61 protein-coding genes and 1 pseudogene are annotated in these 53,121 nt (G+C 62.7%); 40 read left to right on the top strand and 22 right to left on the bottom strand.

What is annotated here, in order from left to right; translation table 11 throughout:
- Together AX760_RS14300 and AX760_RS14305 are read right to left on the bottom strand one after the other, a co-directional pair.
- Positions 1-383: protein adenylyltransferase SelO family protein (locus AX760_RS14300; protein WP_175552065.1), on the bottom strand; the 383-nt coding region annotated here is incomplete at its 3' end.
- Between the two features lie 30 nt (positions 384-413).
- A complete protein-coding gene (locus AX760_RS14305; RefSeq protein WP_071833601.1) occupies positions 414-986 on the bottom strand; it encodes a DUF1697 domain-containing protein in 573 nt (190 codons plus the stop codon).
- 162 nt (positions 987-1,148) lie between these two features.
- Here AX760_RS14305 and AX760_RS14310 point away from each other — a divergent pair, with 162 nt between their 5' ends.
- Complete coding sequence (locus AX760_RS14310; protein WP_071833602.1) at positions 1,149-1,415, top strand: ribbon-helix-helix domain-containing protein; 267 nt, start codon at positions 1,149-1,151, stop codon at positions 1,413-1,415.
- Positions 1,412-1,735 (top strand): type II toxin-antitoxin system RelE/ParE family toxin, encoded by a 324-nt coding sequence (locus tag AX760_RS14315; protein WP_071833603.1) that lies wholly within the window; start codon positions 1,412-1,414, stop codon positions 1,733-1,735. Before AX760_RS14310 ends, AX760_RS14315 begins: the two co-directional genes overlap by 4 nt.
- A gap of 8 nt (positions 1,736-1,743) precedes the next feature.
- On the opposite strand, the gene AX760_RS14320 is transcribed toward AX760_RS14315, so the two are convergent.
- The 7 genes from AX760_RS14320 to AX760_RS14350 form a co-directional block, all read right to left on the bottom strand.
- Positions 1,744-3,837: a S9 family peptidase gene (locus AX760_RS14320; protein ID WP_071833604.1), complete on the bottom strand. Its 2,094-nt coding sequence runs from the start codon at positions 3,835-3,837 to the stop codon at positions 1,744-1,746.
- A 142-nt stretch (positions 3,838-3,979) separates the two neighbouring features.
- Positions 3,980-5,269: an amidohydrolase family protein gene (locus tag AX760_RS14325; RefSeq protein ID WP_071833605.1), complete on the bottom strand. Its 1,290-nt coding sequence runs from the start codon at positions 5,267-5,269 to the stop codon at positions 3,980-3,982.
- 15 nt (positions 5,270-5,284) lie between these two features.
- Positions 5,285-6,226, bottom strand: coding sequence for an ABC transporter permease (locus tag AX760_RS14330; protein ID WP_071833606.1), 942 nt, complete (start codon positions 6,224-6,226; stop codon positions 5,285-5,287).
- Positions 6,223-7,272, bottom strand: coding sequence for an ABC transporter permease (locus AX760_RS14335; protein WP_071833607.1), 1,050 nt, complete (start codon positions 7,270-7,272; stop codon positions 6,223-6,225). Before AX760_RS14335 ends, AX760_RS14330 begins: the two co-directional genes overlap by 4 nt.
- Positions 7,262-8,788 carry an ABC transporter ATP-binding protein gene (locus AX760_RS14340; protein ID WP_071833608.1) on the bottom strand — a complete coding sequence of 509 codons (1,527 nt, stop codon included), beginning with the start codon at positions 8,786-8,788 and terminating at the stop codon, positions 7,262-7,264. The genes AX760_RS14335 and AX760_RS14340 overlap by 11 nt, the downstream gene beginning before the upstream one ends.
- Complete coding sequence (locus tag AX760_RS14345; RefSeq protein WP_071833609.1) at positions 8,785-10,194, bottom strand: amidase; 1,410 nt, start codon at positions 10,192-10,194, stop codon at positions 8,785-8,787. Before AX760_RS14345 ends, AX760_RS14340 begins: the two co-directional genes overlap by 4 nt.
- 11 nt (positions 10,195-10,205) lie before the next feature.
- The gene (locus tag AX760_RS14350) at positions 10,206-11,192 is read right to left on the bottom strand and encodes a BMP family protein (RefSeq protein ID WP_071833610.1); all 987 of its coding nucleotides are present in this window, start codon (positions 11,190-11,192) and stop codon (positions 10,206-10,208) included.
- Positions 11,193-11,596: 404 nt separating this feature from the next.
- On the opposite strand from AX760_RS14350, the gene AX760_RS14355 reads away from it, so the two are divergent.
- From AX760_RS14355 to AX760_RS14365, 3 genes are all read left to right on the top strand, one after another.
- On the top strand, positions 11,597-13,501 hold the full coding sequence (locus AX760_RS14355) for a HAMP domain-containing methyl-accepting chemotaxis protein (protein WP_071833611.1): 1,905 nt from the start codon (positions 11,597-11,599) through the stop codon (positions 13,499-13,501).
- Positions 13,502-13,610: 109 nt separating this feature from the next.
- Positions 13,611-13,775 carry a hypothetical protein gene (locus AX760_RS27225; RefSeq protein WP_175552066.1) on the top strand — a complete coding sequence of 55 codons (165 nt, stop codon included), beginning with the start codon at positions 13,611-13,613 and terminating at the stop codon, positions 13,773-13,775.
- A gap of 56 nt (positions 13,776-13,831) precedes the next feature.
- Positions 13,832-14,197 (top strand): SH3 domain-containing protein, encoded by a 366-nt coding sequence (locus AX760_RS14365; protein WP_071833613.1) that lies wholly within the window; start codon positions 13,832-13,834, stop codon positions 14,195-14,197.
- Between the two features lie 247 nt (positions 14,198-14,444).
- On the opposite strand, the gene AX760_RS14370 is transcribed toward AX760_RS14365, so the two are convergent.
- Entirely contained in the window at positions 14,445-15,395 is a 951-nt protein-coding gene (locus AX760_RS14370) for a VOC family protein (protein WP_071833652.1), read from the bottom strand.
- Positions 15,396-15,772: 377 nt separating this feature from the next.
- On the opposite strand from AX760_RS14370, the gene trhA reads away from it, so the two are divergent.
- Together trhA and AX760_RS14380 are read left to right on the top strand one after the other, a co-directional pair.
- The gene (gene trhA, locus AX760_RS14375; RefSeq protein ID WP_071833614.1) at positions 15,773-16,435 is read left to right on the top strand and encodes a PAQR family membrane homeostasis protein TrhA; all 663 of its coding nucleotides are present in this window, start codon (positions 15,773-15,775) and stop codon (positions 16,433-16,435) included.
- 322 nt (positions 16,436-16,757) lie between these two features.
- Entirely contained in the window at positions 16,758-17,039 is a 282-nt protein-coding gene (locus tag AX760_RS14380; RefSeq protein WP_139275994.1) for a hypothetical protein, read from the top strand.
- Between the two features lie 109 nt (positions 17,040-17,148).
- On the opposite strand, the gene msrB is transcribed toward AX760_RS14380, so the two are convergent.
- Complete coding sequence (gene msrB, locus AX760_RS14385) at positions 17,149-17,562, bottom strand: peptide-methionine (R)-S-oxide reductase MsrB (protein ID WP_071833616.1); 414 nt, start codon at positions 17,560-17,562, stop codon at positions 17,149-17,151.
- A gap of 253 nt (positions 17,563-17,815) precedes the next feature.
- Between msrB and AX760_RS14390 the strand changes: the two genes are divergently transcribed.
- The 10 genes from AX760_RS14390 to AX760_RS14435 all read left to right on the top strand — a co-directional run bounded on the left by AX760_RS14390 (position 17,816) and on the right by AX760_RS14435 (position 26,315).
- Positions 17,816-20,182, top strand: a complete 2,367-nt coding sequence (locus AX760_RS14390; protein ID WP_071833653.1) for a putative monovalent cation/H+ antiporter subunit A — start codon at positions 17,816-17,818, stop codon at positions 20,180-20,182.
- Entirely contained in the window at positions 20,179-20,598 is a 420-nt protein-coding gene (locus AX760_RS14395; RefSeq protein WP_071833617.1) for a Na+/H+ antiporter subunit B, read from the top strand. The genes AX760_RS14390 and AX760_RS14395 overlap by 4 nt, the downstream gene beginning before the upstream one ends.
- A complete protein-coding gene (locus AX760_RS14400; RefSeq protein WP_071833618.1) occupies positions 20,598-20,975 on the top strand; it encodes a Na+/H+ antiporter subunit C in 378 nt (125 codons plus the stop codon). The genes AX760_RS14395 and AX760_RS14400 overlap by 1 nt, the downstream gene beginning before the upstream one ends.
- A 3-nt stretch (positions 20,976-20,978) precedes the next feature.
- Positions 20,979-22,565, top strand: coding sequence for a Na+/H+ antiporter subunit D (locus tag AX760_RS14405; RefSeq protein WP_071833619.1), 1,587 nt, complete (start codon positions 20,979-20,981; stop codon positions 22,563-22,565).
- Positions 22,562-23,038: a Na+/H+ antiporter subunit E gene (locus tag AX760_RS14410; protein WP_071833620.1), complete on the top strand. Its 477-nt coding sequence runs from the start codon at positions 22,562-22,564 to the stop codon at positions 23,036-23,038. Before AX760_RS14405 ends, AX760_RS14410 begins: the two co-directional genes overlap by 4 nt.
- The gene (locus tag AX760_RS14415; RefSeq protein WP_071833621.1) at positions 23,035-23,415 is read left to right on the top strand and encodes a cation:proton antiporter; all 381 of its coding nucleotides are present in this window, start codon (positions 23,035-23,037) and stop codon (positions 23,413-23,415) included. The genes AX760_RS14410 and AX760_RS14415 overlap by 4 nt, the downstream gene beginning before the upstream one ends.
- 32 nt (positions 23,416-23,447) lie before the next feature.
- On the top strand, positions 23,448-23,789 hold the full coding sequence (gene mnhG, locus AX760_RS14420; RefSeq protein ID WP_071833654.1) for a monovalent cation/H(+) antiporter subunit G: 342 nt from the start codon (positions 23,448-23,450) through the stop codon (positions 23,787-23,789).
- 507 nt (positions 23,790-24,296) lie between these two features.
- On the top strand, positions 24,297-24,728 hold the full coding sequence (locus tag AX760_RS14425) for a Ros/MucR family transcriptional regulator (protein WP_071833622.1): 432 nt from the start codon (positions 24,297-24,299) through the stop codon (positions 24,726-24,728).
- A gap of 202 nt (positions 24,729-24,930) precedes the next feature.
- Positions 24,931-25,821, top strand: coding sequence for a hypothetical protein (locus AX760_RS14430; protein WP_139275996.1), 891 nt, complete (start codon positions 24,931-24,933; stop codon positions 25,819-25,821).
- A 158-nt stretch (positions 25,822-25,979) separates the two neighbouring features.
- A complete protein-coding gene (locus AX760_RS14435; RefSeq protein WP_071833624.1) occupies positions 25,980-26,315 on the top strand; it encodes a hypothetical protein in 336 nt (111 codons plus the stop codon).
- Between the two features lie 265 nt (positions 26,316-26,580).
- Here AX760_RS14435 and AX760_RS27740 read toward each other — a convergent pair.
- Positions 26,581-26,762 (bottom strand): annotated as a pseudogene (locus AX760_RS27740) (IS1595 family transposase); the annotation flags it as partial.
- A gap of 299 nt (positions 26,763-27,061) precedes the next feature.
- On the opposite strand from AX760_RS27740, the gene AX760_RS28205 reads away from it, so the two are divergent.
- Both AX760_RS28205 and AX760_RS14450 read left to right on the top strand, forming a co-directional pair.
- On the top strand, positions 27,062-27,667 hold the full coding sequence (locus AX760_RS28205; protein WP_425348858.1) for a helix-turn-helix domain-containing protein: 606 nt from the start codon (positions 27,062-27,064) through the stop codon (positions 27,665-27,667).
- Entirely contained in the window at positions 27,660-28,493 is an 834-nt protein-coding gene (locus AX760_RS14450) for a DUF6456 domain-containing protein (RefSeq protein ID WP_071833627.1), read from the top strand. The genes AX760_RS28205 and AX760_RS14450 overlap by 8 nt, the downstream gene beginning before the upstream one ends.
- A gap of 27 nt (positions 28,494-28,520) precedes the next feature.
- Here the strand turns inward: AX760_RS14450 and AX760_RS14455 are convergent, their stop codons facing one another.
- Positions 28,521-28,949, bottom strand: a complete 429-nt coding sequence (locus AX760_RS14455) for a SufE family protein (protein ID WP_071833655.1) — start codon at positions 28,947-28,949, stop codon at positions 28,521-28,523.
- A gap of 231 nt (positions 28,950-29,180) precedes the next feature.
- On the bottom strand, positions 29,181-29,627 hold the full coding sequence (locus AX760_RS14460) for a DUF5330 domain-containing protein (RefSeq protein ID WP_071833656.1): 447 nt from the start codon (positions 29,625-29,627) through the stop codon (positions 29,181-29,183).
- 588 nt (positions 29,628-30,215) lie between these two features.
- Between AX760_RS14460 and AX760_RS14465 the strand changes: the two genes are divergently transcribed.
- The 3 genes from AX760_RS14465 to AX760_RS14475 all read left to right on the top strand — a co-directional run bounded on the left by AX760_RS14465 (position 30,216) and on the right by AX760_RS14475 (position 33,238).
- Positions 30,216-31,811: a sensor histidine kinase gene (locus AX760_RS14465; protein ID WP_083531195.1), complete on the top strand. Its 1,596-nt coding sequence runs from the start codon at positions 30,216-30,218 to the stop codon at positions 31,809-31,811.
- The gene (locus AX760_RS14470) at positions 31,783-32,739 is read left to right on the top strand and encodes a peptidoglycan-binding domain-containing protein (RefSeq protein WP_071833628.1); all 957 of its coding nucleotides are present in this window, start codon (positions 31,783-31,785) and stop codon (positions 32,737-32,739) included. Before AX760_RS14465 ends, AX760_RS14470 begins: the two co-directional genes overlap by 29 nt.
- 160 nt (positions 32,740-32,899) lie before the next feature.
- A complete protein-coding gene (locus AX760_RS14475) occupies positions 32,900-33,238 on the top strand; it encodes a DUF1491 family protein (protein WP_071833629.1) in 339 nt (112 codons plus the stop codon).
- A gap of 108 nt (positions 33,239-33,346) precedes the next feature.
- Here the strand turns inward: AX760_RS14475 and AX760_RS14480 are convergent, their stop codons facing one another.
- The 3 genes from AX760_RS14480 to AX760_RS14490 form a co-directional block, all read right to left on the bottom strand.
- The gene (locus tag AX760_RS14480; RefSeq protein ID WP_071833630.1) at positions 33,347-34,456 is read right to left on the bottom strand and encodes a DUF2336 domain-containing protein; all 1,110 of its coding nucleotides are present in this window, start codon (positions 34,454-34,456) and stop codon (positions 33,347-33,349) included.
- A gap of 185 nt (positions 34,457-34,641) precedes the next feature.
- Positions 34,642-34,905: a hypothetical protein gene (locus AX760_RS14485; protein ID WP_139275998.1), complete on the bottom strand. Its 264-nt coding sequence runs from the start codon at positions 34,903-34,905 to the stop codon at positions 34,642-34,644.
- Positions 34,906-35,049: 144 nt separating this feature from the next.
- Positions 35,050-35,811, bottom strand: a complete 762-nt coding sequence (locus tag AX760_RS14490) for an SH3 domain-containing protein (RefSeq protein ID WP_071833632.1) — start codon at positions 35,809-35,811, stop codon at positions 35,050-35,052.
- A 315-nt stretch (positions 35,812-36,126) separates the two neighbouring features.
- On the opposite strand from AX760_RS14490, the gene AX760_RS14495 reads away from it, so the two are divergent.
- Both AX760_RS14495 and AX760_RS14500 read left to right on the top strand, forming a co-directional pair.
- Complete coding sequence (locus tag AX760_RS14495; RefSeq protein ID WP_071833633.1) at positions 36,127-36,405, top strand: hypothetical protein; 279 nt, start codon at positions 36,127-36,129, stop codon at positions 36,403-36,405.
- Positions 36,406-36,809: 404 nt separating this feature from the next.
- Positions 36,810-36,995, top strand: a complete 186-nt coding sequence (locus tag AX760_RS14500; protein WP_139276000.1) for a hypothetical protein — start codon at positions 36,810-36,812, stop codon at positions 36,993-36,995.
- 270 nt (positions 36,996-37,265) lie between these two features.
- Here the strand turns inward: AX760_RS14500 and AX760_RS14505 are convergent, their stop codons facing one another.
- The 3 genes from AX760_RS14505 to AX760_RS14515 form a co-directional block, all read right to left on the bottom strand.
- Complete coding sequence (locus AX760_RS14505; protein ID WP_071833634.1) at positions 37,266-37,814, bottom strand: DUF1254 domain-containing protein; 549 nt, start codon at positions 37,812-37,814, stop codon at positions 37,266-37,268.
- Positions 37,807-38,397, bottom strand: a complete 591-nt coding sequence (locus AX760_RS14510; RefSeq protein WP_071833635.1) for a DUF1214 domain-containing protein — start codon at positions 38,395-38,397, stop codon at positions 37,807-37,809. Before AX760_RS14510 ends, AX760_RS14505 begins: the two co-directional genes overlap by 8 nt.
- Positions 38,398-38,572: 175 nt before the next feature.
- Positions 38,573-40,819 carry a transglycosylase domain-containing protein gene (locus AX760_RS14515; protein WP_087149256.1) on the bottom strand — a complete coding sequence of 749 codons (2,247 nt, stop codon included), beginning with the start codon at positions 40,817-40,819 and terminating at the stop codon, positions 38,573-38,575.
- 220 nt (positions 40,820-41,039) lie between these two features.
- Between AX760_RS14515 and AX760_RS14520 the strand changes: the two genes are divergently transcribed.
- Together AX760_RS14520 and AX760_RS14525 are read left to right on the top strand one after the other, a co-directional pair.
- The gene (locus AX760_RS14520) at positions 41,040-41,513 is read left to right on the top strand and encodes a YcgN family cysteine cluster protein (protein ID WP_071833637.1); all 474 of its coding nucleotides are present in this window, start codon (positions 41,040-41,042) and stop codon (positions 41,511-41,513) included.
- Between the two features lie 54 nt (positions 41,514-41,567).
- The gene (locus tag AX760_RS14525) at positions 41,568-42,230 is read left to right on the top strand and encodes a LysE family translocator (RefSeq protein WP_342587497.1); all 663 of its coding nucleotides are present in this window, start codon (positions 41,568-41,570) and stop codon (positions 42,228-42,230) included.
- Between the two features lie 25 nt (positions 42,231-42,255).
- Here AX760_RS14525 and AX760_RS14530 read toward each other — a convergent pair whose 3' ends face one another.
- Complete coding sequence (locus AX760_RS14530; protein WP_071833639.1) at positions 42,256-42,597, bottom strand: MmcQ/YjbR family DNA-binding protein; 342 nt, start codon at positions 42,595-42,597, stop codon at positions 42,256-42,258.
- A 270-nt stretch (positions 42,598-42,867) separates the two neighbouring features.
- Between AX760_RS14530 and AX760_RS14535 the strand changes: the two genes are divergently transcribed.
- Together AX760_RS14535 and AX760_RS14540 are read left to right on the top strand one after the other, a co-directional pair.
- Positions 42,868-43,446 carry a hypothetical protein gene (locus AX760_RS14535; RefSeq protein WP_071833640.1) on the top strand — a complete coding sequence of 193 codons (579 nt, stop codon included), beginning with the start codon at positions 42,868-42,870 and terminating at the stop codon, positions 43,444-43,446.
- Between the two features lie 301 nt (positions 43,447-43,747).
- A complete protein-coding gene (locus AX760_RS14540; protein WP_083531197.1) occupies positions 43,748-45,133 on the top strand; it encodes a DNA-packaging protein in 1,386 nt (461 codons plus the stop codon).
- A 43-nt stretch (positions 45,134-45,176) separates the two neighbouring features.
- On the opposite strand, the gene AX760_RS27230 is transcribed toward AX760_RS14540, so the two are convergent.
- Positions 45,177-45,320, bottom strand: a complete 144-nt coding sequence (locus AX760_RS27230; protein WP_175552067.1) for a hypothetical protein — start codon at positions 45,318-45,320, stop codon at positions 45,177-45,179.
- A gap of 161 nt (positions 45,321-45,481) precedes the next feature.
- Here AX760_RS27230 and AX760_RS14545 point away from each other — a divergent pair, with 161 nt between their 5' ends.
- From AX760_RS14545 to AX760_RS14600, 12 genes are all read left to right on the top strand, one after another.
- Positions 45,482-46,129: a hypothetical protein gene (locus AX760_RS14545; protein ID WP_071833641.1), complete on the top strand. Its 648-nt coding sequence runs from the start codon at positions 45,482-45,484 to the stop codon at positions 46,127-46,129.
- A 47-nt stretch (positions 46,130-46,176) separates the two neighbouring features.
- Positions 46,177-47,358 (top strand): phage portal protein, encoded by a 1,182-nt coding sequence (locus AX760_RS14550; RefSeq protein ID WP_071833642.1) that lies wholly within the window; start codon positions 46,177-46,179, stop codon positions 47,356-47,358.
- 274 nt (positions 47,359-47,632) lie between these two features.
- Positions 47,633-47,944: a DUF6107 family protein gene (locus AX760_RS14555; protein WP_071833643.1), complete on the top strand. Its 312-nt coding sequence runs from the start codon at positions 47,633-47,635 to the stop codon at positions 47,942-47,944.
- Between the two features lie 117 nt (positions 47,945-48,061).
- A complete protein-coding gene (locus AX760_RS14560) occupies positions 48,062-48,646 on the top strand; it encodes an HK97 family phage prohead protease (RefSeq protein ID WP_071833644.1) in 585 nt (194 codons plus the stop codon).
- A complete protein-coding gene (locus tag AX760_RS14565) occupies positions 48,639-49,922 on the top strand; it encodes a phage major capsid protein (protein WP_083531196.1) in 1,284 nt (427 codons plus the stop codon). The genes AX760_RS14560 and AX760_RS14565 overlap by 8 nt, the downstream gene beginning before the upstream one ends.
- A gap of 165 nt (positions 49,923-50,087) precedes the next feature.
- On the top strand, positions 50,088-50,657 hold the full coding sequence (locus AX760_RS14570) for a head-tail connector protein (protein WP_071833646.1): 570 nt from the start codon (positions 50,088-50,090) through the stop codon (positions 50,655-50,657).
- A gap of 2 nt (positions 50,658-50,659) precedes the next feature.
- Positions 50,660-50,995, top strand: a complete 336-nt coding sequence (locus AX760_RS14575) for a phage head closure protein (protein ID WP_071833647.1) — start codon at positions 50,660-50,662, stop codon at positions 50,993-50,995.
- Positions 50,992-51,390, top strand: coding sequence for a DUF3168 domain-containing protein (locus AX760_RS14580; protein ID WP_071833648.1), 399 nt, complete (start codon positions 50,992-50,994; stop codon positions 51,388-51,390). The genes AX760_RS14575 and AX760_RS14580 overlap by 4 nt, the downstream gene beginning before the upstream one ends.
- Positions 51,391-51,457: 67 nt before the next feature.
- The gene (locus AX760_RS14585; protein ID WP_071833649.1) at positions 51,458-51,865 is read left to right on the top strand and encodes a phage major tail protein, TP901-1 family; all 408 of its coding nucleotides are present in this window, start codon (positions 51,458-51,460) and stop codon (positions 51,863-51,865) included.
- On the top strand, positions 51,865-52,245 hold the full coding sequence (locus tag AX760_RS14590; RefSeq protein WP_071833650.1) for a gene transfer agent family protein: 381 nt from the start codon (positions 51,865-51,867) through the stop codon (positions 52,243-52,245). The genes AX760_RS14585 and AX760_RS14590 overlap by 1 nt, the downstream gene beginning before the upstream one ends.
- Positions 52,242-52,508, top strand: coding sequence for a rcc01693 family protein (locus AX760_RS14595; RefSeq protein WP_245295029.1), 267 nt, complete (start codon positions 52,242-52,244; stop codon positions 52,506-52,508). Before AX760_RS14590 ends, AX760_RS14595 begins: the two co-directional genes overlap by 4 nt.
- A 58-nt stretch (positions 52,509-52,566) precedes the next feature.
- Positions 52,567-53,121 (top strand): phage tail tape measure protein (locus tag AX760_RS14600; RefSeq protein WP_071833651.1); only part of this gene is annotated, 555 nt, incomplete at its 3' end.

Here is a 53,121-nt window from a genome sequence, read left to right on the forward strand (position 1 = left end):
GAATAGGGCGTCGGGCCGGAGCCCTTGAGCTGGATATCGCGGCGCCTGCCATGCACGTCGATGACCTCGCCGAGCAGGATCGCCCGGCCGTCGCCGAGTTGCGGGTTGAAGCTGCCGAACTGGTGGCCGGAATAGGCCATGGCAAGCGGTTCGGCGCCCTCGGGTATCCGATTTCCGGAAAAGAGCGCGGCGCCGTCCCGCTCCAGCGCCTCGGCGTCGAGGCCAAGCTCTTGCGCCAGCGGCCGGTTGAATTTGATCAGCCAAGGCTCCGCGACCGGCGTCGGATGGACGGCAGCAGAAAAGATCTGGGGCAAGCGCGCATAGCTGTTGTCGAAGGGAATGGGCGCGGTCTGCGCGTGTCTTTTGCCTGTTGCTTCGATCATCCTGCCTGCTCCACTTTCGCCATGCTGTCTTTAAAGCCTGTCTATCAGATAGGAAGGCAGCGACCGCGTCGAAAGGGCAGGCTCAGTTTCTTCCCGTTCCCGGGCCAGTTCGACAAGTTTGACGACGGTGTTGAGGTTGCGCGCCGTTGCATGCCGGATCGCCGGCAGCACGAGCCGCGAGCGGCCGGAACCATTGGGATAATGGACGTAGATCTCGCAGCCGGCGACATGGGCGCGCTCGCCATCCGGCGCCACCAGCCGGTCGAGCGCATCGCGCGGCGCCGGTGCGGAAAGGAAGCTGATCATCAGGTAATTTGGTTTTGCTTCGGGAAACGGATTGCCGGCAATGATTGCCTCCAGTTCCATGCGATCGCGGATCATCACGCCCGGCGCCTTGCCGAGAATGCGGGCAAGCCCGGCATCGAGCGCCTGACCCGCCGCACCCTTCGAGAGATCGCTGCGAAACAGCACATTGCCGCTCTGGATATGGGTCTTCACGTCTCTAAAGCCGAGATCCTCGCACAGCGCCTTGAGCTCTGTCATTTTCAGCGCGCCGGTGCCGCCGACATTGACGGCCCGGAGCAGGGCAATTTGAACGGGCATGGACATTCTCCGCAAATCAGTCCGCAAATCATCTGCGCCGAGAGACTACCGCCGCCAGCCGGTTTGCGCCAAGCAGGAATTGGGCAATCTGCGCCTCAAAGCGCGAACCATTGCGACGCCCCCCGTTCTCCCTTACCTTGATGCCAGAACGGAGATGGCGCCATGAACCAGAAACTCAGCATCACCCTTCCGGCCGAACTGGTCGAGGTCATCAACAGACGTGTCGAGACGGGCGCCTACGCGTCGACAAGCGAGGTTCTGGAGGCTGCGATGCAGCTTTTCCTCGCAGACGAGCGAGCCCATGAAGAGGCGATGGCATCGATCCGCGTCAGGGTGAAGGCCTCGCTGGACGATCCGCGACCAAGGCTCTCGAGTGACGGCATGCGACAGCATCTCGATGGGCTCTTTGAGAAACATCGCCCGTCATGAAATCTTACGGCGTAGAATACACGTCGGAGGCATCTGAAAACATAACCGACCTGTTCGAATATGTTCTCGACCAAAGTCAAAACTACACGACAGCAACGCGTTACATCGATCGGCTCTATGAAAAATGTGAGGCTATCGGCAACGCCCCTTTCGGTGGCGTTGCTCGCGATGACCTATCTGTCGGAACGCGTTTGGCCATCTTTGAGAAAAAGGTGTTGATTCTGTACAGCCTTTTAGAAGACGTGATCGTGATCACGAATGTCTTTCACGGCGCACAGGACTACCTTTCCCTGCTCAGACATGGAAAATCCGAAAGCTGACGATTGGCTCAGATCTTCCCCGCCACCTTGATCGCAAACGCGTATTCGAACGCGATTTCCTCCAGTCGCTGGAACCGTCCGGAGGCACCGCCATGGCCGGCATCCATGTTGGTTTTCAACAGGATCGGTTCGGACCCGGTGGTCATTTCCCGCAGCCGCGCCACCCATTTCGTCGGTTCCCAATAGGTCACGCGCGGATCGGTGAGGCCCGAGAGCGCCAGGATCGCGGGGTAGGGCTTTTCGCCGACATTCTCGTAGGGGCTGTAGGCGGCCATGCGCTGATAGGCTTGTATGTCCTCGATCGGATTGCCCCATTCCGGCCATTCCGGCGGGGTCAGCGGCAGGGTGTCGTCGAGCATGGTGTTGAGCACGTCGACAAACGGCACGGCGGCGATGATGCCCTTGAATTTCTCCGGCGCAAGGTTGGCAATGGCGCCCATCAGCATGCCGCCTGCCGATCCGCCTTCCGCAACGATGTTCGCGTAAGACGTGAACTTCTCCTGATTCAAATAGTCAGCAGCGGCGATGAAGTCGGTGAACGTATTGGTCTTTTTCTCCATCTTGCCATCTTCGTACCACTGGAAACCCTTGTCCTTGCCGCCGCGCACATGGGCGATGGCGTAGACGAAGCCGCGATCGGCAAGCGACAGGCAATTGGTGTTGAACGAAGCCGGGATCGAGATGCCGTAGGCGCCGTAGCCATAGAGCAGGCAGGGTGCCGTGCCGTCGAGCGGCGTATCCTTGCGGTAGAGCAGGGTGACCGGAACCTGCGCGCCGTCGCTGGCGCTCGCAAACACCCTGCGCGTGACGTAGTCGTCCGGATTGTGCCCGGAGGGAACCTCCTGCGTCTTCAAGAGCGTGCGCTCACGCGTTGCCATGTTGTAGTCGTAAAGCTGGCTCGGCGTCGTCATCGAGGAATAGGAAAAGCGGATGATGTCGGTGTCATATTCGGCGGCCCCCTGCAGGCCGAGCGAGAAGGCTTCCTCGTCAAAGGCGATGGCGTGTTCCTCAGCCGTCTGGCGATCGCGGATCTTGATCTGCGGCAGGCCGTTTTCGCGCTCCAGCCAGACGAGATGGCGGGCATAGGCCATGTGGCTGATGATCAGCCGACCGGATGTATGCGGCACGACGTCGGTCCAGTTTTCGCGCGCGGGCGCTGATGCGGGCGCCTGGACGATCTTGAAGTCCTTGGCGCCGTCGGCATTGGTGAGGATGTAGAAGACGTCGCCGCCCTCGGTCATCGAATATTCAAGGCCGGTCTCGCGCTCCGAGACCAGCTTCGGCGCGGCCATCAGGTCGTCGGTCGACAGCAGCCGGTATTCGCTGGTTTCGTGGTCGTGGATGTCGATATAGATGAAATCGTCCAGCGCCGAGGCGCCGACGCCCATGAAGAAACCCGGATCCTCTTCCTCGTAGACCAGCCGGTCGTTTGCCTGCGGCTCGCCGACAATATGGTGGAAGATCTTCGAAGGGCGGTGGTTCTCGTCAAGCACGGTGTAGAAGAAGCTCTTGCCATCCGGTGCCCAGGCGCCGCCGCCGCCGGTGTTCTCGATCACGTCATCCAGGTCTTCGCCGGTCGAAAGATCGCGGATCCGCAGTGTGTAATATTCCGAGCCCTTGTCGTCATAACCCCAGATGCCGCGCGCATGGTCGGTCGAATGGTCGATGCCGGCAAGCCGGAAATAGGCCTTGCCTTCGGCTTCCTTGTCGCCGTCGAGCAGAACGACCCGGTCGCCGCCATCGCGCGGGGTCCGGAAATACCGCGGCTGCTCGCCGCCGGTGACAAACAAGGAGCCATAGGCAAACGGCCCGTCCTTCATCGGGATCGAGGAGTCGTCCTCCTTGATGCGGCCGCGCATTTCGGCAAACAGTGTCTTCTGCAGCGCTTCCGTATCGGCCATCGCCGCCTTCATATAGGTGTTTTCAGCTTCCAGATGCGTGCGGATCTGCGGATCGAGGATCGTCGGATCCTTGAACATCGCCTGCCAGTTGTCGGCGCGCAGCCAGGCATAGTCGTCGGTCCGGGTGACGCCGTGGCGGGTGTCGGTCACGGGCTTTTTTGCGGCGACGGGGGCTGCAGGCAGGCTCTTGAAGATGGACAAGGGATTCTCCGGAATGCGAGGGTCTGTACCGCAGATAGAGGCGGGGGCGGCAAGGTTCAAGCTGAAACCTTGTTCAGGCGGCGATGGCCGTGCGTCGAAGGCGCAGGCCGGCGATCATCGGCGCGCGCTGAACGGCATCGCTCTAAAGGCGCGGCACATAGTCCCGTCCGCCGTCGATGGCATCCGGCCGGCCCGCGAGGAAGAGTTCGCCGATGCGCGGGGCGGTCCGGGCAATCACCTGGCCAGCCTTGATGACGGCGAGCCGGTTTGGTTTGAGGCGCAGCGCCTCCTGCGGATCGGCGGCCTGCAGAATGACAAGATCGGCCTTGCAGCCCTTGTCCAGGCCGTAGCCTTCAAGCCCCATCGTCCGTGCGGAATTGACCGTCAGCGCATCGAAGATCTTCTTCTTGTCCTCGACTCCGGCCATCTGGGCGACATGGATCGCCATGTGGCCGACTTCCAGCATGTCGCCGGAGCCCATCGAATACCAGGGATCCATCACGCAATCATGGCCGAAGGACACATTCAGACCCGCGTCCATCAGTTCACGCACACGGGTCATGCCGCGCCGCTTCGGGTAGCTGTCATGGCGGCCCTGCAGCATGATGTTGATCAGCGGATTGGGGATGACGTTGATCTGCGCCTCCGCCATCAGCGGGATCAACTTGGAGACGTAGTAGTTGTCCATCGAATGCATCGAGGTCAGGTGCGAGCCGGCCACGCGGCCCTGCAATCCGTGGCGGACGGTTTCAGCGGCCAGCGTCTCGATATGCCGCGACATCGGATCGTCGGTCTCGTCGCAATGCATGTCGACCGGCAGGCCGCGCTCTGCAGCGATCCGGCAGAGTGCCTCGACCGACAGCCGGCCGTCCTCCATGGTCCGCTCGAAATGCGGAATGCCGCCAACGATGTCGACGCCCATGTCGAGCGCGCGGGTGAGTGCCGAAACTCCATCCCGGGCGCGGTAGTAGCCGTCCTGCGGAAAGGCGACGAGCTGCAGGTCGATATAGGGCTTGACGCGCGCCTTCACCTCCAGAAGCGCCTCGACCGTGACGAGCCGCGGGTCGGAGGTATCGACATGGCTGCGGATGAACAGCAGGCCCTGCGTCACCGCCAGATCGCAATAACGCAGCGCCCGCTCCACCAGCTCTTCGCGGGTCGCGACCGGCCGCAATTCGCCCCACAGCGTAATGCCTTCGAGCAGCGTGCCGGATACGTTCATCCGGGGCAGGCCGAGCGAAAGCGTCGCATCCATGTGAAAATGCGGATCGACGAAGGGCGGCGTGACCAATCGGCCCGTGGCATCGATTTCCGTGCCGGCCGTCGCCTCGATCCTGCGTTCGACGGCAGCGATCATGCCGCCGGAGATGGCGATGTCGATGCCGCTGCGGCCATCGGCCAGGTTTGCGTTTCGGATGATCAGGTCGAACATCGGTCTGCCTTTCGGTTAGCGTTCGCCGCGGCGATAGGGCTGCATCAGCGCCTGCGGCACGCGGGCCCGGCGCGCCATGATCGCCAGCGCGGCAATGGAGAGGATATAGGGCGTCATCAGGAAGATCTGGTAGGGCACGCCTTCGACAACGGTCTGCAGCCGCAGCTGGAAGGCATCGAAAAAGGCAAACAGCAGCGCGCCGAACAGCGCGCGACCCGGTCGCCAGGAGGAAAACACCACCAGCGCGATGCAGATCCAGCCGCGGCCCTGGACCATGGTCGGAAAGAAGCTGTTGAAGGCCGATAGCGTCAGGAAGGCGCCGCCAACGGCCATCAGCGCGCTGCCGACGATCACCGCGCCATAGCGCACCTTCATCGGATTGACGCCTTGCGCTTCGGCGGCATGCGGGTTTTCGCCGGCCATGCGCACGGCCAGCCCGACCGGCGTGCGGAACAGGACATAGGCCATGACCAGTGCGATGGCGATCGCCAGATAGGTCGGCGCCGTCTGGGTGAAGACGGCCTGGCCGAGAAACGGCAGCGACGACAGGACCGGGATCTCCAGCGGCTGGAAGGGGATGATCGTCGGCGGCGTGCCTGCAACCGGCACGGCCAGGCGAAAGACATAGTAGCTGAAGCTCGAGGCAAACAGCGTCACGCCGAGGCCGCAGACATGCTGCGAAAGGCCGAGCGTCACGGTCAGCAGCGCATGCAGCGCCCCGAACAGGGCGCCGGCGCAGGCGGCCACGAGGATGCCGGTCCACAGGTCCACCCCGTTATAGACGGCGAGCCAGCCGATCATCGCGCCGAAGGTCATGACGCCCTCGATACCGAGATTGAGCACGCCGGCCCGTTCGCTGAGAAGCGCGCCGAGCGTTCCAAAGATCAGCGGCGTGGCAATCCGCAGGATCGCGGCCCACAGGCCGGCCGAAGCGAGGATGTCGATCAGCGTGCTCATCGGCGAACCCTGTACTGCGTGAAGAACAGCGCGACGACCATGGTCAGGAGCGACAGGGCGACCGTCACGTCGGCGATATAGGTCGGGATTCCCAGGCTGCGGCTCATGCCGTCGGCACCGACGAACATGATCGCGGTGAACAGCGCCGCAAAGATCACGCCGACCGGATTGAGGTTGGCGAGCATGGCGACGACGATGCCGGAATAGCCGAAGCCCGGCGACAGGTCAGTGGTCACATAACCCCTGACGCCCATCACCTCGATCGCTCCGGCAAGCCCGGCAAGGCCACCCGACAGGCAGGCGACCTTGAACAGCGTGCGACTGAGCGGCACGCCGGCAAACACGGCTCCCTGCGGATTGAGACCGGCGGCGCGCGACTGCAGGCCAAACACCGTGCGCGACTGGACGAAGGCGATGATGAAGGCCAGCACCACCGCAATGGCAAGGCCGATATGCAGCCGCGAACGCGACACCAGCTTCGGCAGCATGGCATGGTCGGCGACAGACTGGGACTGCGGCCAGCCGAAGGCCAGCGGATCCTTCAGGATGCCGTCGACCAGCATCGAGACGATCAGCACCGCGATGAAATTCATGAGCAGGCTGGTCACCACTTCATCCACCGAAAACCGCAGCCGAAGCCAGAGCGGGATGAGGATCAGCACCATGCCGGCCAGCGCACCGATCACCAGGAGAACCGGAATGAGGATCGGTCCGGGCAGGCCGGCGAGCAATTGCGAGCCGAAGGCAGCGACCGCAAGCGCGCCGAGATAGAACTGGCCCTCGGCGCCGATATTCCACAGCCGGGCCCGGAAGGCGACGGCGGCGGCAAGCCCGGTCAGCATCAGAGGCGTTGCCCGGGTCAAGGTTTCGGTGGCTGATAGCCGCGAGCCGAAAGCGCCGATCAGGATGCGCCTGTAGGCCTCTAGCACCGGGGCACCGGCAATGGCGATCAGGATGCCGGACAGCGCCAGCGCAACGACAATGGCGGCAAAGGGCGCCCCGACAAGCAGAAGCAGCGACCGCTGTTCGCGTCTCTCAAACCGCATGGGCGACCTCCGAACCGTTGTCCCAGTCGCCGGCCATCATCAGGCCGAGTTGCCGCGCATCGGCCTGTTCGGCAACGACCGGCGGCGACAGCCGGCCGCCGACGATCGCCTGGATGCGGTCGGCAAGCGAAATCACCTCGTCGAGATCCTCGGAGATCAGAAGAACGGCGGTGCCGGCCTTGCGGGCTTCAAGAATACGCGCATGCACGGCGACGACGGCCCCTTCGTCGAGCCCGCGCGCCGGTTGCGCCGCGATCAGGATCCGGGGGCGCTGCGACAGATTGCGGCCAAGGATCAGCTTCTGCATGTTGCCGCCTGACAGCAGCCGGGTGCGGCTGGCCGGGTTTCCGCCGCGCACATCGAACTGCTCGATGATCGCGCCGGCAAACGCCATTGCAGCCTTGCGATCGACCAGCCCGGCGCTTGCATAGGCCGGCAGGCGCTCGAGCACGGCATTTTCCCAGATGGCCATTTCGCCGATCGCGCCTTCGCCATTGCGGTCTTCGGGAATGCGGCCGATCCCGGCGTCAACGACATCGGCGACGCTGAGATTGCCGACAGGCTGGCCATAGAGCAGGAGGTCGCCGGAGGTGCGGGCCAGCGTGCCCGAGAGCAGGCGGGCAAGCGGCGCCTGGCCATTGCCGGAGACCCCGACAATGCCCAGTACCTCGCCGGCATGCAGCGAAAATCCAACATTCTGCAGCCGTTCGACCCCGCCGATCCGGACACCGACATTGCGTGCTTCCAGAACCACCGCGCCGGGCGCCGAGGGCTCGCGCACCGGCCGCGTCACCCGCCGGCCGATCATCAGCTCCGCCAGTTCGGCCTTGCTGGTGTCCGCCGCCTTGCGTTCGGCGACCATCCGGCCACCGCGCAGCACCACGATGCGGTCGGCGGCCGCCATGACCTCGTCGAGCTTGTGGGAGATGAAGATCAGCGACAGGCCCTGTCGTGCCATGTCCCGCAGCGTCGTGAACAGCCGCTCGGCCTCGATATTGGTCAGCACCGCCGTCGGCTCGTCGAGGATCAGGATGCGCGCATCATTGTAGAGCGCCTTCAGGATCTCGACCCGTTGCTGCTCGCCGACGGACAGGTCGCCAAGCCGCGCATCGGCATCCACCTTGAGGCCGAAGCGTTCGGAAATAGCCAGCAGTTTCCGGCGCGCCCCGGTCGTGCCCGAGCGCAGCCGCCAGAGCTTTTCGGTGCCGGTCATAATGTTTTCGAGCACGGTCAGATTGGCCGCCAGCGAGAAATGCTGGTGCACCATGCCGACACCGGCGCGGATCGCGGCACGCGGCGTGCCGGTCGGCAATTCCACACCGTCGATCCGGATGGAGCCGGCATCGGGCACATAATGGCCAAACAGGATGTTCATCAGCGTGGTCTTGCCGGCACCGTTCTCGCCGAGCAGCGCCACGACCTCGCCCTTGGCCAGCGCCATGGAAATCCCGTCATTGGCGAGATTGTCGCCGAAGCGCTTGGAGATGCCGTCGATTTCGAGAACGGGTGCGGTCATGGGGTGAGCCCTGCCACGGGAAAGCGGTGTTGCCAACGGTCTTCGGCTTCAAGCCGGGCGGCCAGCGCCAGCAGGAGAAGATCGTTCCCCATCGGCGCCATGATCTGCACGGGCAAGGGCAGGCCTGTCGCATCCGCGCCGAATGGCAGCGTGATGGCCGGGAAGCCGGAAATATTGGCGAGCGATGCCAGCGGCGCGAATGCGGCCATGCGGGCGAGTTGCAGGTCCGGATCGTCATGGTCCGTCGGAAACGACCCGAGGGGCAGGGGCGCGCCTGATAGCATCGGGGTGAGCAGGCAATCCACACCCCCGAACATCTCCCAGAGTGCACGGCTGGCATGCACGCCGGCATCAAGCGACGCCCAGAGGGACTGGCCGGTCATCGCCCTGCCACGTCGGACGAAGGCCTGGGTCAGCGGTTCCGCGCGCTCCGGGACCAGCCCTGCGGCATCGACGTAATTTGCCAGATTGACGGCGATGATATCGCCCAGCACGTCGCCAGAGGCTGCCACGCTTTTCTGCAGCCGGTCCCAGGGGACCTGAACGATGGCGTGCCCTTCGGCCTCCAGCGCGCGGGCTGCGGCTTCAACCGCTGCGGCACGGTGCGGATCGATCGCAAAATCGCACCCGCAGTCTGTGAGGAGACCGACGCGCAGTTTGCCGCTGGCGGCCGCCAGCATCCTTGGGTCGGCAAAGGGTCCGCGGGCAAGGCCGCCGGCCACCTGAAAAAGGCTGGCGAGGTCGCGCACGGAGCGGCAGACAGCCAGCTCACTGGCGATGCCGCCGAGATGATTGCCGAATGTGGGGCCGGCCGGCATGACGCCGCGGCTCGCCTTCAGCCCGACAAGGCCGCAGCAGGCGGCAGGGACCCGGATCGAGCCACCCGCATCGGTCGCATGGGCAATGGCGACGATGCCTGCGGCAACCGCAGCGGCAGCCCCTCCCGATGAACCGCCTGCTGTGAGCTGCGGATCGAGGGGATTGCGGCAGATCGGTCCGGTGGCGGGTTCGCTGGCGAGCGACAACCCCATTTCCGGCACGGTCGTCAGGCCGAAGAAGCAGAGGCCGGAGGCGCGCAACCGCAAAGCGAGATCGCTGTCGCCAGCCTGTTCCATCGCGCGATCCAGCATGGACGAGCCTGCCGCGACCGGAAGTCCGGAAAAGGGTCCGCCAAGATCCTTGCCAAGGCTTGGAACGCCGGCAAAGGGCATGCTGTCGGGATCAGGAGCCGTCATGCGCTCGTCCATGTCGCGTGCGGCTTTCAGCCCGAGATCACGGTCGAGAACGACGATGGCGCCGAGGTCGGCTTGGCGCTCCGCCTGCATGAGCGATGCCTGCATCGCCTCGACGGCACTCAGGCGACCCTTGCGGATCGCCTGAGCCAGGAATGTCGCGTCATTGCGCATTGAGCGGGCGACTACTTCGGCTCGTCCATGGTCTTGGGAACCTCGAACGCGCCCGACTTGATGTCCGCGCGCACTTTCTCCATTGCGGCTTCGGCTTCGCTGGAGGCTGCGCCCTTGACGTAGACGATGTCGCTGCCGCCTTCCTTCATCAGGCCAAAGGCCGTGTAGTTCTTGCCCACCGGTTTGCCGGCGGCGACGTCGGCGATGGCTGCGTTGAGGATCGGACGGAAGCCCCAGAGCGCATTGGCAAACACCGTCTCAGGATAACGCGGCGAATAGTCGATCAGCGACCCGACGGCCTTGATGCCGCGCTCCTTGGCGGCGTCTGCCGTGCCGATGCGCTCGCCAAACAGGATGTCGGCACCGGAATCGATCTGGGCCAGGCCGGCTTCGCGGGCCTTTGGCGGGTCAAAGAAGGTGCCGATGAAGGCAACGAGATGCTTGGCATCCGGGTTCACCGCCTTGACGCCCGCGGCAAAGGCGTTGATCAGCATGTTGACCTCGGGGATCGGGATGGCGCCGACGGAGCCGACAATGTTGGATTTCGTCATCTTGCCGGCAAGCATGCCGGCGAGATAGGCGCCGTCATGGTTCCAGGTGCCGAAGACGCCGAAATTGCTGCCTTCCTCATTGCCGCTGGAGCCGAGCACAAAAGCAGTGTCGGGGTAATCGGCCGCCACCAGGCGGGCTTCCTTTTCCACCGCATAGGCTTCGCCGATGATCAGCTTGTTGCCCTGCTCGGCATATTCGCGCATGGCGCGCGGATAGTCCGTGCCCGAAACGCCCTCGGAGAAGACATATTCGATGACACCGTCCTTGGCGGCGGCCTGCAGCGCCGCATGGAGACAGGAGTTCCAGGCGTTTTCGACCGGCGAGGCATGGATGCCGGCAACCTTCAGCGGGGCTGCGGCCCGCGCCATGGGGGCCAGCGCACTGACGCCGAGCGCGATTCCGGATGCAAGCACGGCACGACGAGAGAGAATGACTTCGCGGTTCATGGCTGTTCCCTTTTTTACCATTTGGTTTAAAAAAATCATAGGTAGAGGCCAAAAAAGTGTCAAGCGACGTTGCTGGTCAAAAAATACGCAAAATCCGGCTTATGCAGGCATTTCCGGCGTTCAGGAGGCTGCCAAGTCTGCGCGCCGCAGTGCACCGCTTCCCCGCCCTTCCAAAACACGGCAGGCAACCGCCCGCAGAGGCACAAACAGGACTGCTCCGTCCGTCCGTTTCGCCCCTGTCGGCCTCAGGGTTTCGTCTATGGATTTTAACCGTACATTAGCGCAATTGCGTCATCTTGCACTGCAATAGCGCGATGTTCGTTCTGCGGCGCCGGACCAGAGGCATCAGGCCTTGATCTCCTTTTTTATCGAGCTTGCGGGCCAAGCCCCGCCGGAGTGCAGCCATGACGTTTCGCAACTTTTCCATCCTTCAAAAGATCGGCCTTGTCGTTTTTGTCATGGGCCTGTCATCGGTGGCCATTGCCTCCGTCGGCGCCTACGGCATTTCGGCGCTGGCCTCGGCCATGGTCAGTGTCGGTGCCAAGGAGGAGGTGGCCCGCGAGGCCATGGATCTGCGTGTCGACATCATCGCCATCAGCCGCATGACCTACCAGCTGGCGGCAAAGCCGGACAAGGCGGCGGACTTCCGGGCCGAGACGGAGAAGCGCTCGACGGAAATGCTGGAACGCCTGCCGAAGATCGAAGCGACCGCCGACGCCACCGAAATCAAGCAGCTGCAGGCAATCCGCACGACGCTGGAAAGCTATTTTTCCGAAATCCGCGCCATGGTCGACCTGGCCGAAAAGAACCCGGGTGATGCGACGGTGATCGACGGCGCGCTCGACAAGGCCCTGGCCGCCCAGAAGATCGTCACCACCACGGTCAAGGAATACAGCACCTATTCGGGTACCTCGCTGGCCACTGCCCGCGCCGATGCGCTCGATGCCTCCTCCGTCGCTCTGCTGATTGCCGCCGGCTCGGCTGCAGCCTGCATCGTCTTCGGTGCCGTGGTCAGCCTGCTTGTCGCACGCCGCGGCATCTCCACCCCGGTTCGCGAACTGACAGCCGCCATGAGCAGCCTTGCAGACGGCAATCTTGACAGCACCGGAACCGATGTCGACCGCAAGGACGAGATCGGCGAAATGGCCCGCGCGGTCGAAATCTTCCGCCGCAATGCACTGGTGATCCGCGATATGAAGGCGCAGGAAGTAGCCCTGCAGGCGCTGAGCAGCGATCTCCAGTCCAGCATCAGCGCGGTTGTCGCTGCGGCTGTCGCCGGCGATTTCACCGGCCGCATCGGCAAGGACTACCAGAACGACGATCTCAACCGCTTCGCCGGCAGCGTCAACGAACTGGTCGGCAGCATTGACCTCGCCGTCGCAGAAGTTCGCCGCGTCATCGCAGCGCTGGCCGATGCCGACCTGTGCGAGAGCATGAACGGCCAGTTCCAGGGCGCCTTTGCCGAGCTGCAGAGCAATGTCAACGCCACCATGGTTACTCTGCGCTCGACCATGCAGAACGTTCGCGGCGCGGCCGGCACGATCAAGGACAGCTCGGCCGAGCTGAGTTCGGCCGCCAACGACCTGTCCAAGCGCACCGAACAGCAGGCGGCAGCGCTCGAGGAGACGGCAGCCGCGCTCGACGAGATCACCGCCACGGTCCGGCAGTCCTCCGCCCGCGCCAACGAAGCCCGCGACATGGTGCGCGACACCAAGAACAGTGCCGGCAAGTCGGGCGAGATCGTCCGCAGCGCCGTCAGCGCCATGGGCCGGATTGAAGATTCGTCCAGCAAGATCAGCCAGATCATCGGCGTCATCGACGAAATCGCCTTCCAGACAAACCTGCTGGCCCTGAACGCCGGTGTCGAGGCTGCCCGCGCGGGTGATGCCGGCCGCGGTTTTGCTGTTGTCGCCCAGGAAGTCCGGGAACTGGCACAGCGCTCGGCCGGTGCCGCCAAGGAGATCAAGACGCTGATCAGCGCCTCGGCCTCCGAAGTCGGCGGCGGTGTCGCCCTGGTGCGGGCCACCGGCGATGCGCTGGTGGAGATCGAACAGCTGGTGCTCAAGGTCAACGACCATGTCGAGAGCATCGCCACGGCCTCGCGCGAGCAGGCAACGGCGCTCGCCGAGATCAACACCTCGGTCAACCAGATGGACCAGATGACCCAGAAGAACGCCGCCATGGTCGAGGAAACCACGGCCGCCAGCGAAACGCTTGCCGATGAAAGCCGCCAGCTCCAGACGCTGCTGGCCCGCTTCAAGCTCGAGCAGTCGCCCTCGTCGCAGGGCTATGGCCGCCGCGCCGCCTGAACGGCAAAAATACCCGTTTGACAAGATCAAGCCCTGCACGCCTAAATGGTTTGCGGGGCTTTTTGATGCGCCCGCCAGCGGCAACCTTTTCCACGCGGAGCCGAACGAGATGCGCCCGAGGCTTTTGATCATCGCAGCGATCGCCATGCTCGCCGCCTGTGGCGCGCGGAACGAGGCGAACTGCGTTGTCACCCCGAACAATCTGGTCGAATGCGGCACGCCGGTGATCCCGCCTGTTCCCGAGGGAACCGGCGATGCCGCCCCCATCCGGTAAAACCGCATCAGGGACGATAAACCGGTCGGCAAAGCCTGGCCGAGGAGGAGACAAGCATGAACATCCTGATCAAAATCGCACTGGCGGCTGCAGCTTTGGCCATCGCCGCACCGGCAGCGATCGCCAATACATTCGTTGCATGGCAGGTTACCGACGTCGCCTGGAACGACGTGCTGAACGCGCGCGCCTGGCCGTCATCACAGTCGGCCGTGCGTGCCGCCTATCCGAACGGAACGGCGCTGCAGATGACCGGCCGCTGCATGAACGGCACCGATCTCAACGATATTTCCAGCTGGTCGCCGGGCGCCCAGCGCAAGGCAGTCCGCTCCACCTGGTGCCAGATCTGGCATGATCCGGGCCAGAATGGCGACTGGCAGACCGGCTGGGTCTACGGCCGCTATATCAAGCCGATGGGCTGGTGAGCGTTTTTGGTCGATCACTGCAGTGAAGAAGGGACCAAGCGGATACCAGGCGGCGCGATGGTGGCGGCACATCGCTACCCAACCCCTGCGCGGCTTCGATCCATGCGCCAATCGGCGCGTGGGTTCCTGCGCATGTCTTCAAGGCGATCTGTCATATGTTTTCCGGGTTGCCTGATTAAGTGCCGAAAAAGTCTGTCTCCTTCAATCGCCGGTGCGTCCAGGACGTTTCCGCTCTCTTTGGAAACCCTTACACCGCCAGCTTCAGCCCGATGCCCCAGGGATCAACAAGGGAGATGATGTCGCCCGTCCGGGTCGTCGGGATGTCGAGTTCGTCGAGTTTGGCCACGGCTGTTGCAAGCCTCGCCGGATCATTGAAATGCACGGTGTAGTCTGCAAGGCCGGTCATGTTGGCCTGGCGCTTTGCTGCGCCGCGCGAGTTCCAGGTGTTGGCGGCGATGTGATGGTGGTACTTGCCGGAAGCGAAGAAACTGGCGCCCGGATAGGTGGCCATCAGATCGAGGCCGAGAACATCGCGGAAAAAGCCATCGGCCTGCGGGATGTCGGAGACCTGCAGGTGGATATGGCCGATCGCCGCGCCGTCCGGCATGCCGCGCCAGGCATCCTTGTCGGCTTCGTCATAGAGCTTCTGCAGGTCGAGCGGCAGCGTCGCCATCTTGACCATGCCGTCCTGCACGTAGCTCCAGTCCTCGCGCGGCCGGTCGCGATAGACCTCGATGCCGTTGCCCTCGGGGTCGGCCAGATAGATCGCCTCGCTGACCAGATGGTCGGAGGCGCCCTGCAGTGGCGTGTTGTTGTGGGCGATATGGGCCAGCCAGCGGCCAAGCTCGGCCCGGTCCGGCATCAGGAACGCCGTGTGGAACAGGCCGGGTGCATTCTGCGGCGCCCTGGCCGCATCGCCGGCCGTGGTCAGCGTCAGCAACGGCCGCCCGCCGACGCCGAGCACGTCGCCGCTTGCGGTCTTCTCGATCGGCTTCAGCCCCATGATCGACTGGTACCAGGACGAGACCATCGGCAGGTCGCGCACGACGAGATGCGAGTGATCGACATAGGCCGGCATGGTAACGGCATGGGTGGCGGGAAAAGCGGTCATCATTTTGCTTTCTGCAAAAGCCCTCACGGGCGTTCCGGCGACGATGGCGGCAGTGGCCGAGGCCTTGAGGAAATCGCGTCTGTCTATGCCGGTCATAGTCGGTCCCCAGGTGTCATTCGCGTCCGATCATGGACCAGGTTCGGCGTTCAAGAAAGCCGTCGTGTCGGCGATGTACTGTTCTCAGAATGTTGACAATCACGAGATTGGGATATCGTCGCTGCCGATGATCTCTGCAGCGTCCGACCCGAAAACAGGAGAATGCCGCAGGCAGCGCGGTTGCGGGCGCAAGCCACCTGCACACACGGTCTCCGTTTGTTGTCCGCTGTTGCGGAAATTGATCCACCCGGCACGCTCTGGTCTTTTTCGATTAATCATCCTGTGGCAGACTGCGTTGGTATCGCAGTGCAAAAAAGTCGTTTTTGCCGTCTAGGGTGGCTGGATCGTTGTCGGGTAAAGAGGAAACCGTGGAGATCAAGGGTATCAAGTGGAACTACGACCGCAGCGAACTGATCGCCGATGGTGTCGTGCACGGCATCGGCCTGGTCTGCGCCCTGATCGGCGTCACGGCCCTGATTTTTTACGCGACACTGTGGAGTTCGTCGGGCCAGCTGGTGGCGGCCTGGATCTACAGCGCCGGTCTCGTGGCGACGATCTCGATCTCCTTCATCTACAATCTCTGGCCGGTCTCGCAGACCAAGTGGTTCCTGCGCCGGTTTGACCACTCGTCGATCTTCATCCTGATCGCGGCGACCTATACGCCCTTCCTGCAGCGCGGCTGGCAGGACCCCTACCTCTTCGGCATGCTGATCGGCATCTGGAGCATTGCATTCATCGGTGTGTTCATCAAATGCGTGTTTCCCGGCCGTTATGATCGGCTGGCGATCCTCTTGTATCTTGCCATGGGCTGGAGCGGCGTCTTCGCTGCCGGGCCGCTTCTGTCGCAACTGTCGGTCACGACGATGACACTGATCGTCATCGGCGGCATCATCTATTCGGCCGGCGTCATTTTCCACGTCTGGGAAAAACTGCGCTTCCAGAACGCCATCTGGCATGGCTTCGTGATCACGGCCGCAGCGGTGCATTATTCCGCCGTCCTGTCCTGCATCAGTGCTTCCACCGGATCCTGAGCCGCTTTCCGGTCCGCTCTTTCCCCGCACATTTCCGTTTATGAGTGCATGCTTATTTTGCAGCGCCCACCATTTTGCGAGCGGATTGCGGTTGAAAAAGTTCAAAACTCGTTACAGTTTTGGTAGTGTGCGTCCTATATAGACTGTTGATCGGGATCTGCGTTCGGCCGTCAGACGTCTCGTCTTCGTCTCAAAGACCAAAATGCGAGGCGCCACGCGGTACCAACAAGCAAGATCCCGGCAAGCAGGGATCGATATTGGCTACGCTGAATATCATGCCTCTGCGATGATCAGGCCGCTTGCGCAGTGGGAGGTGCGTTCGATGGAAAAGTTGAGAGAGGGCGGTTCAGAACGCGCTTTTGACAGTCCGGAACACTGGACCGGGAACCTTACACGGGTTTCGGAGGAGGGCGCCTGCAGCGATGCTGCGGAGAATGCCGGCAAGGGCCGCAGGTGGTCAATCATCCTGATCTTTGCCCTTGTGCCGCTCGTTTTGCTCGTGACCGTGCTGCTGGGTGGCTTTGTGCTGGTATCCATTGCTTTTGGTGCGGAGCAAACCGAACTGCTCGCCGCCCATTCCGACACGGACCATCTTCAATTCTGAATGCGGTAGATCGCCATTTCCGGCCTCCCGCACGTCCACAAGCAGACGCCAGAGGAACGGCAAGATCCGGGGCAGGGCAATCCCCTGCAAACGCCCGGATTTGCGCTTCTTACGTTTCCGCGGGCTCGAAGGTCAGCGCCACGCCGTTCATGCAGTAACGCAAGCCCGTCGGCGCAGGACCATCGGGGAAGACATGGCCGAGATGCGCGTCGCAATCGGCACAGCGGATTTCCGTGCGCGTCATGCCATAGGCGGTGTCGCGGTGTTCATCGACGGCATCCGTCGAGATCGGCTGGGTGAAGCTCGGCCAGCCGGTGCCCGAATTGAATTTCGTGTCGGAGCCGTAAAGCGTTTTCCCACAGCAGACACAGTGGTACGTGCCCTTCTTGCCGAGATCGAAATCCGGGCTCGAAAAGGCGCGTTCCGTGCCGTGCTGGCGGGTGATGCGATACTGTTCCGGTGTCAGCAGGGCGCGCCATTCGGCATCGGTTTTTTCGACTTTCAGGGTTTTGGTGTCAGCCATCGTCACTCTCCTTGTCGCTTGCTGTCCATATAGGAAGCGACAGTCGATCCGGCAATCGCTGTGGCTTTCGGCAGAGCGTCAAACGGGGTTTTCGGCGCTTTTCAGCTGGTATAAGCGCAAATTTCGACCGGAAAACCTTGAGTTCGCCCGCCGCTTGGCCTATTCGGTTGGTTCGCCGAATTTCGCCCAGCGCGACCCACTGTCCCGTTCGATTGTTGCGGGCCCAACACTTCCCGGAGGAGAAATACACATCTTGGATGGCACGGCCCTGACATGTCTGACACTGTTCCTGCCGTTTCTCGGCGCGCTGCTCGCGCCCTGGCTGACGCGCCGGATGGGACACAATGCAGCCTGGGTGCTGGCGCTCGTTCCTGCGGCGATCTTCCTGCATTTTATCGGCTTTTCCGCTGAGGTCGCCGATGGCGGGATCGTTACGGGCGGCTATCGCTGGGTGCCGTCGCTGGATGTTGGCTTCTATTGGTTGATCGACGGTCTGTCGCTGACCTTCGCGCTTCTCATTTCCGGCATCGGCACGCTGATCGTGCTCTATGCCGGCGGCTACCTGAAGGGCCATAAGCAGCAGGGACGGTTCCTGTCCTTTCTGCTGATGTTCATGGGCGCCATGCTCGGGCTCGTCATCTCCGACAGTTTCCTGATGCTGTTCGTCTATTGGGAGCTGACGTCGATAACCTCCTTCCTGCTGATCGGTTTCGATCACACCCGCCAGGCTGCCCGGCGCGCGGCGCTGCAGGCGCTGGTGGTGACGGGCGGTGGCGGGCTGTTCCTGCTTGCCGGGCTGCTGCTGATCTGGAACATCACCGGCACGACGCAGTTTTCCACGCTTTTTGCCATGGCGCCGCAACTCAAGGAAAGCCCGCTCTATCTGGCGGCTTTGTTGCTCGTTCTGGGCGGCGCGTTCACCAAGTCGGCGCAGTTTCCCTTCCATATCTGGTTGCCCAATGCCATGGAGGCGCCGACGCCGGTGTCGGCCTATCTGCACTCGGCGACCATGGTGAAGGCTGGCGTCTACCTTCTGATGCGGCTCAATCCGGCCATGGGCGGCACGCCCGAATGGCAGACGATCCTGCCGGTCGTCGGCGGTACGACGCTGCTCATTGGTGCGCTGCTGGCGGTGCGCCAAACCGATCTGAAACTGATGCTCGCCTATACGACGATGGCCTCGCTCGGCCTGCTTGTGCTGCTGACGGGTTTCGGTTCGCCGCATGCGATCGAGGCGGCGGTCCTCTATCTCGTCGCCCATGCGCTGTTCAAGGGCGCTCTGTTCATGATCGCCGGCATCATCGACCATGAGACGGGAACGCGCGATATCCGCAAGCTTGGCGGTCTGCGACGGGCCATGCCGATCACCTTTGCAGCGGCCATTGCGGCGGCGCTCTCGATGGCCGGGCTGCCACCCTTCCTCGGCTTCCTGGCCAAGGAAGAAATCTATTATGCGCTCGGCCGGTTCGACGCCTGGTCTGTGGTCTTTGCGGCAATCGCCATCCTTGGCAATGCGCTGATGTTCGCCGTTGCCTTTGCCATCGCCCTCAAGCCGTTCCTCGGGGCAAAGGTCGAGACGCCGAAGCCTGCCCATGAGGGGCCGCTGCTGTTGTGGATCGGCCCTGCGGTTCTGTCACTGAAGGGGCTGGCCATGGCGGCGCTCGCCGGCCTGACACACCATCTGGTTTCCACGCCGATGGCGTCTGCCATTGCCGGAGAGCCACGTTTGGTGGAGATTTCGCTGGTGCCGCATCTCGGCGTGCCGCTTGGCCTGTCGGTGGTAACGGTGGTGCTCGGCGTTCTCATCTACCGCAACCTCGATCGTCTGCGCGCGCTGCTGGCCGGCGTGCTGGCGGATATCGGTTGGGGGCCGGATCGCGGCTTCGACCAGGCGATGCGCGGCCTGGTCGGTTTTTCCTTCCGGTTGACGCAGCGGTTGCAGACGGGTCGGTTCGACGACTACATGACCGTGACCTTCATCGCGCTGGCGGTGGTTCTGTTCGCCACGCCGTTCGTCTTCGGCGAGATGCCTCGCCCGCCGGTTTTCCCCAAAGACGTGCCCTGGCACGAACTGGCGATCATGGCGATTGCCGCCGTCGGACTCGTCACCGTGGTCCTGGCCAAGGACCGGCTGACGGCGATTGTTTCGCTCGGTATCCAGGGCTTTGCGGTGGCGGTGATCTTCCTGCTCTATGGCGCACCGGACCTGTCCTTCACGCAGTTCATGATCGAGACACTGGTGGTTGTGATCCTGGCTCTGGTGATGACGCGGCTCAAGGTTTACAAAACCGACCACCGGCCGTTCCGCCAGACGCTGCCGGATGCTACCATTGCGGCCGCCTGTGGTCTGGGCCTCTGCCTGCTGTTGCTGACGGTCACGCAGTCGCCCTTCGACACGACCCTGTCGGATTTCTTCAATCTCCATTCCCAGGCGATTGCCCATGGCGCCAATGTCGTCAACGTCATCATCGTCGATTTCCGCGGCACCGATACGCTGGGCGAGATCGCCGTCGTGATGATCGCGGCGCTCGCCATCCTGTCGCTGGTGCGGCTGCGGGCAGGGTCGATGACGACACGCATGGCCGACAATGATCCTGATGCCGGCGAGGGCAGTGCATGAAGTCCCTGATCCTGCGCACGGTGGCGCCTCTGCTGATCGCGCTGATGCTGATGTTTTCGATCTTCGTATTGCTGCGCGGCCACAACGAGCCGGGCGGCGGCTTCATCGGCGGTCTGATCGCGGTTGCGGCGCTGGCGATCCACGGCATTGCCAATGGCGTCGAGACCGTGCGCCGGGCGATCGTCTTCGATCCGCTGGCCATTGCCGGTGCCGGCCTGTTGATGGCGACGCTGGCCGGACTGATCTCGCTGTGGATGCAGGTGCCGTTCATGACCGGGATCTGGATCGAGCCGAGCCTGCTGGGCCAGAAGGTGCCGCTGTCGAGCGTCATGCTGTTCGATACCGGAGTTTATCTGGTTGTCGTCGGCGCGCTGACCGGCGTGGTGCTGGCGCTCGAGGAAAGGGGAGAGGACTGATGGAACCGATCTTTGCCATCCTCGTCGGCCTGTTCTTCGCCGTTGCCGTCTATCTGCTGCTGTCGAAATTCATCATCCGGGTGCTGCTCGGCGTCGCCATCCTCGGCAATGCGGTCAATCTTTTGATCTTTGCCAGCGGTCGCATCCTGCGCGACGTGCCACCGGTGATCGGCGCCAGCCTCGACATGTCCGTCGGACCGACCGCCAACCCCTTGCCGCAGGCGCTGATCCTGACGGCGATCGTGATTTCCTTTTCCTTCTTCTCGTTCCTGCTGGTTCTGTCCTGGCGCGCCTATCGCGTGCTGGAGACCGACAACACAGACGAGATGCGCGTTGCCGAGCCCGAAGGCGACGCGCCGCCGCCGCTCAGGTATTGACGCATGGCCGTATCCTCTGTTCCCGTTGATCTTTCCGCAGCCATGGTGATGACGCCGACGGCGCTCGTCGACTGGCTGATCATCCTGCCGGTTGTCTGGTGCATCCTGGTGGGCGCCGCCCTCATGCTGGTGCGTCGTCGGGTGCAGGCGCATGCCCGTCTGGCCATCCCGGCCCTGGCGTTGCTGGTGGTGATGAACGCCGGCCTGCTCTATCATGTGGCCGTGACCGGTCCGGTGACCATGGTCATGGGCCGCTGGCTGCCGCCCTTCGGCGTCGCCTTCACGGTTGACCTGACGGGTGCGCTGTTTGCCCTGACGGCCGGCCTGGTCGCACTGGCCGGTTCGGTCGCAGCCCTCGACGACGTCAATGGCAGCGGTCGCCGCTATGGCTTCTATCCCTTCCTGATGCTGCTCATGGCCGGCGTCAACGGCGCCTTCCTGACGGGCGACCTCTTCAATCTCTATGTCTGGTTCGAGGTTCTGCTGATCTCCTCCTTCGGCCTGCTGGTGCTGGGCTCGGAGCGCCGGCAGATCGATGGCGCGGTCAAGTACGGCTTCCTCAACCTGATGGCGACGACGCTGTTCCTGATCGCCACCGGCCTGATCTATGGTGTCTTCGGAACGCTGAACATGGCGGACATCGCGATCAAGGTGCAGGCGGCGCCCGAGCGCGCACCGCTGATGACGCTGACGGCGCTGTTTGTTCTCGCCTTCGGCATGAAGGCGGCGGCCTTTCCGGTGAATTTCTGGCTGCCGGCCTCCTATCACACACCACGGCTGGTGGTGTCGGCGCTGTTTGCCGGGCTTTTGACCAAGGTCGGCATCTACGCGCTGATCCGTGTCTGCGGCATGCTGTTTCCGACATCGCTGGCTGCCCTGAGCCCGGTTCTGTCGACGATCGCCGTGCTGACCATGCTGACCGGCGTTTTCGGCGCCCTGGCGCAGACCGATCTTCGCCGGCTGCTCGGTTACCTCGTGATTGCCGGCATCGGGTCCATGCTGGCCGGCATTGCCATGGGCGGGCAGGGCGGTTTCGGCGGGGCGGTATTCTATGCGCTGCATTCGATCGTGGTGATGACGGCGCTCTATTTCGCGGCGGGGCTTGCCGCCCGGGCTGGCGGCACGGCGTCTCTGGCGGTGCTGGGCGGCATCTATCGCAGCCATCCGGGCCTTGCCGCGCTGTCGCTGATGCTGTTCTTCTCGGTCTCCGGCCTGCCGCCGTTTTCCGGATTCTGGCCGAAGGTAATGCTGGTGCGCACGGCGCTGGACGGCGGCGCCTTCGTGCTGGCGGCAAGCCTGCTGCTCGCCGGCTTCCTGACGACCATCGCCACGGCGCGGATCTTCCTGCTCGCCTACTGGCGCCCGGCGACCGACGAGACACCGCCATTGGCCGTCGTGGCGCTGCCAGTATCGGTGCTTCTCCCGCTTGTCGGGTTGACGGCGCTGTCGCTCGGCATCGGCCTGTTCCCGGAGCCTCTGCTGGCGCTGGTGCGCGTCGCAGCCGAGGGCCTGGTGGCACCTGCCGACTATATCGGTTCCGTCTTTCCCGACGGCTTTCCGGTCGCCATTCCGGGAGGTGCTGCGCCATGAAACACCTGAACATCCTCCTTGCGATGACAGTCGTCTGGTCTGCCATGACCGGCAGCCTGTCGCCTCTCAACCTGTTGCTGGGCGTCGCCGTCAGTGCCCTGTCGCTGTGGCTGGTGCGCGAGCAGGTCGATGCCACCGCGTCGAAGGTGCGGCCGCTCAGGTTCCTGCTGCTCTGCGGCCTGTTCTTCAGGGAACTGGCGCTGTCGGCAATCAAGGTCGCTGTCCTCGTCGTCCAGCCGAAGATGCGGCTGAAGCCCGGCATATTTGCCTTTCCGCTGAGCCTGACGCGTGATTTCGAAATCACCCTTCTGGCCAATCTGATCACGCTGACGCCGGGCACGCTGTCGGTCGATGTCTCCGCTGACCGGCGCCTGCTCTATGTGCATGCGCTCGATTGTTCCGATCCGGCCGCTGCCAAGCGCGACATCGCCAACGGCTTCGAGCGGCGCATCAGGGAGGCCTTCCCGCTATGACACCGGACGATCTCATCCACGCGACAACGACATTTGCGCTCCTGGTCCTGTCGCTGGCCCTGGCGCTGACCGTCTGGCGCATCCGGCGCGGCCCGTCTTTGGCCGACAGGGTGCTGGGCCTCGACATGCTGGTGGCGATCGCCATCGGCTTCATCGCCACGATTGCCATACGGACGGGTTTCAATCTCTACATCGACATCGCGATTGCGCTGGGTCTCGTCGGTTTTCTGGCAACCGTCGCCTTTGCCCGGTTCATCCTGGCGCGCGGCCTGTCGCCGGAACGACCGCAGACGGCACCCGCAACGACCGGAGCTCGGCAGCCCAAACACGGCAAGGCCAGACAGGCAGCGCGACGCAAGCGCAGGGGAGAACGCTGATGGAAGCGATGATGGGCGCGGAACCGGTCGGCATGGCCGTTGCCGTGATCGTGATTGTGCTTCTGGTGGCCGGCTCGCTGTTCAGCCTGCTTGCGGCGCTCGGGCTGGTGCGCTTTCCCGATGTCTACACCCGCATGCACTCCGCCTCAAAGGCCGGCACGATCGGCTCGGGCCTGTTGCTGCTTGCGGCGGGGATCCATGCCCTGGACGGCGCCATTCTGCTCCGGGCCATTGCCGGGTTCTTCTTCTTCCTGCTGACCGCGCCGGTTGCGGCGCATCTTCTCGCCAAGGCCGCGCATCAGGCCGGCGAGCGGCTTCACCCCGTCTCCGTGATCGACCAGATGCCGCAGGACAAAACCGGCAGTGCCGGCTGAAAACCCTGCAACAATGGGGCACGGTCGCTGCCGTCGCCCTGGCGCAGACCTGCCTGCAAATACGTCAATTGCCCGTGTTCCCGGCACCGGATCGCGAACGTAACGTAGTGTTTCCGATATCGTCGATTTTCAGCGCACATTTCAATATGATTGCGACAGATGGCGCACAAATTATGATTGGACTTTTCGGGCATCAATGTTATTCGAGTAACGGCAAAGTGTCGCTTGCAATATTACTTCCGACTGAGATTCCAGTAAAGGTTGTGGATAGTGGTCGTTGCTTTGGAGCGCCAGGCTTGCTTGCCCGTTGGCAACAGCTTTCGCATCAGGGGATTGAGGTTTTTTGCCAGATTGCTGACGCGTTTCATAGGTTGTGCTTCCGCCATGCATGGCGGTTCGTCGTCCGTATGGAGATGCCCGTTTCGTGACGCTTTCGAACAGGTTCTTGTTGCGCCGGGAAACCTTCGTTTCGGGCGCGTTTATGATATTCTATAGGAGAAATGAAGAATGACGGATCCAATGCCCGGCGCGAGCCATGATCTGCTGGTGGAACTCACCGCCGAGATCGTCGCTGCTTATGTCAGCAATCATGTTGTGCCGGTTGCCGAGCTTTCGACCCTGATCACCGACGTGCATGCCGCCCTCAACAACACCAGCAGCCCTGTGCCGGTTGCCGTGATTGTCGAAAAGCCGAAGCCGGCTGTTTCGGTGCGCAAGTCGGTCCAGGACGACCAGATCACCTGCCTGGAATGCGGCGGTACCTTCAAGTCGCTGAAGCGCCACCTGATGACGCACCACAGCCTGTCGCCGGAAGACTATCGCGAAAAATGGGACCTGCAGTCCGATTACCCGATGGTCGCGCCGGCCTATGCCGAAGCGCGCTCGCGCCTCGCCAAGGAAATGGGCCTCGGCCAGCGCCGCAAGCGCCGCGTCAAGTAAGCCTTCGGCTTGTGCCACATTGTTGCAAAGGGCCGGCGTGATCATCACGCCGGCCCTTAATCTTTGTGGGCAGAGGAAAAAATATGCAGTTGTAGAGTTGGCGTGACGGACAACAATCCTGTGGTGATTCGTGCGTGACAGGTCGGTATCTGACATTTTGAGAATCTGTTATCCTCCCGCGAAAAGCGGCGGGGTGGGTAACGTGAAGCGCGTCAATCTTCTGGAATATTTTGAACTGGCCGAGGCTCTTGCGAAAGCAAGGCAGGCGACGTCGGTCGATACGTCAAAAGGCGGTTCAATTTACATCTCGCTTTGGGCGCTTCCCCCAAAGCTGTCGGCGTTCATTGCAGAAGATAATGGGTTCGGCACCTGCAAGCATGCGGCCGCCGATCTCGCTGGCACAATCAGTAGCTGGATTTCGGCTAATGTTATGCCGAACGATACGTTTTCGCCGGACCTTTTCGAAAAGGACTTCAGTAGCTGGCAATACAGCGAGATACCGCGAAAGATCGATTCGTTTCGGAGTGTTTTCGAAGCTGAAAGCCATGATGTTGATGTTTACTCTGTAGGGCAAATCGCGATCTACAAAACGCAGGCGCTTGTTTCGAACGCTTCTCATGTGATCCCGGACGAAATTCGCTCTGAGATGCCCGAAGAGGCTATCAAAGAGTTTGATGATGCGGGCCGCTGTCTCGCCTTCGACCTGCCCACTGCTTGCGGGTTTCATGCGCTAAGGGCGACGGAGTTGGTAATCGACGCCTACCTTAAAGACTTCGGCGTCACTAAGAGTATGAAGAGCTGGAACGATTTCATTAAGGCGGTCCAAGACCTTATAGAGGCGAAAAACAAAGAGCCGAAACCTTCTCAGAAGGTCGGTGCGATGCTTGATAGGATGAGGTCGCTGGACAGGAACCCTCTAATGCACCCGCGCGATGCTCTTGACGCCGTTGGCGCCAATCATCTCTTTAGCTTAAGCGCCATAACCGTGGCTGAGATGATAAAGGACGCTCGCAGAATAAAAGCAGCGAATGTTGTGCCTTTGCTGGCTGCAAATGCAGGGAGTGATTTAGTCAATGAGCAAGCAGCCGAATGACGAGATTGATGAAAAGAAGGGTGACGAGGTTCTTCGGCGTATGTTGAAGACGCCGCCGGAACCGAAAACCCCTCCCAAGCCGAAGTCTGGGAAGGTCGATAAGGAACCTAGCAACGAGTAATCAGTTATGATTATTGATCGTTACAGGGAGTTCTCATATGTCTTCTGAGATCGGTTTCTATCCCCTCACGCAGGGACAAATGGCCGGGGACGTGCAAAGTGCAGAAGTGGGTAGCGCCAGCGGCGCAAATGCTTCGCCATTTATGATGAAGAGCCAAGTTAGTGGTCAAACGTTGATTGAAGTTTTCCGTTTCGCCAATATACAGGGCATCCCAATTGCCGTTGATCGCCAGTTTGCAGGCGACGTAGACTCCAGGCTTTTCGAAGTAAACGACACCAATGGGGTCGAGTTGAAACGCATATATCGTCCCGCTTTGACCTCTCCAATTAACGATAATTGGGGATGCAGGGTTCGCTACAGGACGCTTCGGTAGTTCGGGTAGTCGAGCCATATAAAAAAGTCCTTATGTGTTGCCACAGGACGGCTTGACGACTCTGCCCACGGGCTTAAAGTCTGAAATGCGTTCATATCGAGCCGTCCTATGGCTTGGTTACGTTGACGGCAGCGAATCGTAAGTTCGCTGCCGTTTCCAATTGGGCGCTTAGAGAACGATTACGGCAAGGGGTGTTTGCCAAATGCCCGCAATTCAAAGGCGAGTATTCTGCTTCTTCCACAGGCGCAGCAGCTTGCCCAGCTAATGCGCGCGCGCCTTCGTTCGTCCGCCGAAATGCGAGGCGCTTGCCACCGGTACCAGCAATAAGGTCTTCGGCGCGCTCTGCATCTGTAATCTTAAGAGCCGTGTGGCGGTTATAACGGAAGTTAAATCCGGTGGATAATGTTGAAGATGCGCTTCATCGCAATGCTGATAAACGCCGATCATGCAATGAGGGCAGATCGGGCCGTTCGGCCAATGTTCCGGCTCACGGTGTTCACGGTCTTTTCGGCGTCTGTGTGGATGGCACTTGTCGTCTCGAACACCGCGTTTCGTCTCCACAGCGATCTACAAAGCAAAAACCAACTCAACGCGTTGAGTATGTGCAGAGGAAAAAATACCTATAATTTCTGTTTCGATCGTGAATAACCGAGGGAAATCAACGCATGGTTGCGGTAAGGCGGTTCCTTCCATCCCCGTAATCGCACTAGGGTGTATGAATTAATTCCTATTCAAGGAGTGAGTTCATGCCCGCGATCAAGACCAGCCGTTCCAGAATGCCGCCCTCCCGCAGTGTCCCGTTTCCCGGCGAGAAGACAGTTCGCGCCCGTCTTGCGGCTGGAAGCACCAAGACAGGCATTTCCAGCCCTGGCGAGGCCAGCCATCTTCCGGGTGCCGGCAGTGCGTCTGGGCCCGGCGGACCTGCTGTCGGTGGCCCATCTGGTGGTGGCGCATCTGGTGGTGGCATGTCTGGTGGTAGCATGTCTGGTGGTAGCAGGTCTGGTGGTGGTTCAGAGGGGGGACTGCCGGCACGGCTCCTCTGCGGCATCGTTCGCCAGGTGACGGCGGAGATGCTGATGCTCGTTGGCGACCACCGGATGCAGATGCGCCGCGACCGGCGGCGCTCCAGCTGCCATGTTCGCCAGATTGCCATGTATGTCAGCCATGTGGTGCTGCAGATCTCGCTGACCGATATCGGCCAGGTTTTCGGGCGTGACCGGACGACCGTCAGCCATGCCTGCAATGTCGTCGAGGATCGTCGTGACGACGTTGCCTTCGATGATTTCGTGGCTGCCGTCGAGCGGGTGATCACCGCGGTGTTCGGCGCCGGCGGAGGCAGCGATCATGCGTGAGGATGGCGCCGCGCGGCAGCGGCAGATGGTCAGGCTCGTTCGTCTCGTGGCGGGTGGTGCGACCCTGATCCGTGACGGCGGCGATGGCGCGACGGTGCTTGTCGGCCGGGCCGGCGAGGCGGGGCGACCGGTGGCCCGGGCGCTGCCCGATGCGGCCTGCGCGCTGGGGCTTTTGGTCCGCAGCGGCGACACGCTTCGGGCGACACCGCAGGCGAGGGCCTTTCTGCGCCGGGCGCTTCTGTCTGCGGAAACCCAGTTTCAGGACCAGCATCGCGATATCGAACAGCAGAATCGGCCGGTCGAGGGGCTGCGCCAGAGCGTGCGCGTCAATCTCGCGGAATCGCCGCTTGCTGCCATGGCGCGCTTGAAGGAGAAATCCGGCGTGCTTTTTCTGGATGCCGTTGCGCTGGATGCCGGTCTGCGCCTGCATGCCGATTTCACCCGCGGCCAGTTGCAGCCGCAACTGACCATGCGCTACGAGCCGCGGCTTGCCGGCAAGAGCAAGGGCGCGGGTGGCGTCGCTGATCTCTGCGACAGCGCGGTTGCAGCGCGTGGCCGGGTGCGGGCCGCCGTCGAGGCGATCGGCCCTGAATTGAGCGGCGTGGCGCTCGATATCTGCTGCTTTGAAAAAGGTCTCGAAACCGTGGAGCGCGAGCGGCAATGGCCGGTGCGGTCCGCCAAGCTGATGCTGCGCGCGGCCCTGATGGCGCTGGCACGCCACTATGCTCCGCCGCCGACCCGGGCCCGCCGCACCGCCTGGGGCGATGATGGCTTTCGCCCTGACAGGACCGCTGCGGTCACCCGGCGCCCGGCCGCAGGCCGGTGATCACGCCATCCCCTGTCTGGGGGATGGTCAGGCGATCAGCTGCTGCGCCGCTTCCTCACGAATGCGCTTGACCATGGAGCGCAGGCCATTGGCGCGCTGCGCCGACAGATGCTCGACAAGGCCGATCTTGCCGAACACATCGAGCGCGTCGAGCTTGACGATTTCAGAGGCGTGTTTGCCGGAATAGATCGCCAGCACGATGGCAACAAGGCCGCGAACGATATGCGCGTCGGATTCGCCTTCAAAGGTCAGGACCGGATCCGCCCCCGACGCCACATCCGGCGCGTTGGTTACCAGCCAGACCTGGCTGGCGCACCCCTGGACCTTGTGTTCGGCGGTGCGCTGTTCTTCCGGCATCTCCGGCAGGGCCTTGCCGATCTCGATCACGTAGCGATAGCGGTCCTCCCATTCCTCGAGGAAAGCGAAGTCGTCGATGATCTTGTCAATCGGGGTCATGCTTGCATCCGGCCTTTGGGTCATGCCTGATCATATAGGTGATCGACGGCCGGATGAGAACCGCAAAACATGCGACATTTCCGGCCCTGCATGGCCGTCGAGGGGAGAATGCGCGGCGGTAGAGAGAGGAAAAAACCGTGCGGGATGGGCGTTCCGCACGGCGGCCGTAAGATCGGCAGGTTCAGGCAGGGTATGCGGGACATTGAAGGATGCAGGCGGAGCGCGCTGGTCCTATTTCTGCGCGGTCCTCGGCTCGATGCGCGGTTCCGGGACCGGTGTTTTTCCGAACATCGGGACCGTATCGCCTTCGGCATCGACGGCGAGCGTATCGTTGGGGTCGGCAAGGGTCGCCGGTGCGGTATCGGCGGCAATCGTGCCGGTCATCACCGCATCGTCAGGCGAAGCAAACTGCTGGTCGAGGAACTGATAGGCGATGCGGGCGCCCTCCCGGGCCCGGTGGCCGAGTGCCACGAAGGTCTCGCCGCCCTTTTCGCAGACATCCGGCTTCTGGATGCAGAGCGCGCTGATATAACCGAAGGCCTCGGTGGCAGCCGAAAACGTATCGCCGACATCCACCTTCGGACCGCGCTCCAGGGTCGTCGTGCTGGCCGGATCGAGAAACGGCAAAAGCACGAGCACCATCGAAAACCAGAATGTTCCCTTGATCAGAAACCACATCGTCTTGCCCATCCTTGTAACCGGTGCCGATGCGCGCCGGTCTTTGCCGGATGCGTCGCCTTTCGCCACCTTGTCTGGTCACAATAGGAAGGGAATCGGAAAATGCCTTTGCCAAAACCGTTCGCATTTGCGCCGTGTTTTCATAAAGTTGGATATTCCGGCATTTGAATGGCATTTGCAGCGTATTTGAACGAGCGCCATTAATCATCATGGCGGAGCGGATGCGGCCAAGCCCGCAAACGCGGGCCTCGACTAGGACCGGCCTTGCCACAGGCGTTAACGCGCTGCCAAAAACCGCCTAAAATCCGTCGCTTACGCCCCATTAACCACAAAAGACGAAGCCTCCGGATTCTGTCCCGGAATGGGACTTTCGGGGGATTCCGGCAGGTTTCCACAGCTTTCATTTATTCTTTCATTAAGCCGCCGGTGCGAAATTCGAGACAGGCAGAACACATGCCGAAAAACGAATTCGGGCGCTGTGTAAATGGCCGCGAAACAAGCCGGAAACGCTGCCCGCGGGCAGGCGATTGCGGACAAGAACAGAATGCAGGGTCAAGCGTGAGCGTATTGCGTAACATTGCTGGAAAAATGGCATCCCGCGTGGATGGCGTGGCCGGCCTGTGGTTACCGCGACAGGTGGCCGGCGCCCCGGACCGGCGCCGCGACTTCGCGGTGCTGCGCAGCGTCGCTGCCTCCGCGCTGATTGCCTTTCCCATCGTGCCGGCGCTCCTGTCGCTGGCCCTGCCGATTTCGCTGGCCCTGCCGGTCGGTGCAGCGCTGGTCGCCGCCTGCTCGCTGATGCTGGCCGTCTGCGGCATTGCCTATAGCCGCACCCGCGAGGAGCGCGAGACGTCGGCTGTGGTCGAGATCCAGCCGGCCGCCCTCGACATGGCTGCAGTCTACAACCGCTTCGCCGGCCTCGTCACCATGCATGATCGTCGTGGTTCGGTGACCGGCCTTTACGGTCGCGATGCCGCCGACTATCTGGCCTGGATGCGCGATCCCTCGGGCCGCGGTTTCCTCGAGCAGATCTATGTCTCCGACCGCATCCTCTTCCTGCAGGCGATCGACCGCCTGCGCCAGGGCGACGACCGGGGCACGATTGATATCCGCATGGAGCGGCCGAGCGTCTTTGCCGAGGGCGAGCAGTTCGTGCACATGCGCTGCGAGATGACGGCGATCACCGGCGGTGATGCCGCCTCCGGCTCCATTCTGGTGCAGTCGCATGATGTGTCCGAAGAGGCCCGTCTGCGCAGCGATGCCGCCCAGAAAGCCAGGATTGCCGAGCAGGCCAACGATGCCAAGACGCGTTTCCTGGCAGCCGTCAGCCATGAGCTGCGCACCCCGCTCAACGCCATTCTCGGATTTTCCGATATCCTGTCGGGCGAATATTTCGGCAAGCTGGAAAACGATCGCCAGCGCGAATATGTCAGCCTGATCAACCAGTCCGGCCTGCATCTCCTGTCTGTGGTCAACACCATGCTCGACATGAGCAAGATCGAGGCGGGCCGTTACGAGCTGATCCCCGAGCCCTTTGTCGTCGCCGATGTCGTCAAGGCCTGCGAGGCCATGCTCGGACTGCAGGCGCGCAACAAGGGTGTGCAACTGACCAGCCGCATCGCCCGCGGCGTCGGCGAGGTCAATGCCGACCAGCGCTCGATCCAGCAGATCCTGATCAACCTTGTCGGCAATGCCATCAAGTTCACCGATAGCGGTGGTCTCGTGACCATTGATGCGGAAACCGCCGGCAACGATCTGAAGCTGATCGTCAGCGATACCGGCATCGGCATTGCGGAAGACAAGCTCGGCCTTCTCGGCCAGCCCTTCGTGCAGATCGAGAACGACTATACGCGCAAGTATGAAGGCACGGGCCTCGGCCTGTCGCTGGTCAAGGGACTGGTGGCGCTGCATGGCGGCCGGTTCGACATTCGCAGCCGGCCGGGCGAGGGCACCGTCATCACCGTCACAATTTCGCTTGATGGCTCCGGCATCTGCTCTATCGGCGAAGACGAGACCGTGGAAAACACCATGGTCGAATTTCCGCCGCGCTTGAAGGAGCGTGCCCAGGCGCATAGGACAAACGACAAGGCCGGCAAGCCGGTCGTGCCTGAACGGGACGATCGCATCGCAGGAGACACGGACGGGGGCGCAGGTCATGACGACTCGCAAGCGAAAACAGCCTGAGAAAAAGCCGCCGGCCCGGCGTCGCCAGGGCTTTGCCATGCGCGCAATGGCGTTCACGGGGCGGCTTGCTGCGCGCCATCCGGGCGTCTTCGGCGGCACGGCGGCCTTTGCCGTGGTGTTCAGCTTCGTTTCCGCCAATGCGCTCTGGTATCAGCCGGGCGTGCATCCGTCGCCCTTCCTGCGCACCCGCATTCCCTTCACGCAGCCACAGATCGCCGGCGATCCGGCACTGCAGGACGGTGACGAGACCGGTGGTATCGCACCGCGCAAGGTGACGACCTTTGTCATCGAGCGCGAGGGCGACACGCCGACGGATGCGCCCGAAACCAGGACCGCGAGCATCGACAAGACGCAACCGGTCGACACGGTGCAAACGCAGAGCCAGCCGCTCGCTGCTCCGGCCGAGCTGTCCGACAGCGCCCTCGTCACCAGCATCCAGACGGAACTCTTCCGGCAGGGCCTCTATGAGGGGCCGGCCGACGGCAAGACCGGGCCGAAGACGGCGTCAGCGATCCTGCGCTTCGAAAAGCTGGCGGGTCTGACCGAGACGGGCATGCCCGACAGCGCCTTGCTGGCGGCGCTGAAGGCCGCCCCGAAACGGCTTGCAGCGGTCACTCCGGCCGAGCGGCCCTATGAAAACGTCAAGGCGACCAAGGGCGATATCGATCCTGTCGCAGCCGCGATCCGCAATGCCGAGGTCGATCCGCAGTTCATTCCGAAGACCGATATCCCGGCCTCCAGCGAAATGGTCATGAACATCCAGAAGGGCCTGAGCAATCTGGCCTATGCGGACGTGTCGATCGATGGCGTCGCTGGCGAACAGACACGCGCCGCCATCCGCCATTTTGAGAAACACTACCGCCTGCCGCAGACCGGCGAGCCGAATGCCAAGGTTCTGAAAAAGCTCAAGGAAATCGGCGCCCTCTAGGGCGTTCGAGCGCTGCGCCAGCCTGGGACAGAGGCAGGGCCGGTCTTCGTCAAGGACCGGCATTGGGGCGGGCTGCCGCTTACCATCCTTGCCTTTGCGTCTGCCCGACCATCGCAGTCCGGATTTGCGCGGCGACGGCCGCCGGTGTAATCAGCGGTGCATGCGTCTCAAATCCGAAATCTTCGTGTCCGCCCTGATCCGCCGCGTCTTCATTGGCGGCGATTATGCCGCCGTGCTGCGCAAGGGCGCGGCCGAAGCCGGCGCGATCTTCATCCGGCAGCGGCTGCGCCTGGGCACGGAAGTGCTCTACGGACCGGCGCCGCAAAGCGCCTTCGACGCGGATCTGAACCCCGGGCGATTGTTTGAGGTGCGTCTCGACAGGGTCGATGCCGAGACCGTGGAGACAAGCCTTGCCCGTGAAATGCGCTTCGATCCGGATTGCTGGATCGTCGAGATCGAAGTGGAAGACCGCGGCGATCTGTTCGATGTTGCCGGATAGAACCTGTCGCGCCGAAACGGACTGCGCCTTTTTGACGGAAGCCTTCGGTATAACAAAACCTTCATTCGCCGCGGCGGAGCCTGGGGATCGCGACGGGCTCTGGCGCGCTTAGCGACCGAAGCTGCGGCGTTTTCCGGCGACAGCCGTCTGCTCGGTGGCAACGGGGCGGGCGTTCGTCTGGCGCGGATCGACGGTCCGGTCGGCGGCCAGATGCGGCGCATGGGTGGCCGTTTCAGTGGAGGAGCGATCCGCCCGGAGCCAGGCTTCGACGCGCTCGCGGCTGGTGACGGGATTGCTGGTGTCGATCAGCACCTCGGCGCGGGTCGTTCCGCCGATGCGCTCGGCAAGATGCGGGTAGAGCGACTGCAGGATGAGCATCTGGTCGCTGCGGTTGACCAGAAGGGCGCTCAGGGTTGCCGCCAGTTGCTGGCCGGAGACGTCGAGCACGATGCGTTCCCCGAGCAACGGCGTAGCGTCAAGGCTGGCAGACAGGCTGAAGGCAAAGAGATTGGCTTCGCCGCTGCGGGCAAACCGCACCAGCAGGGCTTCCGGCAATTCGCCGATCGGGGCAAGCTGCACCGGTACCGGCACCGGCATCGCAGCCTGACGATTGGTCAGGGCCAGCGCCTTCAATTCCCGACGCAGGCTTTCCTCGCGCAATTGCCGTTGCCGCATGTCATCGCGCGCCGTTGTCGTTGCGGCTGTGCGATCTTCCAACGAGGGCATTTGCGGTTGCGCTGCGCGGACCGTGCGGGCCTGCTGCGCCAGGCTGCCGAGCGTCTGGCGGCGTTCGACCAGCGTATCCACCACCTGGGGAGAAAGATCCTCCCTTCTCGCGATGGCCGTGGAATGGGCAGGGCTCTGGCTGCGGATGATGGCAATCAGGGTCTCGTCGGCGATCGACGTGGACCGGGTGAGGAAAATCGCAGCGATCGAAATCTGGGCGCTGCCGATCTGCAGGGCAACCGCTTCCGGGAGGTGCGGGCATTGCGACAAGGCGGCTGCGGCCTGACGCCGGGCCTCGTCGCTGGAGGACTGGAAAAGCGGTTCGAACAGTTCGGAAAACTGCTTCATGTCAGATTTGCGCGGGTGCCGAAGACCCTCGAAACCGGTCACCGTCGCCATCAGCACGACGTCTTTGAGACGTCCTGATTGCGGTCTTTCCAACTCACGAAACCGGTCCGACACGGATACACCCACTCGCACGCAAAACTTCATACACATCCGCCCGGGCAGCCGGCGAAACGCCACTGTACCGATACGGGACCCATGGTTCACACTAGGGCAAAAGCGTTGACGGCTCGTTAACTATGGGTGTTTGGGTTTCCTTTATATCTGGGGCCGGGATAAGGCGCCCCGAGTGGCCGCCAACCGATAGACGGCGGCACGGTGCCAGCGGCGTGTCATCGGCACGCGAGGCGCAGCGAAACGATGTCCGGGAAAGGCCTGGCGCGTCCGGCAATGTCTTCGTTGGATGCGGCGAGGTCTTCGGTGGAGTTGACAAGCTCCGCATCCGCGGCATCGCTGATCGCGATCAGTGCCTCTTCGCGGGTGAATCCTTTGAGGACGGCTTTGTCCACCAGCAGACGCACGCCGTGGCGCATCTCGCTTTCGCAGGTCTGGCGTCTCGATGGGAGTTGCATGCGGACAGAGAGCTGTTTCGTCATGACCATATTCCTTGGTTGCTAGAACGGACAACTCTCAGGAGAAGATATTGTTCCATACGCGCAAAAGTTATATGTCGACGGTTGCAGACGCCTTGCTTGTCCAGGACGTCCGGGGGCGATGACGCCCCCGGATTGTTCAAGAGGTTACTTTGCCTTGTTGATGGCGCACTGAACATCGCCTTCAGCGCATGTGCCCGGTCGGCGATCGTTGCGGCGATCATTACGGCGCTCTTCGTTGCGGCGTTGTTCGCGGCGATTTTCCTGCGGGCGTGCTTCTTCGCGCCGGTTTTCCTGGCGACGGCTTTCGTCGCGACGACGACGGCCGTCATTGTCGAACTGGTCGACGGTGTTTCTTTCTTCGATTACCCGTCGGCGATCACGATCGCGGTCCCGACGATCGCGCCGGTCACGGTCCTGATTGTACACGTCGTTGTCTGTGTTGCGGTACTGGTCCCTGCGCTCATATTGGTCCGTGGTGCGACGGCGTTCGATACGATTGCCGTCATCATTCGAGCGGCTCCAGCGTTGGCGATCCCTGTAGAAGTCGCGGTTGCGATAGTTGCGCTCCCAGTAGTTGCCGAGATCGAAGGTAATCGTCGGAATGCCGAGCGGCCGGTAATATTGCGGCTGCAGATAGACGCGGTTCTGGCGATATTCGGTGGCGATATATTGCGCTGCAACCCAGCCCCGCCCCTGGTAGAAGGAGACGTCGCACCACGGGACGTCCGACAGGCACCCATGGATTTCGAGTTCGGTCTCGACCGGAATGACGGTCACCGCCGGATAGCGCGTGCTTGGTCCCGAGCGCATGTTGACGTTTGCCGTGGCAAAACCGTCTGCGGCTGCGGCTAGGCTGGGCACCAGCAGCATGGCTGCGGCCGCAACTCCCAAAAGAATGTTTCTCACTGATGTTTCTCCCGTAAAATGCGTTTTTTCACTGAGTTCGCTACTGTGTCGGCCTACATCGTCCTGAAGGCGGGGGGATCCCACTGCATAGTTGAGTAGACGTCTGTTTTTGTGTTTTTATTTGGGTGGCGCAGCTCTTTTGTCGATCGTTGCACCTTACCTTCTCCTTATCTTACATAGCGTCGGATTGCGGGACGCCAAGGCAAGCCGGCAACATGGACTTTCCGGGTGTCAAATCTGCGGACGCACGCTGTTCATGGAACCAAAGACGCAGACAGGCGTTGTGGTGCTAAGATTCAAACAAGGAGCTTGACCATGGCCGATAATAAATTTGCAACCGTCTCGAACGAAGCTGAAATCGAAGCAACCGGCGCGCGCGCCGAACTTGAGAGCCAGATCGCTGAACTGCGCGCCGAGATCTCGCGTCTGACCGATTCCGTTTCCGCCATCGGCAGCGGTGCAAAGGCAGTCGTGACGTCGGAGGCCGAAGTGCTGACAGAGAGACTTCGCGAACGCGTTCGCGACGAACCCGTTTCGACGCTTCTGACTGTCGCCGGCATCTCGTTTTTCGTCGGTCTTCTGGCGCGCCGTTAATCCGAAACCGCCCTGTTCCCTCAGGAACTGCTTGCCGTCCACCGTTTGCCTAATGTCGTTTTTGCAAGCGGGAGAGGTCAGCCGATGTTATAGTGCAGCGGCACATGATTTGTGGGGGGCAGGGCCGCGGTTGCGGTGCCTGCTTTTCCCCAAGTCTCTTTTCTCTCCTTAACGGGCCGTTAACTATCGTATGGCTCAATAAAGCTGCGGCGGTCATAGTTCGATTTGCGACGCTGTAGACCGCTTTGAAGACTGGCATGAAGATCCGGGTATCCGGAAGAAGGAGCAAACGAGAAAGGCGCGAATGCCGGGGTCCTGATCCCGGGAATGCGTCAGCCCAGAGACGGGCAGGGTGAGATCCACGATAGTTCATCCGTCTCATTCATTTTTTAATGGAGACGAGCATGGCAGACGTAATCAGAATGGAGGGCCGCACGCCGCGGACACCTCGAAAACTACCGGGCGAGCAAGCCCCCTCCAGCGAGGCCGTGATCCTGTTGTTCACCGGCATCCGCTACGAGCGCCTCGACGGCCAGACGGACGGTGGTCCTGCGAAAACACCTCTTCAGGGCGGACGCAAGAAGCACTAGGACTGGCCTAACAGAGCATATGATCGCGCATCCGCCTCTGTTGCGATCGGTTGCGGCCTGTCGTGCGCCGGAAACCTCGGCAGGGTTTTGCCAGAATCCAGGTGCCAATCCACGCGCCACAATGCGATGCTTCCTGGACAGTCGTTCAGGTCCAATGCAGTGGATCGTGAAGCCAGTGGCCTCCAGGTTCAAGGCGTCTGCGGACCACAGACGCACCATTTCCCCCATCCTTTTCCATAACGTTACTCAGCTACGGCCACCGCTGTCGATCTAGCGGCTGAACGGTTCGCAGCTCGATTCCGCCAGGAAGCTGCGCGCAGCCTCCTCGAAACTGCCGGTTGGCGCCAGCGCCCGCAACACGGCATAGCCCTCCTGCTCCTCCGGCATCTCGACCATGATCGACTGCGCCAGTCTTTCAGACGGTGTCTTGCGCAATTCGACAAGCTGGATCGGCGTGGCAACGACGAGATCGAGATTGCCGTTGACCGATGTCTGGTCGTTCATGCTGAAGACCTCGTTGGAATTTGCGTCATAGATTACCAGCGACCAGAACGGAACGGTGCCGCTTGCCCGGAAACGGGCCGGACTGCCATCGATTGAGAATCCGCAGACGGCGACGCGCAGGAACGGATCATCATTGGCAAGGCCCGTCGGTCCGGGATCGGCGGACAGCGCGAAAAAACTGTCCATCTCGAAAAGCCCGAGCACCCGCGTATAGGCGTCCTTGCCAGTGAATTGCGGCAGCGTCAGAATGATGACGATGTGCAACAGGGCGGCGCCGACAAGGCCGGTGAGAATGGCGAACAGGACGCTACGCATTGCCGCAACCCGTCCTGACGATCTTCGGCATTGTCAGATCGACAACACCGGAGGAACCCGCCGTCGGCGTGTCGAGCAGGGTCAGCACCAGCTTGAAAGCTCCGGTCGTCTCGCGAACGGCCAGCCAGTTGTCCGGCTGTGCCCGAGAAGAGACATGGATGACGAAGGTGCTGTCCTTCTGGCGAAGCACGGTCAGGGCATTGAAAGCGGAGGGCAGTTCCGGCCCGGGACGCAGCGCCACGTCGTTTGCGTTGGCGGCATAGAGCGTCCAGAAACGGGCAGGCGGGGTCAGGCCGGTAATGTCGTAGCGGCAGGTGGACACGAGTGTCGCACCGGCATCATCGACAGCTGCGGTGAACTGCAAGCCTTCCGCGCCGCCATAGAGCAGTTGTCCGGCGCGGGCCCGGTGGGCGCGGGCGTAAGGGTCGGCCTTGGCGGTCTGGGCATCGGGAAAGGCTGTCCACGGTCCAAGCGCGATTGCGCCGAAGCCGACGGTCGCTTTCAGGGCAGAGACGGCAGAGGCGATGCCGACGCCGAAGGCGACGCACAGGGCAAGGGCGACAAGGAGCGGGATGCGGAACAAGCGATGCTACCGGGACTGTGGGGGAAAGGAGAGGGGATGGGAGCGTGCCGGAGAAGCCGGAGCCAGAAGAGATAGCCTTCGGCCCCGCATCTCCGTTTTTCGGGTGCTGTCACCTGGGCGTGAGGAAGAGGCAAGCCAGCCCAATCCGCTTGCCATGGCCTCCAGTGCCAGATGATCATTGCCCCGCATGGCGGCCTCCCTTGACGATGGCCTTGTCGATGGCCTTGCCGGCATCCGTGTCGATCGCGCCGGTGGGTTGCGGATCGATCTCGGCGACGCGGCCGGGAAGGTCCTCCGGGCGTTTCAACGGTGGTGCCGAGTTGAATTTTTCGCCGAGTTCGCGGATCAACCGGGTGGCCTCTGCCGATAGCGACCTTGGCCGCACCAGGGGCGGCAGCGCATTCTCGTCGACAGGTTTTGCAGCGGCTGCGACTTTGTCGCTTGCCGGACCCGGCAGCGGATTGTCGATGCCGGGAATGGCGCGGTGCTCGATGCCCTGTTCGGCATAGTCCATCAGGCGCTTGAAGGTCATGGCCGGAAGCGAGCCGCCGGTCATGTTGTTGGTCGAGGTGTAGTCGTCATTGCCGAACCAGACGGCGGTCGTGTAATCGCCGGTGAAGCCTGCGAACCAGGCGTCGCGATAGGCCTGCGTCGTGCCGGTCTTGCCGCCGGTGACGATGCCGTTGTCGAGCGCTGCCCTGCGCGCCGTGCCGATGACAGGGATCTGGGTCATCATAAAATTCATAGACGCATTGGCTTTTTCACTGAGGATGCGTTTGGCGGGCGGTGCGTCGCGGTTGAAATCATAGAGCACGTCGCCGTCATAATTCAGAATCTGGCTCACACCATGGCGGCGCGACTGGAAACCACCGGCGGGAAAGACTGCATAGGCCGTCGCCTGGTCGAGCACCGTGACTTCGGACGTGCCGAGCGGCATGGTCTTGTCGGTCCGGATCGGTGTTTCGACGCCCATGTCCTTGGCCATCTGCGCAATGCGCTCGGTGCCGAGCTCGTCCTTGGCGAGGCGGACGGGGATGGTGTTGATCGATTTCGCGATCGCCGTCAGCATGGTGACGCGTCCGGCATAGGAACGGCCGTAATTCTGCGGTGACCAGCCGCGCCAGGTGATCGGAGCGTCGCTGATCACCGATTCCGGAGTAAAGCCCTTTTCCATCGCCGCCGCATAGGTATAGACCTTGAACGAGGAGCCCGGCTGGCGCAATGCCTTGGTGGCGCGGTTGAACTGGCTTTCGCCATAGTCGCGGCCGCCGACCATGGCGCGCACGGCGCCGCCATTTTCCAGCATCACCAGCGCGGCCTGCTTGACGCGGTAGCTCTCGCCATATTGCCGCAGGTTGGATTCGACCGCTTCCTCCGCCGCATGCTGCAGCCCCATGTCAATGGTCGTGCGCACCACCAGCGAGTGCTGGGCAAACGGCCGGGCGATGCGCTGGACCTCGTCGAAGGCCCAGTCGAGGAAGAAGTCAGGCGCCTTTTTCTGGGCGCGATCGATGATGGTGGCGGGGTTGAGCCGGGCGGCAATCACCTGGCCCTCGGTCATCAGGCCACCCTGGACGAGATTGGTCAGGACTTCGTTGGCGCGACCGCGGGCTGCCGGCAGGTTGACATGCGGCGCATAGCGGGCCGGCGCCTTGAACAGGCCGGCCAGCATGGCGCTTTCGGCCAGATTGACGTCGGTGATGGCCTTGCCGAAATAGAACTGCGCGGCTGCCGCTGCCCCGAAGGTGCCGCCGCCCATATAGGCGCGGTCGAGATAGAGCCGCAGGATTTCCTTTTTCGACAGGTTGCTTTCGAGCCAGACGGCGAGGAAGGCCTCCTTGATCTTGCGCTCGATGGTGCGCTCATTGGTCAGAAACAGGTTTTTCGCCAGCTGCTGGGTGAGCGTCGAGCCGCCCTGAACGACGCCACCGGCACGGGCATTTTCGGTCATGGCGCGGGCAAGCCCAAGGAAATCAATGCCATAGTGATCGAAGAAACGACGATCCTCGGTGGCCAGCACGGCCTTGATCAGCGTATCCGGCAGCTCGTCGATCGGCACGGAATCCTCGTGGATGATGCCGCGGTGGCCGATGTCATTGCCGTAGCGATCCAGGAAGGTGACGGCAAAATCGCTCTGGGCGCGCCAGTTGCCCTTGGTTTCCTCGAAGGCCGGAAGGGCGAGCGCCAGCATCAGCACGGCGCCGGCGGTGCCCCAGTTCATGCCTTCGCCGAGAATGTCGAACAGCACCTTCTTCCAGCCGCGCGTGCGGAACCGTCGGAAGAAGATGGTGACGTCCTCCCACCATTCCGCAGCCCGGAAGCCGGCATTCCAGACGGTCGAATCGATCCAGGAATCGATGCGCAGGAAGATGTGGCGCTTGCGCGGCCGGTCTTTTGCCTGGTGGCTGTCGTCTGGCATCATGTCCTGCACGGCACTGGTTTCCCGCTGTGTTCGTGGTCCGCCCGCGGATATTTGCATGGGCCGGTTTTCTATTCTACTTGCATATCGTCATCGCAGCCTTAAAAAACCGGCAATCTTGACGGAGATAATCGCGTCGAGGGCGACGGCCCGTGTCAACAGTTGCGCTGCGCCGCATTAAGGCAGGAATCGCGGTTTGCGCGATGGTGAGGAAATGATGGCCATGGGCGAAATTCCGTTCTGGAAAACCAAGACGCTCAGCGAGATGAACAATGCCGAATGGGAAAGCCTGTGCGACGGCTGCGGGCTCTGTTGTCTCAACAAGCTGGAGGACTGGGATACCGGCGAGATCGCCTGGACCTCGATCGGCTGCACGCTGCTCGACGGCGAAAGCTGTCGGTGCAAGGACTATCCGAACCGGCAGGCGACGGTGCCCGACTGCATCCAGCTGACGGTCGAGGAAGTCGAGACGCTGACCTGGCTGCCGCCGACCTGCGGCTACCGGCTGGTGCGCGACGGCATCGATCTCTACTGGTGGCATCCGCTGGTCTCGGGCGACCCGGATACCGTGCACCAGGCCGGCATATCGGTTCGCGGCCGCACGGTGCCGGAGGACGGCATCGATATCGACGACTACGAGGAGTACCTGGTCGACTGGCCGCTGACGGTCGGCGGGGACATCAAGAACCGCGACTGAGGTTTGTGGCAGGACCGTTTTCAAGGGGAAGGCGGGCGAGGCCGGAATGGCGCTGTGCGCCCGGTAATCTCTCGCTATAGTCCGGTCATGACCGATGTTTCGGCCTTTCTTTCCAGCACCGTCCTGCCGTTCAGCATCGCGGCGGTGCTGATCGAGATCACACCCGGACCGAACATGACCTGGCTCGCCGTCGTTTCGGCCGTCGAGGGACGGCGGCGCGGTTTTGTAGCCGTTGCCGGCGTGGCGCTCGGGCTGGCGCTGATCGGCATTGCCGGCGCGCTCGGTGCCGCCGCCCTGATCGATGGCTCGCGTGTTCTCTACGAGGCGCTGCGGTGGGCGGGCGTTCTGTTTCTCTTCTATCTCGCAATCGAAGGCTGGCTGGCCGCCAGCCGGCCGGAGACGGCTGCTGCAGGCACGGCCTCCGGCTATTTCCTGCGCGGCCTGCTGACCAATGTGCTCAACCCGAAGGCCCTTTTGTTCTACGTGGCGGTGCTGCCCGGTTTTGTCGCGCCCGGCCCGGATGTCGTGGTGCAGACGCTGGCGCTGACCGCCGTCTACGTCCTGATCGCGACCGTCATCCACGGGCTGATCGTGCTGCTTGCGGGAAGCCTCGCGCCGGTGCTGAACGATCCGCTGCGCGAGCGGCGGGTCCGGCGTGTGCTCTCGGTGCTGCTGGCCGGCGTGGCGCTCTGGTTTGCGCTGACGACGGCGCGTTGAGCGCGTTTCGCTTCAAAATACGGATTCAGGATTGCTTCGGGGGCGCGCCATTGTGCAGGCTCTTCGGCGCGACGTTGCGCCAGGCGGTTTCCATGACGCTGTGGATCAGGTCTTCGCTGGCCTGGGTAAACCAGACCGAGGTCCAGCCCTTGACGCCCCAGCCGCCGGACACCGCTGCACAGATGCCGGGTTCGGTTTCGAGCAGCCTGCGCTGCTGCTCGGGTGTGAACTTGAAGACGGCGCGGCCGGCTTCGGGCAGGGTCATGAAAATCCGTTTTCCCACGCGGAAGTCCCGCTTGCCGAAATGCGCGCTTTCAAGCGTTCCCGGCAGGCTGAGCGCCAGTTTTTCGATTTCCTCCGTCAACATGGGAAAAGAGTAACACGGGGTGCCGGTTTCGCAAGGCAAAGAAAATAATCCTAATAGGAAAATAATCCTTGACGGCGTCACGGTGGTTTGCTAGTGTTCAGGTACAGTCGGAGAAGTGCGGATGAGGCGGGTCGCCTCGGCTCTCAATGCGAGCGCCGTTTATGCGGTACCCCTCTGTAACGCTGTGACCGCTGCCCCACGAGGGGAAGATCAGCCGCAGGTTTTTGCGCCCACTACCCACGCATCTCTGCGCCATCAAGGACATCGTCGATGACATTGGAACTGGATATCGATCCGGCGCTGTTCGGCGTCTGGCCGAAGGCGCTGGTCTATGATGGCCTGACGCCCGGTGGGCGCAACGCGGAACTTGAGGCGCAGGCCTGGGCTGCGGTGCTCGACACCAAGGCGGAAGCGGCATCGCCGCTCGATGATCTCCAGGACATGCTGAACGGCATGACCAAGGAACTGCGCATGCAGTTGCAGCAGTTTCAGGTGCTGCGCGAAAAGGCGGCAGAGCGGGCGCTTGTCGATGACAACGAGATCGACCGCAAGCAGACGCAAGCCGATGCCAAGGCGAGCATCGAAGCGATGTCGCTGATCGTGCGCACACTGGAAAAGATCGACAGCCTGCAAAGGACGATTGCGCATGACCGGCAAATGCAGGCCGAAGTGCAGATCGATGAGGATGATTATGAAGCATTGCGCGCGCAATTCGAGGCCCGGATCGAAAGCCGTGCGCAGCAGATTTCGGCCACGCGGCAACGGGAAGCCGCCGCCGCGCAAGAGCACGGAAACGCCGGTGCTGCCGCCGCCGGCAGCGGAGATGCAACCGGACCGCCGCCGCGATAAACGCCTGACCAAGGGCGCGACGAAAGAGGCGGGCGAGGTTGTCGGCAAACATGGCAGGGAGATGGGCAAAATCCGGGTGGTGCACGCGCGGGCTACGGCCGATGCAAACGGAATGACGCAATCGATCGCATGCAACGGAACAGGTGTGTCAGACAGGGCAAGGCCGATCTCCAACGCTTCGGAAAACACGATTTCGGATGGGTCAAGCAGTCCTTCTGCGCTGACCGTCTGCGATGGGCCGGGGGCCGACGAATTGCTGCGGCACGGCAGCGTATCCGGCAACGCAGGCGATGCGGACGGCATGCCTGTTGGCCCAAGCCCAGGGAGGACAGGGCTTTTAAAGGAGGCGCAGGCGCTTCCATCCGGAGCGTGCAAAACAGGGTCTCCGAACAGTCGCGAGGATACGCCGGAGGCTGACGGTGCAGCGCAGGACGAGGGAGCCGATGCAAAAGCCTGCGCGCTGTACAGGCGGTTCCTGCGCGACTGGTTTTGCGTGTTGTGCGAGGAGCAGAAGCCGCCGGACGGCGATTGGCGGACCTGGGTGCTGATGGGCGGTCGCGGATCCGGCAAGACGCGGGCAGGCGCCGAATGGGTGCAGGCCATCGCCACGGCAAAGACGGCCGGCCCGGCCCGGCGGATCGCTCTAGTGGCCGAGACGCTGGGCGATGCACGGGAAGTGATGATCGACGGGATTTCCGGCATCTGCCGGATTGCCCGGGAGAACCGGCCGGATTTCGAGGTGTCGCGCCGCAGGCTGGTCTGGCCGAACGGGACGATCGCTCAGATCTTCTCGTCGGAAGACCCGGAATCGCTGCGCGGACCGCAATTCGACTTTGCCTGGTGCGACGAGCTTGGAAAATGGAAACACCCGCAGGAGACCTTCGACATGCTGCAGTTTGCGCTGCGGCTCGGCGACCATCCGCAGATGCTGGTGACCACGACGCCGCGGCCTTTGCCGCTGCTGAAGGCACTGATCGCCGATCCCGCGACGAAAACCCGCCGGATCCGGACCAGCGACAATGCACAGAACCTGGCGCCCGGTTTTCTCGACGCCATGGCCAGGCGTTATGGCGGGACAAGGCTGGGCCGGCAGGAACTGGACGGCGAGATGATCGTCGATCGCCAGGATGCGCTGTGGTCACGGGCGCTGATCGAGGCGCTGAAGCTGCGCGATGCCGGATCCTTGTCGCGGATCGTCGTCGCGGTCGACCCGCCGGCCGGTGCCGGCGCGCAGTCCTGCTGCGGCATTGTCGTGGCCGGGCTCGATCGGCAGGGTCGGGGCGTGGTTCTTGCCGATTGCTCGGTGGACAGCGCCAGTCCGGCCGGATGGGCGCAGGCTGTGGTGCGCGCCTATCGCCGCTTCGATGCCGACAGGGTCGTGGCGGAAATCAACCAGGGCGGAGACATGGTCACCGCCGTGCTGCGCGGCATCGATGCGCAGGTGCCGGTCAAGACCGTCCGGGCATCGCGTGGCAAATGGCTGCGGGCCGAACCGGTGGCGGCGCTCTATGAACAGTCGCGCGTCGTTCATGCCGGTTCGTTTCCGGCGCTCGAAGACCAGATGTGCGATTTCGGGCCGGACGGGCTTTCGTCAGGCCGTTCGCCGGACCGGCTGGATGCGCTGGTCTGGGCTCTGACGGCGCTGATGCTGGAAGGGCATGGCGAACCGCGGGTGCGGGGGATCTGAAACTCTGGTTTTCAATACGTCGCTTCGCGCCGTCCCGTCTGCTTCAGCGCGGGCTGTCGCTGGCAGTTTTCGGTGCAGCCGGTGCGTTGACACGCATCTGGTGCCACTCGTTTTCGATCCGGTCGAGCAGCGGCTGCGGGATCGTCGACCGTTCGGTTTCGGACGGTGTTTTGGTGTTGGCGTTCACTGGATCCTCCTCGATCGGAACCGGGTTTACTGTCCGAAAAGAGATTTCACATCGTAAAGACAAAGTAAATCAGGGCATTAAACAGTTTAAACGATTGAATTCGGTTTAATCGATTTAAGGTCACAGTTTTTTCGACCCCATTCTTCGCGGAGTGTCTTGCCATGACTTTCAAGCGCAATCTGTTCTTCAAGACGGTTCGTTCCAGCCTGTTCGACGGCAGGCTGTCTCGCGACCAAGTGGAGGGTATCTCGACTGTGCTTGACTGCTTTGAGAGCCGCACGGATGTCCCGGACAGTCGCTGGCGCGCCTATATCTTGGCGACCGCGCATCACGAGACGGGCGCGACAATGCAGCCGGTGCGCGAGACCTTTGCGAAAAGTGACGACCGGGCAATCGCCATTCTCGACAGTGCCTATGGCCGCGGCCGCCTGCCATCGGTTTCCGTGCCCTATTGGCGACGCGACGCGGAGGGCAAGAGCTGGCTGGGACGCGGGCTTGTGCAATTGACCCACAGGGCAAACTACGCGCGCATGACGGAACTGACCGGGATTGATCTGCTCGCCGACCCCGACCGGGCCATGGAAACAGGGGTGGCTGCCGAGATTGTCGTCGTGGGCATGATCCGCGGCAGTTTTACCGGCAAGCGGCTTTCGGATTATTTTACGGTTGCCCGGACCGACTGGACCGGCGCCCGGCGGATCATCAACGGCCGCGACCGGGCTGCGATCGTCGCGGGATATGCCAAAGCCTATCACGCGGCGATCACGCTGTCCGCTCCGGACGGGCAGCCTGGCGGACTGCTGGCTTGAGGTGACGCGCCTCTGATTTCGAACGATCTCTTTCAAGGATATGGCCGATGAAAAATCCTTTCCGCCTGCCGTGGCTGCGCCCGGGGGACCGACCCGGTTATGCCGAGGCCCAGGCAAAGACCGAAGCGAAGGCCGCGACCGGCTTCATTGCGCTTTCCAAGGATGCGCGGGCGCACTGGACCGGCCGGACCTATGCCGGACTTTCACGCGAGGGGTTCATGAAGAACCCGGCCGCGCATCGGGCGGTGCGGCTGATTTCGGAGGCTGCTGCATCGGTGCCGCTGCTGCTCTATGAGGGCATACGCGAAACAAGCGAGCATCCGGTGCTGGCGCTGCTGGCCAGACCGAACGCCCGCATGGGCGGCGTCGATTTTCTCGAAACGCTCTACGGCCATCTGCTGCTGTCGGGCAATGCCTATGTCGAGGCGCTCCGTGTCGGCGAGGCGGTGCGGGAACTGCACCTTCTGCGCCCCGACCGGATGCGCATCCTCGAAGGCCGGGATGGCTGGCCGGAGGCCTATGAATACCGCGTCGGCACGCTGTCGCGCCGGCATGCCGTCGGTGCCGGCGGGCTCTTGCATCTGCGGCTGTTCCATCCGCTCGACGACCATCTCGGTTTTCCGCCGCTGGAAGCCGCGCAGATGGCGCTCGATCTTTCCAATGCGGCGGCGACCTGGAACAAGGCGCTGCTCGACAATTCGGCCCGGCCGTCCGGTGCGCTGGTCTACCAGCCGAAGGAGGGCGGCAATCTTTCGGCCGACCAGTATGAGCGGCTGAAGACCGAACTCGACGAAGGTTATTCCGGCCCGATGCGGGCCGGGCGGCCGCTGCTGCTGGAGGGTGGGCTCGACTGGAAGGCGATGGGACTTTCGCCGAAGGACATGGATTTTGTCGAGGCGAAGAATGGCGCCGCCCGCGACATTGCACTGGCCTTCGGCGTGCCGCCGATGCTGCTCGGCATTCCCGGCGACAACACCTATGCCAACTATCAGGAGGCCAACCGCGCCTTCTATCGCCTGACGGTTCTGCCGATGCTGTTTCGCACGCTCTCGGCGCTATCAGGCTGGTTTTCGGAAAGCCTGGGCGAGACGCTGCGACTGGCGCCGGACCTTGACCAGGTGGCCGGGCTGTCAGCGGAACGTGCGGAGGTCTGGGCGCGGCTGAAGGATGCGGATTTCCTCAGCAACGCGGAAAAACGACAGGCCGTGGGCTATTCGGTCGAAGAGTAGCGTTGCCGGCCGAGATCTGGGTTCAGATCGTTTGAAGGGTGAAAATCCCTTTTGTTTCAGCGCTTTGGAGCCAAGACCGGACTCTTAATCCGGGCTTGGTTGAATCAGACTGTGAAGGCCTTGATTCAATCTTCGAAGACAAAGGGGCAAGCGATTCAAATGATTCAGGGAAATCGAATGCCTGACGTCTGGTCAGGCCGCCACTGACCTAACGTCAGGCGGTTCGAAACGCCGCGAATGGCGTGATTTGACACTAGCATCAAGGGCTTAACAAATGACTGATTTTGGCAATGATCCCGGCCTCTGGGCGGCGAGAAGCATCGGCTCGGCGGCGGGTGCTGCGGTGTCGCTGGTCTACATGCTGCCCAAGGGCCGGCGCGAGGCGGCATCGCGGTTTTTCACCGGAATGCTCTGCGGTCTGATCTTCGGCGGGCCGGCCGGGCTCTGGATCGTTTCACGACTGGGCGTCGCCGGCAGCCTGTCGGGGACGGAAGTCATGCTGGCCGGTTCGGCGGCTGCAAGCCTCTCGGCCTGGTGGGTGCTCGGCGCGGTGGCGCGGGTGGCGGATCGGTATGGGCGGAAGTAGGCAATAGGAAACAGGCGATAGGCAGTAGGCAGTAGGCAGTCGGGAAAAGGTTGTTGGCTGGCGAAATTCCTCCTGCCTACTGCCTATCGGCTCCCCTCTTTAAATTCGGAGATATCCATGACGACCGACAGACTGCCTGTCTGGCGAACGAAGAAGTTTGCCAATCTGACACTTGCCGGGGTGACCGGCGCGGGGCGTTTTTCCGGTTATGCCAGCATCTTCGGCGAGGTCGATCTCGGCAAGGATGCGATCGAGCCCGGCGCCTTTTCGCGCTCGCTGTCCCGGCGTGGTGCGTCCGGCGTGCGCATGCTTTTCCAGCATGATCCGGGCGAGCCGCTCGGGGCCTGGAAAACGATCCGCGAGGATGCACGCGGGCTCTATGTCGAAGGCCAGCTTTCGCCGGGCGTGGCGCGGGCGCAGGAGGTGCACCAGCTGATGAAGGCGGGCGCGCTCGACGGTCTCTCGATCGGTTTCCAGACCGTCAAGGCAAAGACCGACGGTAGGAGCGGCGTACGCCGCATCCTCGAGGCGGACCTCTGGGAAATCTCGATCGTGACCTTCCCGATGCTGCCCTCGGCGCGCGTCTCGAACGTTAAGAATGCGCGGTGGTTCCGCGACCCCGAAACGGAACTCGTGCGCCGGATGCGGCGGGCGACCCGGATGATGAAACTCCAAGCAGACAAGGACAGGCTTCATGACTGAGACACAAACGATGCAAAAACCGCGCATGGCACCGGAAATCAGGGTGGCACCGGAAATCAAGACCGTTCCGGAGACCATGACGGCGGCCTTCGACGACTTCATGGGCGCCTTCGAGGCCTTCAAGGAGACCAATGACCGGCGGCTCGGCGAACTCGAAACCAGGCTGACCGCCGATGTCGTGACCCGCGACAAGATGGACCGGATCAACCGGACGATGGACGAGCAGAAACGTATGCTCGACCAGCTGGTGCTGAAGAAGGCGCGCCCGGCACTCGGCCGCAGCGACGCGGCGAGCCTCGAGACCGTCGAGCACAAGGCGGCGTTTGAAGGCTATATGCGTCGCGGCGACGAGCAGGGCCTGCGCGACCTCGAAGGCAAGGCGTTTTCGATCGGTTCGGCCACAGACGGCGGTTACCTTGTGCCGAACGAGACCGACAACGAGATCGGCCGAAGGCTGTCCGTGGTCTCGCCGATCCGGGCACTGGCAACCGTGCGGCAGGTTTCGGGCGCGGTTCTGAAGAAACCGTTTGCGCTGGCCGGCATGGCGACCGGCTGGGTCTCGGAGACGGCGGTGCGGCCGCAGACGACGACGCCGCAGCTGGCGGAGCTGTCCTTTCCGACGATGGAGCTCTATGCGATGCCGGCGGCAACGGCAGCACTGCTCGACGATGCAGCGGTCGATATCGAGAACTGGATCGCGTCGGAGGTCGACATAGCCTTTGGCGAGCAGGAAGGCACGGCCTTCGTTTCCGGTGACGGCGTCAACAAGCCGAAGGGCTTTCTCAGCTACACCAATGTGGCCGAGACTGGCTGGAGCTGGGGCAATATCGGCTATGTCGCCACGGGGGCTGCAGGCGCCTTCAAGGCCAGCGGCCCCTCCGACACGCTGATCGACACGATCTATGCGCTGAAGGCCGGGCACCGGCAGAATGCCAGCTTCGTCATGAACCGCAAGGTGCAGGCGGAAATCCGCAAGTTCAAGGATGCCGACGGCAACTATCTCTGGCACCCGCCGGCCGCTGTCGGCCAGGCGGCATCGCTGATGGGCTTTCCGATCACTGAAGCCGAAGACATGCCGGATATCGCCGCCAACAGTTATGGCATCGCCTTCGGCAATTTTGCCGCCGGCTACCTGATCGTCGACCGCACCGGCGTGCGCGTGCTGCGCGATCCCTATTCGGCCAAGCCCTATGTTCTCTTCTATACGACCAAGCGGGTCGGCGGCGGCGTGCAGAACTTCGAGGCCATCAAGCTGGTCAAATTCGCCGCCTCCTAAATTTCGCATCTTGAAAAACCGGCCGGCCGCCCTTGTTCAAAAGGGTGTCGACAGTTCGTGCCCGGCGGTCTTCCCTGCCGCCGGAGCATGAAGGCGGACGCGGTTCCCCTCCCGCTGCGTCCGCCACCTCTTTCACAGCCATGATCCCGTCGACGGAGACATCCAATGACCATTGCCGAACTGACGCCGCCCGGCGGCGAGCCGCTGACGCTTGCCGAAACGAAGGCGCATCTGCGCATCGACGGCACGCTCGAGGATACGCTGATCGAGGCGCTGATCCGGGCCGTGCGGCAGTATCTTGAGCAGACCACCGGGCTCGTCCTGATCAGCCGGACGTTTCGGCTCTATCGCGACGACTGGCCGGAGGGAGCGGTGATTCCCATTGCGAAAAGCCCGGTGCAAAGCATTGACCTGGTTACGATTTATGATGCGGCCGGCCTGCCGCAGGACGTGGCGCTGGCGGATGCCGTGCTCGATGGACAATCGCGTCCGGCGCGACTGCTGCTTGCGACCCGGCCGTTGATCGGGCGCGAAATCAACGGCATCGAGATCGACTTCACCGCCGGTTTCGGTGAGGCGGGCACGGATATACCCGATACGCTCAAACGCGCCATGCTGCTGCATGTGGCGCTGCTTTACGAATGCCGCGGCGCCGTTTCACCCGACAGCCAGCCGGCGGCAGTGCCCGTCGGTTACGACCGGCTGATCGCGCCGTTTTGCCGGCGGGGGCTGTGACGATGGACACGACACTGCTTGATTCCGGCCAGCTGTCCGCCCGGCTGGAGCTGGAAATGCCACAGCCGGTCACCGACGGGCAGGGCGGCATCGTCGCGGGCTATGCGATCGTGGCGTCGCTCTGGGCGATGATCGAGCCGGTCGCGATGCCGGACCGCGAGCAGGCGGACAGGGCGGTGTTTTCGATCACGCACCGGATCACCATCCGGTTTCGCGACGACGTGACAGCCGGCATGCGGTTTCGCAAGGGCGCGCGGCTGTTCATCATCCGGGCGCATAGTGACCCCGACGAGAGGCGCCGCTACCTCGTCTGCCGCTGCGAGGAGGACGGGCGATGAGTGCTGCGCAAGCCCTGCAGGCGGCGATCTACGCGCGGCTTTCCGAAGACGCCGTGCTGACGGCGCTGATCGGCACCGACGGGGTGCACGACCGGCTGTTACTGCGCCGCGACGAGCCGCATGTGCGCTTTGCCGGCATCGAGACCCGCGACTGGTCGACGGCCAGCGAACCGGGGGAGGAGCATATCGTAACGCTGGAGGTGCGCAGCGGCGAGGGCGGGCATCGTGTGACGCAGGCGATCGCGGCCCGTCTGCACGCCCTCATCGACGATGCGGCGCTGCCTCTGAGCGGCGCGGTACTCGTCAACCTGCGCCACCAGAAAACCCGCTTCGTCCGCGACGCCAAGGCCAGGGGGCATCTGGCGGAGATGATGTTTCGGGCGGTGACGGAGTGAGATCGACAATCGGATTGGCATTCTGGCGCCCCCATCGGGCGCTTTTCTCGTTTCGAAAGGACAAGACATGGTGGCGCAGAAGGGCAAGGATCTTCTTTTGAAGATCGACAATGGCGGAAGTTACGTGACGGTGGCGGGGTTGCGGTCGAAGCGGCTCGCCTTCAATGCCGAGACGGTGGAGGCGACGGATGCGGAATCGGCCGGTCGCTGGCGCGAACTGCTCGGCGGCGCCGGCGTGCAGCGGGCTTCGCTGTCCGGCGCCGGCATCTTCAAGGACCAGAATTCGGACGCGCTGGTGCGCTCGGCTTTCTTCAACAGCACGATCCTCAACTGGCAGGTGGTCATCCCCGATTTCGGCACCCTGTCCGGCGCCTTTCAGGTGACGGCGCTGGAATATTCCGGACAGTACAATGGCGAGGTGCTGTTTGAACTGGCGCTGGAATCGGCCGGTGCGCTCACCTTCGTGGTGCTCTGATGGGTCCGGTTTCCCATGGGATCGCGGGGCGTGCCAACCGGCATCGCGGCGAAGTCGAGGCTGTCATCGGTGGCGAACGGCGGATCCTCTGTTTGACGCTCGGCAGTCTTGCCGAACTCGAAACGGCTTTTGCCGCCGACAATCTGATGGATCTGGCCACGCGGTTTTCGGCCGGCAGGCTGAAGGCGCAGGACATGATCCGCATTCTCGGTGCCGGCCTGCGCGGCGGCGGCAATCTCTTGTCGGACGATGATGTCGCAACCATGAGCGTCGACGGTGGGCTTGCCGGTCTCGCCCGGCTGACCGGCACGCTTCTCGCCGCGACCTTCGGCGAGGCAGGGGAGAGCCCGGCAAACCCTCCGGTGCCGCAGCAGGCGTGAAGACGACCGACACCAGCATCACGGACACGAGCGTGACGGACGTAAAACCGTTTCCCTGGGCCGATGTGCTGCATCTCGGGCTTTGCCTGCTGCGGCTTTCCCCGTCTGATTTCTGGGCGATGACGCCGCGCGAACTGTTTGCCGCCGGCGGCTGGTGCAAGCCGCGCGTCGGCGTGCCGGACCGATCGGGGCTGGAGGCGCTGATGGGGGCGTTTCCGGATGGGGAAGTGCGACGTGATGAGTGGGAAGTGATGAGTGGGTAGTGGGTCGTGGGTAGTGGGTAGTGGTGGGTGAGAAGCCGCCACAAGCAAGGAGAGCGACATGGTCGAAACGACGGATTTTGCCGCAGCAACGCAGGAGGCCGAGGCGCTGAAGAGCGTTCTGTCCGATCTGGAAGGGCGCTCGCGCTCGTTTGGATCGGCCCTGACCGGCGCGCTTGTGTCGGCGACGCGGGGCGGCAAGGGGCTGGAGGATGTGCTGAAAGGCGCTGGCTTGCGGCTGAGCGAGATCGCGCTTTCGGCGGGTTTGAAGCCGCTTGAAACCATGCTCGGATCGGCGCTTACAGGCGTGATCGGCAGTCTTGGCGGCGCAACCGGCTTTGCCTCCGGCGGCGTGCCGGGGCGGGTGACGCCGTTTGCAGCCGGCGGCATCGTCTCGGCGCCGACTTATTTTCCGATGGACGGGCAGGTGGGGCTGATGGGCGAGGCGGGGTCGGAGGCGATCCTGCCGCTGAAGCGCGGCCCTGACGGCTCGCTCGGCGTCGCCGGCGCAGGTGGGGCAACGACCGTGGTCTTCAACGTGACCGCGACCGATGCCCAGAGCTTTCGAAAATCGGAAGGACAGATTGCGGCGATGCTGACGCGAACGGTTGCGCGC

Source organism: Pararhizobium antarcticum (genome assembly GCF_001885585.1).
GTDB lineage: Bacteria > Pseudomonadota > Alphaproteobacteria > Rhizobiales > Rhizobiaceae > Pararhizobium > Pararhizobium antarcticum.

Coding starts and splice junctions, on each gene's coding strand:
- AX760_RS14425 (WP_071833622.1), top strand. CDS start 24,297: ATGACGGATCCAATGCCCGGCGCGAGCCATGATCTGCTGGTGGAACTC.
- AX760_RS14520 (WP_071833637.1), top strand. CDS start 41,040: ATGGGCGAAATTCCGTTCTGGAAAACCAAGACGCTCAGCGAGATGAAC.
- AX760_RS14335 (WP_071833607.1), bottom strand. CDS start 7,272: ATGCGGTTTGAGAGACGCGAACAGCGGTCGCTGCTTCTGCTTGTCGGG.
- AX760_RS14365 (WP_071833613.1), top strand. CDS start 13,832: ATGAACATCCTGATCAAAATCGCACTGGCGGCTGCAGCTTTGGCCATC.
- AX760_RS14460 (WP_071833656.1), bottom strand. CDS start 29,627: ATGTGGTTTCTGATCAAGGGAACATTCTGGTTTTCGATGGTGCTCGTG.
- AX760_RS14480 (WP_071833630.1), bottom strand. CDS start 34,456: ATGAAGTTTTGCGTGCGAGTGGGTGTATCCGTGTCGGACCGGTTTCGT.
- AX760_RS14315 (WP_071833603.1), top strand. CDS start 1,412: ATGAAATCTTACGGCGTAGAATACACGTCGGAGGCATCTGAAAACATA.
- AX760_RS27225 (WP_175552066.1), top strand. CDS start 13,611: ATGCGCCCGAGGCTTTTGATCATCGCAGCGATCGCCATGCTCGCCGCC.
- AX760_RS14540 (WP_083531197.1), top strand. CDS start 43,748: ATGCCTGTTGGCCCAAGCCCAGGGAGGACAGGGCTTTTAAAGGAGGCG.
- AX760_RS14580 (WP_071833648.1), top strand. CDS start 50,992: ATGAGTGCTGCGCAAGCCCTGCAGGCGGCGATCTACGCGCGGCTTTCC.
- AX760_RS14515 (WP_087149256.1), bottom strand. CDS start 40,819: ATGATGCCAGACGACAGCCACCAGGCAAAAGACCGGCCGCGCAAGCGC.
- AX760_RS14470 (WP_071833628.1), top strand. CDS start 31,783: ATGACGACTCGCAAGCGAAAACAGCCTGAGAAAAAGCCGCCGGCCCGG.
- AX760_RS14400 (WP_071833618.1), top strand. CDS start 20,598: ATGGAACCGATCTTTGCCATCCTCGTCGGCCTGTTCTTCGCCGTTGCC.
- AX760_RS14455 (WP_071833655.1), bottom strand. CDS start 28,949: ATGACCCCGATTGACAAGATCATCGACGACTTCGCTTTCCTCGAGGAA.
- AX760_RS14310 (WP_071833602.1), top strand. CDS start 1,149: ATGAACCAGAAACTCAGCATCACCCTTCCGGCCGAACTGGTCGAGGTC.
- AX760_RS14585 (WP_071833649.1), top strand. CDS start 51,458: ATGGTGGCGCAGAAGGGCAAGGATCTTCTTTTGAAGATCGACAATGGC.
- AX760_RS14590 (WP_071833650.1), top strand. CDS start 51,865: ATGGGTCCGGTTTCCCATGGGATCGCGGGGCGTGCCAACCGGCATCGC.
- AX760_RS14505 (WP_071833634.1), bottom strand. CDS start 37,814: ATGCGTAGCGTCCTGTTCGCCATTCTCACCGGCCTTGTCGGCGCCGCC.
- AX760_RS14560 (WP_071833644.1), top strand. CDS start 48,062: ATGACGACCGACAGACTGCCTGTCTGGCGAACGAAGAAGTTTGCCAAT.
- AX760_RS14535 (WP_071833640.1), top strand. CDS start 42,868: ATGACATTGGAACTGGATATCGATCCGGCGCTGTTCGGCGTCTGGCCG.
- AX760_RS14495 (WP_071833633.1), top strand. CDS start 36,127: ATGGCCGATAATAAATTTGCAACCGTCTCGAACGAAGCTGAAATCGAA.
- AX760_RS14485 (WP_139275998.1), bottom strand. CDS start 34,905: ATGACGAAACAGCTCTCTGTCCGCATGCAACTCCCATCGAGACGCCAG.
- AX760_RS28205 (WP_425348858.1), top strand. CDS start 27,062: ATGCCCGCGATCAAGACCAGCCGTTCCAGAATGCCGCCCTCCCGCAGT.
- AX760_RS14465 (WP_083531195.1), top strand. CDS start 30,216: ATGGCATCCCGCGTGGATGGCGTGGCCGGCCTGTGGTTACCGCGACAG.
- msrB (WP_071833616.1), bottom strand. CDS start 17,562: ATGGCTGACACCAAAACCCTGAAAGTCGAAAAAACCGATGCCGAATGG.
- AX760_RS14555 (WP_071833643.1), top strand. CDS start 47,633: ATGACTGATTTTGGCAATGATCCCGGCCTCTGGGCGGCGAGAAGCATC.
- AX760_RS14380 (WP_139275994.1), top strand. CDS start 16,758: ATGGAAAAGTTGAGAGAGGGCGGTTCAGAACGCGCTTTTGACAGTCCG.
- AX760_RS14575 (WP_071833647.1), top strand. CDS start 50,660: ATGGACACGACACTGCTTGATTCCGGCCAGCTGTCCGCCCGGCTGGAG.
- AX760_RS14570 (WP_071833646.1), top strand. CDS start 50,088: ATGACCATTGCCGAACTGACGCCGCCCGGCGGCGAGCCGCTGACGCTT.
- AX760_RS14530 (WP_071833639.1), bottom strand. CDS start 42,597: ATGTTGACGGAGGAAATCGAAAAACTGGCGCTCAGCCTGCCGGGAACG.
- AX760_RS14345 (WP_071833609.1), bottom strand. CDS start 10,194: ATGCGCAATGACGCGACATTCCTGGCTCAGGCGATCCGCAAGGGTCGC.
- AX760_RS14435 (WP_071833624.1), top strand. CDS start 25,980: ATGTCTTCTGAGATCGGTTTCTATCCCCTCACGCAGGGACAAATGGCC.
- AX760_RS14330 (WP_071833606.1), bottom strand. CDS start 6,226: ATGAGCACGCTGATCGACATCCTCGCTTCGGCCGGCCTGTGGGCCGCG.
- AX760_RS14355 (WP_071833611.1), top strand. CDS start 11,597: ATGACGTTTCGCAACTTTTCCATCCTTCAAAAGATCGGCCTTGTCGTT.
- AX760_RS14475 (WP_071833629.1), top strand. CDS start 32,900: ATGCGTCTCAAATCCGAAATCTTCGTGTCCGCCCTGATCCGCCGCGTC.
- AX760_RS14350 (WP_071833610.1), bottom strand. CDS start 11,192: ATGAACCGCGAAGTCATTCTCTCTCGTCGTGCCGTGCTTGCATCCGGA.
- AX760_RS14500 (WP_139276000.1), top strand. CDS start 36,810: ATGGCAGACGTAATCAGAATGGAGGGCCGCACGCCGCGGACACCTCGA.
- AX760_RS14305 (WP_071833601.1), bottom strand. CDS start 986: ATGCCCGTTCAAATTGCCCTGCTCCGGGCCGTCAATGTCGGCGGCACC.
- AX760_RS14545 (WP_071833641.1), top strand. CDS start 45,482: ATGACTTTCAAGCGCAATCTGTTCTTCAAGACGGTTCGTTCCAGCCTG.
- AX760_RS14450 (WP_071833627.1), top strand. CDS start 27,660: ATGCGTGAGGATGGCGCCGCGCGGCAGCGGCAGATGGTCAGGCTCGTT.
- AX760_RS14325 (WP_071833605.1), bottom strand. CDS start 5,269: ATGTTCGACCTGATCATCCGAAACGCAAACCTGGCCGATGGCCGCAGC.
- AX760_RS14565 (WP_083531196.1), top strand. CDS start 48,639: ATGACTGAGACACAAACGATGCAAAAACCGCGCATGGCACCGGAAATC.
- AX760_RS14415 (WP_071833621.1), top strand. CDS start 23,035: ATGACACCGGACGATCTCATCCACGCGACAACGACATTTGCGCTCCTG.
- AX760_RS14405 (WP_071833619.1), top strand. CDS start 20,979: ATGGCCGTATCCTCTGTTCCCGTTGATCTTTCCGCAGCCATGGTGATG.
- AX760_RS14550 (WP_071833642.1), top strand. CDS start 46,177: ATGAAAAATCCTTTCCGCCTGCCGTGGCTGCGCCCGGGGGACCGACCC.
- AX760_RS14340 (WP_071833608.1), bottom strand. CDS start 8,788: ATGACCGCACCCGTTCTCGAAATCGACGGCATCTCCAAGCGCTTCGGC.
- mnhG (WP_071833654.1), top strand. CDS start 23,448: ATGGCCGTTGCCGTGATCGTGATTGTGCTTCTGGTGGCCGGCTCGCTG.
- AX760_RS14395 (WP_071833617.1), top strand. CDS start 20,179: ATGAAGTCCCTGATCCTGCGCACGGTGGCGCCTCTGCTGATCGCGCTG.
- AX760_RS14410 (WP_071833620.1), top strand. CDS start 22,562: ATGAAACACCTGAACATCCTCCTTGCGATGACAGTCGTCTGGTCTGCC.